Below are 55,194 nucleotides of genomic sequence, written 5' to 3' on the forward strand. Positions count from 1 at the left end.
CCCCCGACCCCTCCCCTCAAGGGGGAGGGGAGGCAGTGCTCAACCCGTTGATCCGGCAGAGAAAGCGGGAACTTATCCCCGCACCCGCGCACCTGCCCCATACTCACTCCCACCTCCCGCACGACGCGGTGTCGACGAAACGCCGGCGGGAGGGTCCGGGTCAGCGGGGGTCGCCCTGCAGGGTCCCGAGCCGGAGCGAGCCGGGCGGCTTACCTCCGCATCTGTTTTGCCGGGAGGCGGCTACGTAGCCATCCGCCCCCGCGCCCGTCACCCCCAGCTACGGGGGGCTGGCTCGTTAGTGGGCCTGGCGGGTCAAGGCAGGTCGGAAAGCCCCTGGCGGTAATCCAACCGGCAAAGACCCACCATCCGGATGCGCGGGGCGGGCGAAAGCCTCCCGTTCTTTTTTATCGATAGGTTCGAGGCCAAGTCCGCCCCGCGCCGTTAGCCCGCAGCAAGGCGGGAGACTTGAGGAGGAACCGTGAGGCCGCAGGGCCGGGCGGGGCGCAGCCATGCCTATTTCTGCCCCACCCCTTGTGAGCAAAGCCCCTTGCGGCTATGGCAGGCTGACGCCCGGCGAGACAGGGAACCAGAGATGTCGCAGCGACCGATCCGTATCGCGCCTTCCATCCTCTCGGCCGATTTCGCGCGCCTTGCCGAGGAAGTGCGCGCCATCGACGCGGCCGGCGCCGACGTCATCCACGTCGACATCATGGACGGGCATTTCGTTCCCAACATCAGCTTCGGTCCGACCGTCATGCAGTCGATCCGCAAGGCGACGGCCAAGCCCTTCGACGTCCACCTGATGATCGCCCCCGTCGATCCCTACATCGCCGCCTTCGCCAGGGCGGGCGCCGACGGCATCACGGTCCATGCCGAGGCCGGCCCGCACCTGCATCGCTCGATCCAGGCGATCAGGGCCGAAGGCAAGCGCGCCGGCGTCGCCGTCAATCCGGCGACCTCGGTCTCCGTCCTCGAGCACGTCATCGGCGACATCGACCTCGTCCTCGTCATGAGCGTCAACCCCGGCTTCGGCGGCCAGAGCTTCATCCCCGCCGCGCTCGAAAAGCTCCGCCAGGCCCGCGCCCTCATCGGCGCCCGGCCGATCGACCTCGAGGTCGATGGCGGCGTCGGTCCCGACAACGCCCGCGAGATCGCGGCCGCCGGCGCCGACCTGCTCGTTGCCGGCTCCTCGATCTTTGCCGGCAACGACCCCGCAACCTACGCCGCCCGCATCAAGGCCCTCCGCGATGCGGCGACGACGATCCGTGCTTAAAGCGGACTCAAACTCTCAACCAGCGAGCCTAACCTGATGATTCCGCGCTACTCCCGCCCCGAAATGGTCGCCGTCTGGTCTGCGGAAACGCGCTTCCGCATCTGGTTCGAGATCGAGGCGCACGCGACCACCGCTCTTGCCGAGCTCGGCGTCGTGCCGAAAGAGGCCGCCGAAGTGATCTGGGAAAAGGGCAGCAAGGCGACCTTCGACGTCGAGCGCATCGACGAGATCGAGCGCACGACCAAGCACGATGTCATCGCCTTCCTGACGCACCTCTCCGAGATCGTCGGACCGGAAGCCCGTTTCGTCCACCAGGGCATGACCTCGTCGGACGTGCTCGATACGACCCTTGCCGTGCAGCTGACCCGCGCCGCCGACATCCTGCTGGCCGATATCGATGCCCTCCTCGCCGCCCTCAAGCGCCGCGCCTTCGAGCACAAGGCGACCATCACCATCGGGCGCAGCCACGGCATCCATGCCGAGCCGACGACCTTCGGCGTCAAGCTCGCCGAGGCCTATGCCGAGTTCTCCCGCAACCGCACTCGCCTCGAAGCCGCCCGCGCCGATATCGCGACCTGCGCCATTTCCGGCGCCATCGGCACCTTCGCCAACATCGACCCTTACGTCGAGGAATACGTCGCCCAAAAGCTCGGCCTTTCGGTCGAGCCGGTCTCGACCCAGGTCATCCCGCGCGACCGCCACGCGATGTTCTTTGCAACGCTCGGCGTCATCGCCTCCTCCATCGAGCGCGTCGCCACCGAAATCCGCCACCTGCAGCGCACCGAGGTGCTGGAGGCCGAGGAATATTTCTCGCCCGGCCAGAAGGGCTCCTCGGCCATGCCCCACAAGCGCAATCCGGTGCTGACCGAGAACCTCACCGGCCTTGCCCGGCTCGTGCGCGGCATGGTCACCCCTGCCCTCGAGAACGTCGCCCTCTGGCACGAGCGCGACATTTCGCACTCCTCGGTCGAGCGCATGATCGGCCCGGATGCCACGGTGACGCTCGACTTCGCCCTCGCCCGCCTCACCGGCGTCATCGACAAGCTCCTCGTCTATCCCGAGAACATGCAGCGCAACCTCGACCTGCTCGGGGGCCTCCACAATTCCCAGCGCGTCCTGCTCGCTCTCACCCAGGCCGGCCTCTCGCGCGAGGCGAGCTATGCCGTCGTCCAGCGCAATGCCATGAAGGTCTGGGAAATGCGCGGCGACCGCACCGGCGTCTTCGCGCGCAACCTCAAGGACGATCCGGAAGTGATTCTGTCCGATGCGGAAATCGACGCCATGTTCGACGATGCCTATCATCTCAAGCACGTCGAGACGATCTTCCGCCGCGTGTTCGGGTCCGCGTCATGAGCGCCATCGTCTACGCGCAGGAGCAGACGCTCGGCGCCGAGGACTATATTGCCGTCGTCGGATCGACCTACATGGCCGAGCGCCGGCCGGTCGGGAACGTCGAACGGGTCCGCCGGATCCTGACCGGCTCAAACATGATCGTGACGGCGCGTCAGGACGGCAAGATCGTGGGCGTGCTCCGCGGCATCTCCGACGGCGAATGGGTCTGCTACGTGGCGGACCTTGCGGTTCATCCCGAGCACCAGGGCAAGGGCATCGGCACCGGGCTCCTCAGGAAGTGCAAAGACCTTCTCGGCCCCGGCATGGGGATCGTGCTGGTCGCCTATCCCGAGGCGGTCGAGTACTACCGAAAGATCGGCATGGGCGAGATGCCGGCCTTCTATTTCGACCGCGAGATACGCACGTGAGAATTTCCGAAGCCGACATCCTCATCCTGCCGGGCCTCGGCAATTCCGGCTATGGCCACTGGCAGCGCCGCTGGGGCGAGCGGCTGCCCAATGCCCGCTTCGTCGATCAGGACGAGTGGGACGAGCCGCAGCTCGAGGATTGGGTCGACGCCATTCATCGCGAGATCCTGATGGCAACGCGTCCGGTCATCGTCATCGCCCATTCGCTCGCCGTGATCGCCCTCGCCCACACCGCGCAGCGCCTGGTCGATACCAAGGTGCGCGGCGCGTTCCTCGTTTCGGCTCCCGACATCGAGATGAACCGCGACGTGCCGCGCGAGACCGCCCCGTTCGCGCCGATCCCCCGCGATCCCTTCCCGTTCCCGTCCATGCTCGTCGCCTCGGCCACCGATCCCTATTGCAGCCTCGAGCGCGCCGCCGAGTTCGCCTCCTGCTGGGGCTCGGACTTCCACGTGGCGGGCGATGCCGGCCACATCAACCTCCAGTCGGGCCACGGCCCGTGGCCGGAGGGCCTCCTCATGTTCACCCGGCTGATGCAGCGGCTATGAGCGAAGCCTATACCCTCGTCCCGGCCACTCCGGGCGTCGACGACTACCGCCGGCTGCGCGTCGAGGCGGGGCTCAGCCCCAAGTCCGAGGACTCGGCGCGCACGGGCCTGCCCAACACCTGGTTCGGCGTGACCGTCCTTTATGAAGGCCGCGCCATCGGCATGGGCCGCGTCATCGGCGATGGCGGCACCGCGTTCCAGATCGTCGACATCGCCGTCGAGCCGGCGCACCAGGGCAAGGGCCTCGGCAAGCGCATCATGGGCGCGCTGATGGACCATCTCCACGCCAATGCCCCGGCCGGCGCCTATGTCAGCCTCATCGCCGACGGCGACGCGCGCCACCTCTATGCCAAATACGGCTTCGAGCCCGTCATGCCCGCTTCGATCGGAATGGCCACCCGCGCCGGGCGCGAATGAAAAGGCCGGCCCCAAGGACCGGCCTTCGAAACGCGATCGCCGAACTGCAGTCAGCCCTCGGCCACCACCTGTTCGCGGGCGACCTCGGCGAGCTGATCCATCTTCGAGCGAATCGCCGCGTCATCGACGGCGACGCCCTTGGCCTTGAGGTCGGACGAGACCTTCTCGAACACGTCGCTGTCGCCCGGCTTGGCGAAATCGGCCGCCACCACTTCGGCGGCATAAGCGCTCGCCTCATCACCGGTCAGCCCCATCAGTTCGGCCGCCCAGATACCGAGCAGCTTGTTGCGCCGCGCTTCCGCCTTGAACAAAAGCTCCGCGTCCAGCGCGAACTTGGCTTCCTGGCCCTTCTTGCGATCTTCGAATCCCGACACTCTGTCTCTCCCGTTAGCCGCTTGCCTGTCGGCTCTGGACATAGAGGGTTCGCCACCCCAAATCAACGCCACGCGAGATATCCACGATGCCGCACCGTGCGGCATAATGGGCCCGATGGCGAGTCGCGCGGGCTCCGCCGGCCTGCGGGCCGCCCAGCGAAAGGACTTGCTTTTCTGTCCCGTTCTGGCGCATGAAGCGGCCCAATTCTCCAACACTCCCTTCATCGGTATCGGCAGAGCACTATGAACCGTCGTCGCAGAATCTATGAAGGCAAGGCCAAGATCCTATTCGAGGGTCCCGAGCCCGGCACCCTGGTTCAGTACTTCAAGGACGACGCCACCGCCGGCAACGGCGCCAAGCACGACGTCATCGACGGCAAGGGCGTGCTCAACAACCGTATTTCCGAGTTCATTTTCAGCAAGCTCAACGGGCTCGGCATCCCGACTCATTTCATCCGCCGCATCAACATGCGCGAGCAGCTGATCAAGGAAGTCGAGATCATCCCGCTCGAGATCATCGTGCGCAACGTCGCCGCCGGTTCGCTGGTCAAACGCCTCGGCCTCGAGCCCGGCACGCAGCTGCCCCGCTCGATCATCGAGTTCTGCTACAAGGACGACGCCCTCAACGATCCGATGGTTTCCGAAGAGCACATCACCGCCTTCGGCTGGGCGACGCCCCAGGAGCTCGACGACATCATGTCGCTCGCCATCCGCGTCAACGATTTCCTCTCCGGCCTGTTCATGGGCGTCGGCATCCAGCTCGTCGACTTCAAGATCGAGGTCGGCCGACTCTATGAGGGCGACATGATGCGCATCGTGCTCGCCGACGAGATCTCGCCGGACAACTGCCGCCTGTGGGACATCAAGACCCGCAACAAGCTCGACAAGGACCGCTTCCGCGAGGACCTCGGCGGCCTCGTCGATGCCTATCGGGAGGTCGCCCAGCGCCTCGGCATCCTGGTGGAGGCCGAAAACGCCCTCACCACCGGTCCCCGTCTCGTCCAGTAGTATTTAAAGGCACCGATGAAAGCGCGCGTCACCGTCACCCTCAAGACCGGCGTCCTCGATCCGCAGGGCCAGGCCATCGAAGGTTCCCTCAAGGGACTCGGCTTTTCCGGAGTGACATCCGTACGTCAGGGCAAGGTCTTCGACCTTGCTTTCGACGGCAGCAACGAAGAGGAGGCCCGCGCCTCGATCAGCGAAATGTGCGAGAAGCTTCTTGCCAACACCGTGATCGAAAACTACGCGATCGAAATCCTCAATTAGTTAACTCCTTCGTGCCACACTGGAAACTCGCGCTGACTACGCGCCGGGACCTACGATGCTGACCAAAATCTCGCTTTCGGTTCTCTTCTTTGCTTCGATGTGCCTGCTCTTTGCAGCCTACGCTTCGGTGCCGACCTGAGAGGCCGGCATTTGACTAAACCTTTATCGGTTAAGTATTTTTCTTAATCCTGCGCAAACTCACTTATCCACGTGCGGGCCAAACTCGGCTATCTAGGGCCGCAGGTTTGCAGGTGGAGTGTGGGGCATGTCGGACAAGAGCCAGCGCCTGGATTGGGTGGATACGGCCAAGGGTCTCTCGATCCTTCTGGTCGTGATGATGCATTCCGCTTATGGCGTGGGTGAAGCCACCGGCGGCACGGGCGTCCTGCATTGGATCATCGCCTGGGCGACACCCTTCCGCATGCCCGAGTTCTTCCTGATCTCCGGCCTCTTCCTCGCCAGCGTCATCGGCCGCGACTGGCCGCGCTTCGCCGACCGTCGCGTCGTGCACTACCTCTATTTCTACGCCCTCTGGGCGGTCATCCACATCGTCTTCAAGGTCGGCCTCGGCGCCGGCGATCCGGCGACCGCCGCGAGCTATCTCGCCTGGGCGGTGATCCAGCCCTATGGCGTGTTGTGGTTCATCTACATGCTCGCCGTGTTCAGCGCCGCCACCAAGCTCGTCCATGACTGGCGCATACCGCACTGGGCCGTGCTCGCCGCCGGCGCCGTACTGCAGATCGCGCCTATCGAAACCGGCCTTTATGCCGTTGACCAGTTCGCCGAGTACTTCGTCTATTTCTATGCCGGCTACGCCCTCGCGCCGCTGATCTTCCGCCTCGCCGGCTGGGCGGCCGAGAATATCGGCCTGGCCTGCATCGGGCTTGCGGCCTGGGCCGCCATCAATACCGGCCTCGTGTTCTCGCCCGGCTTTGCCGTGGAGCCGGCGGGCAGCGTCATGGGGATTGCGGGCCTGCCGGGCGTGCGGCTCGTGCTGGCGCTCGTCGGGTCCGTCGCGCTTTGCGTCATCGCCGTCCTGCTCTCGCGCCTGCCGTTCATGGAATGGCTGCGCTGGCTCGGCGCCAGGTCCATTGTCGTCTATCTGGCCTTCGCCCTGCCCATGGCGGTCACGCGCGAAATACTGGTACGCCTCGGCGTCATCGACGACACGAGCGTCCTCAGCATCCTCGTCATGGCGAGCGCCGTCATTAGCCCGCTGGTGCTCTATTGGCTCATCGAGCGCACCGGCTGGGGCCGCTTCCTCTTCGAGCGGCCGGCTTGGGCGCATATTCCGGGAACGCCGGGTTCCCGCAGCTACCCGGCAAATGCCGTCAAGACTCCGGCCGAATAGAACCGGCAACAATGGGCGAGATATTGCATCTCGCCCCTTGCCTTTTGTGGCGACATCGCCAAGAAGACGGTCCTTGAGCCCTACATTCCAAGGACCAGTGCGATGAAGTCCGCCGTCGTCGTGTTCCCCGGCCTCAATCGCGATTCCGACATGATCGCCGCCCTGACCAAGATCGGCGGCGTGAAGCCCGCCGTCGTCTGGCATCAGGACGAGACGATCCCGGACGTCGACCTCATCGTCATCCCCGGCGGCTTCTCCTATGGCGATTACCTTCGCGCCGGTGCTATCGCCGCCCGCTCGCCAATTATGGATTTGATCCGCGACCGCGCCGCGCAGGGCGTCAAAGTGCTGGGCGTCTGCAACGGCTTCCAAATCCTCACCGAAGCCGGTCTGCTCCCCGGCGTCCTCATGCGCAACGCCTCGCTGCGGTTCGTCTGCCGGCAGGTCAAGCTCGAGGTCGCCAACGCCGACACCGCCTTCACCCGCGGCTACATCTCCGGCCAGGTCATCCGCTGCCCTGTCGCCCACCACGACGGCAACTACTTCGCCGATCCGGAAACCCTCGCGCGCGTCGAGGGCAACGGCCAGGTCGCCTTCCGCTACGCCGACGGCACCAACCCCAACGGTTCGATCAACGACATCGCCGGTGTCTTCAACGAGACCAAGAACGTGCTGGGCCTGATGCCGCATCCGGAGAACCTTATCGAGAGCGCCCATGGCGGCAGCGACGGCCGCGCACTCTTTTCGGGTCTGCTCGAAGCGGCGGCATGACGATAGGCGTGCCGAAGCTCCTGACCTATCTCGGGCTCCTCGTCGGCGCCTTCGGCCTCGTGCTGCAATTCGCCATCAGCATCCCGTCCTATCTCGCCGCCGGCCGTTGGCTGCCGGACGCGCTCATTACCTTTTTCTCGTTCTATACGATCCTCACCAACATCGCCCTGGTGCTGATCTACCTGTCGCAGGTGACGGCGATCGGCTGGCTGCGCCCGTTCCGCAGCCCGGTCGTCCGCGCCATGATGGTCGCGGTGATGGTCCTTGTCTGCGGCTTCTACCATCTGCTGCTCGCCGATCTCTGGGACCCCGAGGGCCTTTTCCGCGTCGCCGACGTCACCCTCCACTATGTGACTCCCATCCTCTATCTCGTCTGGTGGCTTTTCGCGCATCGTCACGGCGAGCTCGGCTACACCGACATCCCGGCGATGCTGCTGCCCACCCTCGTCTACTTCCTGTGGGTGCTGGCGCGCGGCGCGGTCGTTGGCGAATACCCCTACCCGGTCCTGGCGGCAAATGAGCTCGGCTACGGCGCCGTCGTCGTCAACGCTCTCTTCATCGCCGCTTTCCTCGCGGTCGGGTCCATGCTGGTCATCGCCGTTGACCGCCTGCTCGCCGGACGGCAGGCGATAGCCGAATGACCAGCCACCTCCAGTTGAAGTACAATCCGGAACCGCCCCACGGAACCGCCACCCGATGACCATCCCCAACGACATTGCCATCACCCCTCAGCTCGTCGCCGACCATGGCCTCAAGCCCGACGAGTACCAGAAGATTCTCGATCTCATCGGACGCGAGCCGACCTTCACCGAGCTCGGAATCTTCTCGGCGATGTGGAACGAGCATTGCTCGTACAAATCATCGAAGCGCTGGCTGCGCACGCTCCCGACGCAGGGGCCGCGCATCATCCAGGGGCCGGGCGAGAACGCCGGCGTCGTCGACATCGGCGACGGGCAGGCGGTGGTCTTCAAGATGGAGTCCCACAACCACCCCTCCTACATCGAGCCCTACCAAGGCGCGGCGACGGGCGTCGGCGGCATCCTGCGAGACGTCTTCACCATGGGCGCGCGCCCCATCGCCGCCATGAATGCGCTGCGCTTTGGCGCGCCCGAGCATGAAAAGACCCGCCACCTCGTCTCCGGCGTCGTCGCGGGCGTTGGCGGCTACGGCAATTCCTTCGGCGTGCCGACGGTCGGCGGCGAGGTCGAGTTCGACCCGCGCTATAACGGCAACATTCTCGTCAACGCCTTCGCCGCCGGCCTCGCCGACACCGACAAGATCTTCTATTCCAAGGCGGAAGGCGTCGGCCTGCCAGTCGTCTATCTCGGCGCCAAGACCGGCCGAGACGGCGTCGGCGGCGCCACCATGGCCTCGGCCGAGTTCGGCGACGACATCGAGGAGAAGCGCCCGACCGTGCAGGTCGGCGACCCCTTCACCGAAAAGCGCCTGCTCGAGGCCTGCCTCGAGCTGATGGCGACGGGCGCCGTCATCGCCATCCAGGACATGGGCGCTGCGGGCCTCACCTGCTCGGCCGTCGAGATGGGCGCCAAGGGCGACCTCGGCATCGAGCTCGACCTCGACAAGGTGCCCGTGCGCGAAGAGGCGATGACCCCTTACGAGATGATGCTCTCCGAAAGTCAGGAGCGCATGCTGATGGTCCTCTCCCCCGACAAGGAGGACACCGCCCGCGCCATCTTCGAGAAGTGGGAACTCGATTTCGCCACCGTCGGCCGCACCACCGACGACCTGCGCTTCCGCGTGCGCTGGCATGGCGACGAGGTCGCCAACCTGCCGATCAAGGACCTGGGCGACCAGGCCCCCGAATACGACCGCCCCTGGGTCGCTCCGCAGCCGCCGATTCCGCTCGCGGCCGACGACATCCCGCAGATGGACGTGGCCGACGCGCTCCGCCAGCTTCTCGGCAACCATCACCTTTCGTCCCGCCGCTGGGTCTACGAACAGTACGACACGCTCATCCAGGGCAACTCGCTGCAGACGCCGGGCGGCGACGCCGGCGTCGTCCGGGTCGAGGGTCACCCGACCAAGGCCCTGGCCTTCTCCTCGGACGTGACGCCGCGCTATTGCGAAGCCGACCCCTACGAGGGCGGCAAGCAGGCCGTCGCCGAATGCTGGCGCAACCTCACCGCCACCGGCGCCGACCCCCTCGCTGCAACCGATAACCTCAATTTCGGCAATCCTGAGCGTCCCGAGATCATGGGTCAGCTCGTGCGCGCCATCGAGGGCATCGGCGAAGCCTGCCGCGTGCTGGAGTTCCCGATCGTCTCGGGCAACGTCTCGCTCTACAACGAGACCAACGGACGCGGCATCCTGCCGACACCGACCATCGGAGGCGTCGGCCTCATCCCCGATTGGTCGCGCATGGCGCGTACCGGCTTTGCCGCCGAGAACCAGCCGATCCTGCTGGTGGGGGCGCCGCCCGCCTGGGGCACGCATCTCGGCCAGTCGATCTACCTGCGCGATCTCTTCGGTCGCAAGGACGGCCCCGCTCCGCTCGTCGACCTCATCCACGAGAAGAAGGTCGGCGACTTCGTGCGCGGCCTCATCCGCAATGGCGTCGCGACGGCGGTGCATGATCTTTCCGACGGCGGCCTGGCGGTCGGCCTTGCCGAGATGGCCATGGCTTCCGGCATCGGCGCCACCGTCAGTCAACTTGATGGCTACGATCCGATTCCCGTCTTCTTCGGCGAGGACCAGGGCCGCTATCTCGTGACCGTCGCGCTCGATCCGCAGGGCGAGGCCTTCCACGACCTCCTCAACGAAGGCGCCGCTCACGGTATCTTCGTGCCCTGGATCGGCACCACCGGCGGCACGAACCTCGTGCTCGGCAGCGCCCGTCCGGTGCCGGTCACGGAACTGCGGGCTGCACACGAGAGCTGGTTCCCCGCCTACATGGCCGGCACGATAAGCTGAGGACAACCGAGCTCGAAACGAGCGCGGCGGCGAATACTCATATCCTCGTCCCCCGCCAACGCCTTATCATCGCCCGAGTTTGGTGACGAAAAGAAGCGGCGGGGATTATTGTGGAGACGAGAATGAAGTTTCGCCGTCGCATAGGCGGCGTCGTGCTGGCCGCCGCGCTCGCGGTGCCGGCTGCCGCCAATGCCCAGAGCCTCAACATCACCCGCGGCATCTTCGACAACCAGCCCTATACCCTGATCTATCCCGGCGCCATGATCGCCTCCGGCGGCGGACCCGACCCGCTGACGATCAACCACCCGGATGCCCCGCTCCAGTGCGAGCTCAACATCATCGCCATCGAAGCCACCGGCTGGACGCCGCAAGGCGCCCTCGAAAACTTCGATGCCGACTCGGCGGCCGACAAATGGGCGGAAACCTTCCCCGGCTTCGCCATCACCGGAACCACGGTGCGCCCGTACCAGAACGGCGAGGCGCTGATCTATGAGGGCGAGAGCGAGGATTCGCCCATGGACGTTCCCATCACCCTCGTTCACGCCGAGGCGGTGGACGCCAGTCGCGGCTACGCGCTCGACTGCATCTATGCCACCGACGTGGCCGACAACGCCCGACCGATCGTCGATTTCATCATCGCCAACTTCTCCACTCGCTCAGATGCAGAGTGCTGCATAGGCGCAGAGCCAGCCGAGGAGCCGCTCGCGCCTGCCCAATAGCAAGCCTTTGTATTGAAGGTGGCCTGCCCGCATGCCATATCAATCGAGTGAATGCGGTTTGCAGGAGGTGAGCCATGCCGATGGATGCGAGCGAAATCGAACGCCGGATCAAGTCCGCCCTCCCCGACGCCGAGATCGAGATTCGGGATCTCGCCGGTGACGGCGACCACTATGCCGCCTCGGTGAAGTCCGAGCAGTTCCGCGGCAAGTCGCGCGTGCAGCAGCACCAGCTCGTCTATGCGGCCCTCCAGGGCGACATGGGCGGCGCACTCCACGCCCTCGCCCTCCAGACCAGCGCGCCCGATTGATCCGGTGTCTCTCAAGGACTCCCTCGACCTAATAAGGACCGTTCGTCCCGAAGCCGGGACGGCCATGCTCGATCACGAGATCATGGCCGAACGCGCCTCCTCGCTCGGCGAGGCCGAGCGGCAGGTCATCAAGACCATCGCCGCCCTCGCCCCCGCCGCCGGCGATCGCGCAGTCAGGCTCGCCGAGGCACAGAAGGCCGTCTGGCAATACTTCGTCCAGCGCGAACTCTGCGGCTTCAGGCGCCACGCGGAGGTGATTCGGGACTTGAACATTCCGCCCGAAGTCCTGAACGGACTTGGCGCTTCCCACACGATCCGGCAGCGGTAGCTCATGACTCGAGCCATCCTTTTCGACGTCGACGGCGTCCTCGTGCATAGCCGTTTTCACCCGGATGCCAAGCGCCGCCGTCTTTGGGATGAGCACCTTCTCTCGGATCTCGGCGTGGATCCCGCGCGCCTCCAGGCCTTCTTCCGAACCGAATTCATGCCGGTCATCACGGGCCAGCACTCCCTCGTCGACGCACTGGATACGTTCCTGCCGACGGTCGGCTACACCGGCTCGACCCTGCGGTTCATCGAGTACTGGCTCGAGCGCGACACTCACGTGAACTACGCCCTCATAGAGGAGGTCACGCGCCTGCACCGTTCGGCGGACGTGCGCGTGTTCGTTGCGACCAACCAGGAACACCTGCGCGCCGCCTATCTCTGGCGCGAGCTTCGCCTCGGGCATGTCTTCGACGACATGCTCTATGCCGCCCGCCTCGGCGCCGCCAAACCCGACCCGCTGTTCTATGAGCGGGCCGCCCGCCACCTGACGGCATGCGACGGTCCTCCTCTGCTCTTCGATGACTCAAGGGAAGTCGTCGAAGCGGCCCGCGCCTTCGGCTGGGACGCGGCGCTGTTCAACGACCTCGAAGACTTCACCACGCATCCCTGGATCGCCGCGAACCTGAGAGAATCCGGAAGTGCCCGCAATCGCGATACGATCGTTCCGGCTGGCTGACGGCGCGGCGCTCGCCGATCTGCACCGTGCGCGATCCTGGCGATACCGGAGCAATTCTACAGCTCCGCCCAACGGCAAAGTTGGGCGTACGGGCTGACGAACGAAGGCTATGCCAAGGCCGTGGCAGGCGGCGAAATCATCGAGGTTGCGGTGAACGGAAGTGATACCGCCATCGCATTCTGCGGACGAAAGAACGCGGAGGTGTGCGGCCTCTATGTCCACCCAGACCATCAGGGCAACGGCATCGGCCGCACGCTGCTGGAGCGCGCCGAGGCGGCGATCATCGCGGCCGGGCACCGGCGCATCGCGATCCGGGCAAGCCTGTCGGCCGTGCCGTTCTACCGATCTTGCGGTTACGCTGAGATCGGCCGTACCGAGTTCACCAGCCGTGGCGGCCTCGTCATATCGGCCGCCAACCTCGAAAAGATCATCGCCTGATGCCGATGGTACCCTCGACAGGCCGGCATCGCTGCACTATTTAGGACTGAACAGTGTCTGGCCCTTGACCCCGGACAATTGAAAGGCTCTTCCAATGACCGACATCAATGCCTTCATTGACGAGAAGGTGAAGACCAACGACGTGTTCCTCTTCATGAAGGGCACGCCGGATTTCCCGCAGTGCGGCTTCTCCGGCCAGGTCGTGCAGATCCTCAACTATCTCGGCGTCGAGTACGACAGCGCCAACGTTCTGGAGGATCCGGAACTGCGCGAAGGCATCAAGGCCTATTCCAACTGGCCGACCATTCCTCAGCTCTACGTCAAGGGCGAATTCGTCGGCGGGGCCGACATCGCCCGCGAGATGTTCCAGAGCGGCGAGCTGCAGAGCTTCCTCGAAGGCAAGGGCATCGCCGTCCGCCAGACGGCCTGATCCCGGACCGTTCATTCCCACGCCGCGCCTGCCGGGCGCGGCGTTGTCATTTGTGGGCCGGGAAATCCGCTGAAAGCCTCAGCTCGCGCATCGGGCGCACGCGGCGGGTCGTCTCGGCATAAGTCGGATGCGCCTTGTAGGCCTTCAGCGCAGCCTCGTCGGCGAACTCGGCATAGACGACGACGTCGACCTCGTTGGAAATCTGGTCGATCTTGGAATTCCGCGTCGTCTCGAAGCGGGAAACGCCCGGGATCGTACCGAGCGCCTCGAGTTCGCCGATCATGGTGTCGATCGTCGCCGGGTCCTTGGCGGTGAAGAAAACGATATGGCGGATCAAGGGACTTGCCGGAAATCGGTTGCAGTGGCTCCTTCTTGCGCCCCGCTGCGCCCGCGTCAATCGACAGCCACATCGCAGCCGCAATATGCCGCACCCATTCGCGTCCGTGATGGCTTCATCAGATAATTTCACTGTCGCTTATGGACCGCCGGGCGTAGACAGGACGTCCAGCTTCGGACGACGCCCATGACCACGATCACTGCCACCCGCCAGCCGGCTATCCCGCTCGCGCTGATCATCATTGCCGGCTGCATCATCGCGGCCATTGGTTTCGGCACTCGTGGCGCCTTCGGCCTCTTCACCCTGCCCGTTACCGAAGACCTCGGCCTCACCCGCGAGCAGTGGGGCATGGCCATGGCCATCCAGAACCTCGCCTGGGGCATCGCCCAGCCCTTCGCCGGCGGGTTTGCCGATCGCTACGGCACCGGCCGGACCCTCGCGGTCGGCGGGCTCATCTATGCGGCTGGCGTGCTGTGGATGGCCTTTACCCCCAACGCCGAGATCATGTACCTGTCAGCCGGCATCGTTACCGGCGTCGGCATCGCCATCGCCTCCTTCGGCGTCGTCATGGCCGCCTTCGGCCGGGTCGTGCCGCCCGAGAAGCGCAGCTTCGTCTTCGGCATCGCGACCGCCGCCTCTTCGGCCGGCCAGTTCATATTCGCCCCCGTCGGCCAGGGCTTCATCTCCGCCTTCGGCTGGCAGATGGCCCTCGTCTACATCGCCTGCCTGCTGCTGCTCATCGTGCCGCTCTCGGCAGCCCTGCGCGGCCGCGCAGAGAGCGTTGCCGGCGAGGCGGACCTGCCGTTCATGGAAGCCCTGTCGAAGGCATGGGGCTATCGGTCCTACCGACTTCTCGTCATCGGCTTCTTCGTCTGCGGCTTCCACCTGGCGTTCATCAACGTCCACATGCCCGCCTATCTCGTCCAGTGCGGCCTGACGCCGGAGGTCGGCAGCTGGACCATCGCGGTCATCGGCCTCTTCAACATCGCCGGCTCACTGCTCTCCGGTTACCTGGGCGGACGCTTCCCCAAGCAGATCCTGCTCTCGGCCATCTATTTCTCCCGCGCCGTCGCCATCGGGCTCTTCCTGCTGGTCCCCGTCAGCGAGTTCACCGCCTACGCCTTCGCCGCCGCCATGGGCCTCCTCTGGCTCTCGACGGTGCCGCTCACGGCCGGCCTCGTCGGCCTCTTCTTCGGAGCGCGCTATCTCGGCATGCTCTATGGCATCGCGTTCCTGTCGCATCAGGTGGGTTCGTTCGTCGGTGTCTGGCTCGGCGGCGTCGTCTACGACCAGACCGGCTCCTACAGCCTCGTCTGGTATCTCGGCATTCTGCTCGGCCTGGCTTCAGCGGCCGTGCACCTGCCGATCAACGAGCGCAGCGCGCCCAACTTCACGCTTAAAACCGCCTGAGTTCTCAAGGCGATGCGAGCAGAACCCGAATCGACCCGGCAAGATCGGGCCGATCCAAGACTTGCCAAATTCGGCTCACGGGTTCATGGTCGCGGCGCTTGATATTGCCGCACCTCCCGCCGGCCTTTCACCTTCGAGATAATAATGTTCGATATGACCAAGCGGGCAATTTCCCGCCCGGAATTCATTGCTCTCATGGCAGCGCTGATGGCGCTGAATGCCCTTGCCATCGACGTCATGCTGCCGGCCCTCCCCTATATGGGCGAAGCGCTCGGCATCTCGTCCGAGAACGAGCGCCAGTTCGTCATTTCCGCCTACATGTTCGGCTTCGGCATCGCCCAGCTTGCGTTCGGCCCACTCTCCGACAGGTTCGGGCGGCGCGCGCCCCTGCTCGTCGGCATGGCCATCTATATCGCTGCGGCGGTGGCGGCCGTCTTCGCGCCCGACTTCGGCGTGCTCCTCGCCTTCCGCTTCATTCAGGGACTGGGAGCGGCCTCGACCCGCGTCATCGCCACCTCGATCGTGCGCGACCGCTATTCCGGCCGCGCCATGGCCGAGGTCATGTCGCTCACCTTCATGGTGTTCATGGCCATTCCCGTCATCGCCCCCGGCATCGGGCAGATCCTGCTGCTGACGGGCCCCTGGCAGACGATCTTCCTGTTCATGGGACTGCTCGCCATCGTGTTCGGCATCTGGGCGTTTTTCCGCCTGCCCGAGACGCTCGCGCCCGAGAACCGCCGCGCCCTGCGGCTCAGCGTCATCGCCGAGGGTTTCCGGCTGGTCTTCACCAATCGCGTGGCCTTCTCCTATGGCCTCGCGGGCATGTTCCTCTTTGCCGCCCTTTTCGGCTTCATCAGCACCAGCCAGCAGATCTATGTCGACATCTACGGGCTCGGCGTCTATTTCCCCGTTGCCTTCGCCGCCGTTGCGGTGCTGATGGCGATCTCCTCGTTCCTCAACTCGCGCATCGTCGCGCGCTTCGGCATGCGACGCCTCTCCCACTTCGCCGTGCTCGTCTACACCGGCGTCAGCATCGTCTGGGTGGTGCTGGCATTGGCCGGGTTCATGCCGCTCTGGCTGTTCCTGCTGCTCCTTGCAACCGCGATGTTCATGTTCGGCTGGGCCGCCTCCAACATGAATTCGCTCTCCATGGAACCGCTGGGCGCCGTGGCGGGCACCGCCTCTTCGGTCTTCGGCTTCGTCCAGACCGTCGGCGGCGCCCTCATCGGCAGCTATATCGGCCAGCACTTCGACGGCACGGTGGTGCCGACGGCCATGGGCTATGCCTCGATGGGCGTGCTGGCGATCATCTGCATTCTCATCGCCGAGAAGGGCAAGCTCTTCGGCGTCGCGCCGCAATATGCCCACCCCGGCGATGTGGTCGCCGAAACGAAGTAATTCCTACTCGCTCTCGGGGGCGTCCGCGCCCCCGACCTGCGAGCGGTCGCTGAAGACCTGGTCGATCAATCCCCAGGTCTTCGCCTGTTCCGGCGTCATATAGTGGTCGCGCTCGAGCGTGCGCTCCACCTCTTCATACGTGCGCCCGCAATGCTTCACATAAGCCTCGATCACCCGATGCTTGAGCTGGCGCGAGTTCTCGGCATGGATGAGGATGTCCGTCACCTGCCCCTGATAGCCGCCCGAGGGCTGATGGACGAGGATCGTGGTGTTGGGCAGCGAGGCCCGCCGTCCGGGCGCACCGGCCATCAGCAGGAACGAGCCCATCGAGGCCGCCACGCCCATGCAGAGCGTCGCCACCGGCGCCTTGATGAACTGCATGGTGTCGTAGATCGCGAGGCCTGCCGTCACCACGCCTCCCGGCGAGTTGATATAGAGGGAGATCTCCTTCTTCGGATTCTCCGCCTCGAGAAACAGGAGCTGCGCGCAGATGAGCGCGGCCATGTTGTCCTCCACCTGCCCGTTGAGGAAGATGATCCGCTCCCGCAGCAGCCGCGAATAGATGTCGAACGAGCGCTCTCCGCGCGTCGATTGTTCGATGACGATAGGGACGAGTTGCATCGCGTCGCGCATAGGCGAACCTCCGATCGGGTCTGTTGGCGAAATAGCCCGCTCGCTGCGGCAGGCCGGAAAGACTTAAGCGGCCATCATCATGGGCACCTGCCCATTGTCATTGGCTGCACTCACCGGCACGCTATGCGTGAGGCGAAAGAGCGTCTGCTCGTCCGCGAGCGGATCGAGTTCGAAGGTGACGAGGCTGTCGCCCTCTGCCGCGCCCTTGCCGGACTCGCGCCAGCGATAGGTCAGCCGCCGGTTGGGTTCCTCGGCGACCAATGTCCAATCGATGCGCTCGGCGAGCCCTTCTTCCGCGCCGGAAAAGCTCATCGCCTCGCCCTCGATCGGCAGCAGCCACCGTTCCAGATATTCGGGGATGGTCAGCGCCCGCCACACCTTCTCGGGTGGCGCGTCGAGCACCGTTTCGAACACCATGGGTTCCTCGGTGACGTCGGTCATTGATCCATCTCCTTGATGAGGTTCCGCAGCCGCTCGATACGAGAAGGCCAGAAGGCGCGGTGGCGCGCCAGCCACTCGTGCAGCGGCGCGAGCCCTTCCGGATCGACGCTGTAGTTGACGTTGCGCCCCTCCCGCCGCTCGCGGATAAGCCCCGCTCCGCGCAGCGCCGCGATGTGCTGGGAAAGGGCCGGCTGCGAGATGACAAACCCCTCGCGCAGCGCCGTACCCGTCATCTCCCCCTGCGCCAGCCGCTCGAAGACGGCGCGGCGCGTGGGATCAGCCAGGACCTTGAAGATATCCGCTTCGTTCATGCACACACATAAGCACACGCTTATGAGTCATGCAAGCGGAGATCGGAATGGATCAGAAGGTGAAAACCTCGCGCCGCAACGCTTGCCAGCTGGCTTCGTCCGGCGCGACGAGGAGGCCGCCGTCGCGATGCTGCGGCCCGTAAGGCGAACCATCGAACCGAGCGACATAAGCCCCGGCCTCGGCCACGATCAAGCAGCCGGCGAGATGATCCCAGGGCATCAGCTTGTTGTACATCAGGAAATGGAGGTGCCCGCCTGCCGCAAGGCGATACTCATGGCCCGCGCAGCGATAGTTCGCCGAGATGGCGACCTGGGCGAGATTGGCCATGATCCTGCGGCGCTGATCGACCGGCAGGAAGCTGGTCGAGGCGGCGCCGGTCATTTCTGCGATCGGCAAAGGCGCTGCGAAACGCAGCCGATTCATGCGCCCGTCCGGAAATTTCTGCCAGGCCCCGGCGCCCTTCTCGGCCAGGATCCAGTCGTCGCCGAGCGGGTCGTAGATCACCCCGGCAACCGTCCGCCCGTTCTGCACCACCCCCGCCATCACCGCGAAAAGCGGCAGGCCCGAGGCGAAGTTGTAGGTGCCATCGACAGGATCGATGAAGATCGTGATGCCCTCTTCCACGGAGCTGTCGAGCAGCGCGGGATTGGCCGCCACCGCTTCCTCGCCGATCACCAGATGATCGGGATTGTGAGCCTGGATCGCCGCGGTGATGGCGCGCTCGGCCGCCTCGTCGGCTTCCGTGACGAGGTCGGTAGCGCTCGACTTGGTGCGGATCGCGCCCTCGTCGAGCCGGCGGAAGCGCGGCATGATCTCGTCCTGCGCGGCCTGGCGCAGCACCTCGGCGAGCCGTTCGATGTTCATCGGGGAGTATCCTTTCAGTCGCCCGTGTTCCGCAGCCCCGCTAGGCCGGCGAAATCGAAGAGGCGGGGGTCCAGCATGTGGCTCGGATTGATGTTGCCGAGCGCGCGGATCATCACGTCCTTGCGGCCCGGCATCCGCTTCTCGATATCATTGAGCATCGCCTTCATCGCATTGCGCTCGAGACCCTCCTGCGAGCCGCAGAGGTCGCAAGGGATGATCGGGAACGCCATCGCCTCGGCAAAGCGCGCCAGATCCTCCTCGGCGCAGTAGATGAGCGGCCGCAGTACCTCGACATCGCCCTCGTCATTGAGCAGGCGCGGCGGCATCGCCGCGAGCTTGCCGCCGTGGAAAAGGTTCATGAAGAACGTCTCGAGGCTGTCGTCGCGGTGGTGCCCCAGCACCAGCGCCGAGCAACCCTCCTCGCGCGCGATGCGATAGAGGTGCCCGCGCCGCAAGCGCGAGCAGAGCGAACAATAGGTCGCCCCCTCAGGCAGCTTGTCGGTGACGATGGAATAGGTGTCGCGGTATTCGATGCGATGCGGCACGCCGAGGCCGGTCAGGAACTCCGGCAGGATGTGCTTGGGAAAGTTCGGCTGTCCCTGGTCGAGGTTGCAGGCGAGCAATTCGACCGGCAGCAATCCGCGCCACTTGAGGTCGAGCAGCAGCGCCAGCAGCCCATAGCTGTCCTTGCCGCCCGAAAGCGCCACCAGCCAGCGCTCGCCGGGCTTGACCATGCCGAACTTGTCGATCGCCTCGCGCGTCAGGCGAATAAGACGCTTACGGAGTTTGTTGAACTCGACGCTGCGCGGTGCATCTGCGAAGATCGGGTGTGCGCCGGTCTCATGGTCTTCGTCCGGCCGAATATCGAGCGCGATCTCGTTCATTGGGCTACTCCGCTTCCGCGACGCTGCTCATAGCCTCTTGCGGCGCCGAGGGGAAGCGCGGTTCCGTCCGGCAAACCTTACCAAGCTTTAACTTACCTTTCTTGCTTTGGCCGATTTGCGTCAGTTAGATGACGCATTCCTGCGCACCCTGGAGTCTCGCGGTGTTTCGATCCTTCTTCCCCGTCCCCAAGCTCTTCTTCTCCTCGGCTGCGCTCTGGCTGCTTGCCTCGGTCCTGCTATGGTTCGCCATTGGCGAGCCGGTGCGATCGGTCATCAGCATAGACCGTTTCACCCATCCGGCCGTCGAAGCGCCGGTATCCGACCAGCCGACGACAGCCGATCAGCCGGGGACGGACCCGGCGACCGGAGCCCAGCAGTCCAACCCCAACGCGCCGGCCACGACAGAGAGCGATGCCCCGGCCGCACCGGACCCGACGGCCGCTGCCGCCGAGGGAACGAGCCTCAACTTCCTGACGGCGGAACGTGTATGGCTGTATCAGTACGTGCTGATGACTGCCCTGATCTTCTGCGTGTTCTGGTACTTCTACAAACGCAACGAGTGGTATTGGTGGTCGGTGGTGGCCTCGACCCTCATCCTGCTGGTCATCTATTTCCAGGTGCAGGTGCAGGCTTTCGTCAACGAATGGTCGGGCTCGTTCTTCAACACCATCCAACTGGCGCTGACGCAACCCGGATCGGTGACGCCGGACCAGCTCTACGGTCTCACATGGACCATCGTGCTCGTGACCATTCCCAACGTGCTGGTGGCGGTCGCACTCGCCTTCTTTACGTCGCACTACGTGTTCCGCTGGCGCAAGGCGATGAACTTCTACTACATGGCCTACTGGCCCCAAATTCGCGGGACGGAAGGCGCGGCGCAACGTGTTCAGGAAGATACCATGCGGTTTGCCTCAATCATGGAGGACTTGGGCACCGCATTCTTCGATTCACTGATCACCCTGGTCGTGTTCCTACCTCTGCTCTGGCAGCTCTCGTCCCATATCAGCGAACTACCGATCTTCGGGGCGACGCCCGGCGGACTGGTCTGGGTGGCACTTGTCGGTGCCGCCGCCGGGACGGCCCTGCTGGCGGTGGTGGGCATCAAGCTGCCTGGCTTGAACTTCGCCAACCAGCGCGTGGAGGCGGCCTACCGCAAGGAATTGGTCTTCGGTGAGGACCATGCCGACCGGGCCGCTCCGCCGACGATCCGCGAGCTCTTCGCGGGCGTGCAGCAGAACTATTTCCGCCTCTATTTCCACTACACCTATTTCAATCTCGCGCGTTACGGTTACACCAACATGGTTGGCTACGTACCGCTGCTGGTGATGGCGCCCTCCATTCTTGCCGGCACGCTGACCATGGGCCTCTACCAGCAAATCCAGATCGCCTTCGGACAGGTGTTCGGCTCGTTCCAGTTCTTCGCGCGCGCCTGGACCGTGATCGTCGAACTGCAGTCGGTGGTCATGCGCCTGCGCAAGTTCGAGAGCTACATTCCGCGCGATCAGGAACCGATCAAGGAGAGCGTCAGCCACGCAACGCCGGCGCAGTAGCGCCGGCTGCGAGGCCAACCGCTACGCCATATCCCCCGCTTCGCAAAGTGGGGTGATGCCGCGATGAGATACCTCCCAAAGCAAAAGGGCCGCTCCGAGGAGCGGCCCTTTCTAATTCCGTAGAACCGTTTCGCCTAGCGCGAGTAGAACTCGACGACGAGGTTCGGTTCCATCTGGACCGGGTATGGCACATCCGACAGAGCCGGAATGCGTGCGTAGGTCGCGGTCATCTTGTTGTGGTCGACCTCGATGTAGTCCGGCACGTCACGCTCGGCGAGCTGGGTCGCCTCGAGAACGATGGCCAGCTGCTTGGACTTCTCGCGAAGCTCGATCTTGTCGCCGACCTTGACCTGGTAGGACGGGATGTTGACCCGCTTGCCGTTGACCAGGATATGGCCGTGGCTGACGAACTGGCGCGCGGCGAACACGGTCGGCACGAACTTGGCGCGGTAGATCACCGCGTCGAGACGGCGCTCGAGCAGGCCGATCAGATTCTCGCCGGTGTCACCCTTGACGCGGGCGGCTTCCGTATAGAGGCGCTTGAACGCCTTCTCGGTGACCGAGCCGTAGTAGCCCTTGAGCTTCTGCTTGGCGCGCAGCTGCAGGCCGTAGTCGGAGAGCTTGCCCTTGCGGCGCTGGCCGTGCTGGCCGGGGCCATAGGCACGGTCGTTGAGCGGGCTCTTGGGGCGGCCCCAGATGTTTTCGCCCAAACGGCGGTCGATCTTGTGCTTGACTGAATGACGCTTCGACATCGCGTATCCTTCTTCAAAGTTGAATGGATCGCGCCCTCCTCTGCCGCCTTGCGGACGGCCGACAGATCCCAATACTCAGGAGATCCCGGGTGCGCCTATGGGCCAAAGGCCCGGATAGGTGGCGGCGTGATACGCACGGTCTGTCACAAAGTCAAGCGAAACCGGCCTCAGGCCATGCGCTTGTCGAGCGCCCGCTGTTCGCGCAGGCCCGGGAATATCCGGCTCCAGATCACCGCCACCGCAATCGCGCCGAACCCGCCGATGACGACGGCGGGCACCGGCCCGATGAAATGTGCGACGGTGCCGGCGCGGAACTCGCCGAGCTCGTTGGAGGCGCCGATGAAGACGCTGTTGACCGCGTTCACCCGCCCTCTCACTTCCTCTGGAGTCCAGAGTTGCATGATCGTCTCGCGGATGGTGACGCTCACCATATCGGAGGCGCCCACCAGCGCCAGCGCCGGCACGGAGATCCACATGGTCGTTGAGAACCCGAAGATCACCGTGAACGCACCAAAGAGCCCGACGAAGAGGAAGAGGAGCTTGCCTGCATGGTCGCGCACCGGATAGCGCGTCAGGAACAGCGCCATGAGGATTGCGCCGATCCCCGGCGCGGCGCGCAGCAGACCCAGTTCCTCCGGCCCCGCATGCAGGATGTCCTTGGCATAGATCGGCAACAGAGCCACCGCCCCGCCCATCAGCACGGCGAACATGTCGAGCGAGATGGCGCCCAGCACCACCTTGTTGGCGAAGATGTAGCGGAAGCCCGCCAGCATCGTCTCGAGGCTGGTAGCCTGGCGCGACTCGCGCTGGGCCGGCTTCGGGATCAGGGAAACGCAGATGACCCCGGCAACGAGCAGCGCCGCCGCCGTGCCGAAGGCGATGGTCGGCGAAAGCCCATAGAGCAGTCCGCCGGCCGCCGGTCCGGTGATCGAGGCGAACTGCCATGCCGACGCGTTGACCGTGATGGCGTTGGCCAGCGCCTCCGGCGGCACGAGGTTCGGCGCCAGCGACTGCGCCGCCGGCCCCCAGAATGCACGTGCGACACCGAGGGCTATGAGGATGCCGAAGATCGGCCAGACTTCATGCTCCTGCGCGTTGACGGTGAGCAGAAATCCGATGGCGCAGGCGAATTCCACGACCAGGCAGATGCGCATGATCATGCGGCGGTTGAAGCGGTCGGCGGTCAATCCCGTCAACAGGATGAGGAGGAGCGCGGGCAGGAAGAGGCACAGCCCCACCAGCCCCAGCAGGAACGCGTTGCCCGTGACGTCGTAGATCTGCCAGGCAATGGACACGGACATGATCTGCACCGCGAAACTCACGGTGAGGGTCGTCAGCCAGAAGAAGCGAAAACCGACATAGCTGAACGCCTGGCGGCGCGAGTCGGCGGGGGTGTGACCGAGCATGATGCGTCAATCGATGCCACGGCGCCGGTGCGGCGTCAAAGGCGATTTATGGCCAGATTGTCGGATTGCAGCGCAAAATGCGCTCGAACCTTTCGCTTTATTCCTCGCCCTTGTCGCGTTTGTTCCGATGCCGCTCGTGAGCACGATCGATCGAGGAGATGATGCCGCGGAACGTGCGCACCTCCTGACTGGTGAACTGCCCGCGCGACAGCATCGTCCTGAGGTTGTTGACCATGGCCGGACGCTTGTCCGGCGTGGTGAAGAACCCGGTCCTGTCGAGCGTCGATTCCAGGTGCTCGAACATGCCGACGACTTCCTCCTTGGGAGCCGGCTCGCCGATGTTCTCGCCGAACGGCAGCGTATCGGCGAGGCCGTTCTGGCGCCGCCATTCATAGGCGAGGATCAGCACGGCCTGGGCGATGTTGAGGGAAGCGAAAGCGGGTTCGACCGGCAAGGTGACGATGGCGTCCGAGAGCGCGACTTCCGGATTGAGCAATCCCCACTTCTCCCGCCCGAAGAGGATGCCGGCCTTCTGCCCGGACGCGATGTGGACCGAGAGATCGCGGCACGCCTCCTCCGGCCCGAGCACGGGCTTGCGCATGTCGCGGGAGCGGGCGGTGGTTGCGTGAACGAGCGAAAGGTCGGCGATGGCCTCTTCGACCGTCGCAAAGACCCGCACCCGCTCGATCACATGGTCGGCCTTGGAGGCGCTGGCGACCGCCTTCTCGTTGGGCCAGCCATCGCGCGGATTGACGAGCCGCAGGTCCCACAGCCCGAAATTGGCCATGGCGCGCGCGGCCGCGCCGATGTTCTCGCCCAGTTGCGGCTCGCATAGGATGATCGCCGGTGTGGGCCGGAATGTGAGTTGCCGTGAAGAGTCGGTGCCTGCCATCCCGCGCTCTTACTTCAAGTCGCGCGGCAATTGAAGCAGGCAACCCGTTCAAGCGACTCGCGGCCTTGCGTGCATCTCGCGAATCTTGCTCGAACGCCGCCATTCCCGATCGAGGATGGCGAAGTGCAATTCCTCGTCCCACTCGCCCTGGAAGAGCGCGTGCTCGCGGTAGTGCGCCTCGAGCCGCATGCCGAGCTTCTGCAGGAGCTTCGAGGCGCGATGATTGTGCCCGTCGCACCGCGCGAAGACCCGGTGGATCTTGAAGTGATCGAAGGCGAGATCGAGGATCGCCGTCGCCGCCTCCGCCGCGTAGCCGTTGCCGGCGTAGCGGGGGTTGATGGCGAAGCGCACCTCGCCCTGCCCGGCCGTCGCATCCGACCAGCGCAGGGAAATCTGGCCGAGCAGCTGCCCGTCCCCCCTGCGCACCATGGCAAGGCTCAGCGTATCGCCGGGCCGGTGCAGGCAGACCTGCGTGCGCATGAGATTGAGGCCCGTGGCCACGTCCGCCTTGTTCCAGACCGGCCACTCCAGGTAACGCTGCATTTCGGGAAGAAGCTGATAAGTACAGAGCGCGTCGTAGTCGCCACGCTCGAAGCTGCGAAGTAGCAGCCGGCTGGTTTCAATGGGTAAAGTAAGAGAGGACATGGTCGCCGCGATCCCTCCGCTGCTCGCTGCAAACACTTAAGGAAAGGTAAAGCCCGAAACGTGACGCAAGTCCGGCAGGTTCCGCCGCGGTTGGTGGAATACTTTGCTCTTTTGAAGGCCTGTTTCAGCCGTTGCTGGCGATGCTGCCGACAAGCCCTTGCCGCGCCGCCCATTCCCTCTTGAGGATGGCGTAGATGAACTCCTCGTCCCATTCGCCCTTGAACAGGGCGTGCTCGCGGAAATGCGCCTCGCGCCGCATGCCGAGCCGCTCCATCAGCCGCGAGGAGGCGTCATTGCGCGCATCGCACCGGGCCATCACCCGGTGCATGTCGCCCGAGCAAAAGGCAAGATCGAGCAGGGCATGCGCGGCCTCGGTGGCGTAACCGAAACCGTGCTGGTCCGGATGGAATATCCAGCCGATCTCCGCCTGACGCGCCTCGACGCTCCGCCAGATCAGCGACACTTCCCCGATAAGCAAGCCGCTCTCCCGCAGCGTCACCGCCAGCACGATCTTGTCGCCTTCGAGCTCGAAGGCGATCTGCCCGATGCGCTGCTGCACGGCCTCGGCGCACTCCTCACGGCTCAATGGCGGGTCGAAGAGGAACCGCGCCACGTCCTCGCGCCGCCGGTAATCGTGGACCGCGTCCACATCCCCCCGCGTGAAAGGCCGCAGCACGAGCCTTTCCGTCTCGAGTGGATAGTCCGGATGTAACGTCATTGGCCGCCCCGCCGGTTTGCGAAGCGCACTGTCGTCATCGCGACGGGCAAAATCAAGGCTCTTGGGTCTCGTGCTTGCCAGCCGCCACAGGCCCATGGCAGCTTCCCCCGCATGGCCAGTGCCGCACACCCCGATATCGACCTGACGACGCAGTGCGATTGCGGCGCCATCAAGCTCGCCGCTAAAGGCCAGGTCGTTTCCATGTTCCTCTGTGCCTGCAGGAACTGCCAGAAAGCGACGGGCACCGGCCATTCGACGGTAGTGCTGATGCCAGCCACGGCGATCAGCCTGACGGGCGCAACCAAACCCTATTCGCGGCCAGCCGATTCCGGAGCGACCTTCACGCGTCACTTCTGCCCCGGATGCGGCACGACGCTCTATGCCCAGTCTTCGCGGGCACCGGCCCTGCGCATGCTGACGGCGGGCCTCTTCGCGGGACAGAATGATTGGTTCGTTCCCAACCAGCTGATATTCTCGCGCAGCCATCAGGCATGGGATCTCGTCGCCGATCACCTGCCCCGGCACACGACCTATCGACCCGAGCCGCAGCAATGAGCCAAGCCGCCGAACACCTCGCCGACCGCATCCGCCTGCTGCTCGGCGACCGCCCCGGCATTCGCGAGCAGAAGATGTTCGGCGGCGTCGCCTTCATGCTCAACGGCAACATGATGGTCGGTCCGCTCAAGGACGGCGGACTTCTCGTGCGGGTGAGCAAGGAGAGCTATGAGCGCGTTCTTGCCCGTCCCGGAGCGAGCCCCATGACCATGACCGGCCGCACCATGTCGGGCTTCATTCAGGTCGAGGGCGATGCCGTCGAGGACGACGAGGACCTCTCCGAGTGGATCGCCATTGCCGAATCCTACGTGAAGACGCTGCCGGCGAAATAGATCTCAAGCCCTGCCGAACACGAGCGTTGCGTTGACCCCACCGAAGCCGAACGCGTTCGAGAGGACATAGTCGAGCGCCTTGGTCTTCGGCGTCTTCGGCACCAGGTCGAAGGCCGCGGCCACGGGGTCGGGCTCGTCCAGGTTGAGCGTTGCCGGCAGAGTATCGTTGATGAGTGCGAGGACCGAGAAGATCGCCTCGATTCCTCCCGCTGCGCCCAGCATATGGCCGGTAGAGGACTTGGTGGAGGATATCGCGAGCGTTTTGCCCCGCTCGCCGAACACCGCCGAAATTCCGGCGATCTCCGCCGCATCGCCGACTTCGGTGGACGTCGCATGCGCGTTCACATAGCCGATGTCGTCGGGCGTGACCCCGGCCATGGCGATCGCCTTGCGCATGGCCGATTGGGCGCCGGCGCCCGTCGGCTCGCCCGCCGTCAGGTGATACGCATCGGCGGATGTACCGTAGCCGGCCAGCACCGCCAGCGGCGTTGCGCCACGCGCCCGGGCATGGCTCAGCTTCTCGATGACGAGAACCGCCGCGCCCTCGGCAAGTACGAAGCCGGCGCGCTGCATATCGAACGGCCGCGAGGCACGCTCGGGCTCGTCGTTGAAGCTGGTGTTGAGTGCACGCGCCGCCGAGAACCCGGCGATCGAGACCGGATCGACCGAGCCTTCCGCCCCACCCACCACGGCCACCTCGGCTTCTCCGGTGAGGATCATCCGCATGCCATCGCCGATCGCCTGTGCCGAGGCCGCGCAGGCCGTGACCGGCGTGCCTATCGGCCCCCTGAAGCCGTAGCGGATCGAGATCCAGCCGGCCGCGAGATTGGCGAGGAAAGCCGGCACGGTGAATGGCGAGAGCCGGCGTGGCCCTTTGTGCTCGACCGTATAGGCCGCCTCGACCAGCAGGGGCTCTCCGCCGACGCCGGAGGCGATGATCGTCGCCGTCGCCTGCTGCTCCTCTTCCGTCTTCGGTTCCCAGCCGGACTGCGCGATCGCTTCCTGTGCGGCGATGAGCCCATATTGGATGAAGCGGTCCATCTTCTTGATGTCCTTGGGATCGATCGCGGCGAGCGGATCGAACCCTTCTGGATCATCGGATTTTTCGGGGACCAGTCCCGCAATCTTGCAGGCAAAGTCGGTCACGTCGAAGCGGGTGTTGGGCCGCACGCCGCTCTCGCCCGCCAGAAGCCGGCGCCAGTTGGTCGCGACACCGACACCCAGAGGGGTGACGGCGCCCATGCCGGTCACGACGATGGGGTCGGCAGGATCGGGCTTCAACATGATCGGGTCTCCTTGGTGTATATGCACGTATGTCGCAACGATTGCCCGGCGGTCGGGCAGGCTCACGTCAGCTTGGCCATCTGGCGCAGGGCGGCAAGCACGTCCGCGAAATCGGGATCGCGCAGGGTCGCGCGCAACTCGGCCTGCCCCTTGCGCCATTCGGGTAGGATATCGTCCACGAGCTTTCGCCCTTCGTCGCTGAGCATCGACAATCGGGTGTTGGCGTGGAGGCCCTCGCCCGGGGCGAGGGCCTTCACGAGCCCCTTGCGTTCGAGAACGTCGAGATTGCGGGAAAGCGTCGTTCGATCCATGGCAAGGCTGTTCGCCATCTCGGTGACCGATCTGCCCGATTGCAGCAGCAATGCACCCAGAATGTTGAACTGCGCGGCCGTCACGCCGAACGGGCGCAGCTTGCGGTCTGCCCGGCGGGTCACGGCCCGCGCCGCCATCCGCGTGTTGAGCACCAGACACTGCATGAAATCATCCTGCATGGGGCGCGAATAGACCGTGCATATGCACGCATGTCAATCACCACGCGAGAGGGCAAGCCCCCTTGCCGAGTCCGGCTTTGCGCTTTCCGGTGCCAATGCTATAGGGGCGCGAACCGGCCGCTTGGCCGCCAGATGTCCTTCGAGGGAGTTTTTCTATGAGCAAGATCAAAGTCGCCAACCCCGTCGTCGACCTCGACGGCGACGAGATGACCAGGATCATCTGGCAGGCGATCAAGGACAAGCTCATCACCCCCTATCTCGACCTGCCGATCGAGTACTACGACCTCTCTGTGGAGAACCGCGACGCCACCGACGACCAGGTGACGGTCGATGCGGCCAACGCCATCAAGAAGCACGGCGTCGGCATCAAGTGCGCGACGATCACTCCCGACGAGGCGCGTGTCGAGGAATTCGGCCTCAAGAAGATGTGGAAGTCGCCCAACGGCACCATCCGCAACATCCTCGGCGGCGTGATCTTCCGCGAGCCCATCATTTGCAAGAACGTGCCGCGCCTCGTGCCCGGCTGGACACAGCCGATCATCGTCGGTCGCCACGCCTTCGGCGACCAGTACCGCGCCACCGACTTCCGCTTCCCCGGCAAGGGGACACTCACCATCAAGTTCACCGGCGAAGACGGCACCGTCATCGAGCACGAGGTGTTCCAGTCGCCGGGCTCGGGCGTCGCCATGGGAATGTACAACCTCGACGACTCCATCCGCGAGTTCGCCCAGGCCTCGATGAACTACGCCCTCAACCGCGGCGTGCCCTGCTACCTCTCGACCAAGAACACCATCCTCAAGGCCTATGACGGCCGCTTCAAGGACATCTTCCAGGAGGTCTACGAAGCCGAGTTCAAGCAGAAGTTCGAAGAAAAGAAGATCTGGTACGAGCACCGCCTGATCGACGATATGGTGGCATCGGCCCTCAAGTGGTCCGGCGGCTATGTTTGGGCGTGCAAGAACTACGACGGCGACGTGCAGTCCGACACCGTGGCGCAAGGCTTCGGTTCGCTCGGTCTCATGACCTCCGTGCTGATGACGCCCGACGGCAAGATCGTCGAGGCCGAGGCCGCCCACGGCACCGTCACCCGCCACTACCGCCAGCACCAGCAGGGCAAGGAGACCTCGACCAACTCCACCGCCTCGATCTTCGCCTGGACCCGCGGCCTCGCCCACCGCGCCAAGCTGGACAACAATGCCGAACTGGCCAAGTTCGCCGCCACCCTCGAGAAGGTCACCGTCGACACCATCGAGGAAGGCAAGATGACCAAGGACCTCTCGCTCCTCGTCGGGCCCGACCAGCCATGGCTGTCGACCCTCGGCTTCCTCGACGCGATCGACGCCAATCTGCAGAAGGCGATGGCCTGATTGGTCCCCGGATCGCACGCTTCAACGGCGCCCTAGTGGGCGCCGTTTCGTTTTGGCCGTCCCGCGACCGGTCGGCGAATTCGGGAGTTTCGTCGGCGCTGTAGGCCGCTCGTCGCATAAGTCACGCCATGGCCTTGCCAACGCCGCTCTGAGCTTACAACTTTGGCGGGTCCCCCTCGGGAGGAGAACTGCACCATGCGCCTCGCTACCACGCTCGCTCTTGCTGCCCTGTCCTTCGCGACGACAATTGGCGCAGCCGCGGCCGAGACCCGGAACTACGATCTCGAGCCCTTTCAGGCCATCGACATCTCCACGGGCATCGATGCCCGCGTCACCATCGGCGAGCCGCAGGAAGTGCGCGTCGAAACGGGCAACGTCGAGGTGTTCGGCAAGCTCTCAGTCGAGGTGAATGGCGGCAAGCTTTCCGCCCGCATGGACTCGGACTTCTTCGATTTCATCATGAGCGGCGGCCTGCTCGGCATGCTAGTCAATGGCCGGCCGAACGTGACCATCCACATTACCGTGCCGACGCTCGAGGATATCCAGGCCAGCTCCGGCGCCGACATCACCGCCAACAGCATCTCCGGCGACCGACTGAAGCTCGGAGCCTCGAGTGGCTCGGACATCTCGGCGACCAACCTTGCCGCCGGCCACATTTCGGCTAATGCCTCGAGCGGCGCGTCGCTCGTCCTCACCGGCGCCTGCGAAAACCTGGAGGTTGATGCGTCCTCGGGCAGTTCCCTGGAAGCTGAGGAACTCGTTTGCAAAAGCATCGAAGCCAACGCTTCCTCCGGCGCATCCATCGAAGTGCATGCGACCGAACGTGCGCGGGCCGAAGCCTCGAGCGGCGGCAATATCCGCATTCACGGCAATCCGCCCGACACGGATTTCGGCAACTCGAGCGGTGGAGACGTCGAACTCGAAGACTGAAGGCTCGATTCCGTGAACCCCTGACGGTCGGCTTTATGCCAGAATCGTTGTCGAATCTGCCGTCGATTCTGGTTTGGGGAGCCTTATGAAGAAATTGGCGTTGCGCGCCCTTCTCGCGCTGATCGTTTTCGTTGCCGCCGTCTATGTGTTCAACGCCTCCTGGCGTGTCGCTCCGCCCGCCGATCCGCAGATCACCCTCATCTCCCATCGCGGCGTGCATCAGACCTTCCATCGCGAGAACATCGCCAGCGACACCTGCACGGCCGAACGCATCTATCCGCCGACCCACGACTATATCGAGAACACCGTCACCTCCATGCAGGCCGCCTTCGCCGCCGGCGCCGACATCGTCGAGCTCGACGTCCATCCGACCACCGATGGGCACTTCGCGGTTATGCACGACTGGACGGTGGATTGCCGAACCGAAGGCACGGGCGAAACCCGCAGCCACGACATGGCCTACCTCAAGACCCTCGATATCGGTTACGGCTACACCGCCGACGACGGCGCGACCTACCCGCTTCGCGGCAAGGGGGTCGGCCAGATGCCCGAGCTGACCGAAGTGTTCGAGGCGTTGCCGCAAGGCCGCTTCCTCGTCAACTTCAAGAGCCGCGAGGCGCGCGAGGGCGACATGCTGGCCGAAATGCTGGCCACCCACCCGCAATGGCGCGCCAATGTCTGGGGCGCCTATGGCGGCGATGAACCGACCTTCCGCGCCGCCGGGCTGATCGACGGCCTCGCCGTCTGGTCGCGCCGGGGCCTCGTCGACTGCCTGCTGCAATATGAGGGCCTGGGCTGGACCGGCTACATGCCGGATGCCTGCCGCAACACCAAGGTGATGGTGCCGCTGAACGTCGCACCGTTCCTCTGGGGCTGGCCGAACCTCTTCCTCGAGCGGCTGCGCGATGCCGGCAGCGAGGTCATCCTCCTCGGCCCGTACGATGCCGGCGACCCCGGCACGGCGGGCATCGATACGCTTGAGCAGCTCGCCGAAGTACCCGAGAGCTTTTCCGGCTACGTCTGGACCAACAGGATCGAGATCATAGGTCCGGCACTGGCCGCCAGATAGCCGGCTGGACGGGAAATTCCCGTCGACGGTCTGCGCGGTTACCCATATTGTCGACCGGACCGAGGCCGGCGCCCGCCACGCCTCCCACATCCTGGATGCAACATGCCGGTCGGCGTTTTCTTCGCGCTCGTCGCCTATTCGATCTATTCGTGCGGAGACGCCATCGTCAAAAGCTTCGGCCCGTCGCTGAGCGTCTTCGAGATCGGCTTCTTCATCGCCGCCTTCTCGCTGCTGCCGGCGCTTTTCGCCAAGCCGAAGGGCGAGCGCTGGCGCGACGCCTTCAAGCTTCGCCATCCGCTCCTCGTGCACCTGCGCTCCTTCAGCGGCGTCGCCTCCTCAGTGCTGGTGACCTACGCCTTCGTCACCATTCCCTTCGCCGAGACCTATTCCCTGGTTTTCCTGATGCCGGTGTTCATCACCATCTTCTCGGTGATCCTCTTGAAGGAGCACGTCGGCGCAATGCGCTGGCTGCTGCTGTTCATCGGGTTTGCCGGCGTGCTGCTCGTCGTGCGGCCGGGCTTTCGCGAGCTGGAGCTCGGGCACCTGGCGGCCGTCCTTTGCCCGTTCTTCGGCGCCATCACCACCACGGTGCTGCGCGTCATCGCGGGCGACGAGAAGCGCGTGACGCTGATCGCCCTGCCCGCCCTCTACGTCCTCGTCGTGAACGCGGTGCTGATGATCCCTGAATTCGTCGTACCGACGCCCCAGCAGTTCGCCTTGCTCGCCGTCGGCGGCAGCTTCATCGGCATCGGACATATCCTTCTCATCGCCGCCACCCGCAATGCCCCTGCAAGCCAGGTCGCGCCCGTACAATACGTGCAGATCGTCTGGGCCATCGGGCTCGGCGCCCTGTTCTTCTCCGAGGTTCCGGACTTCGTCGCCCTCATCGGCCTGGCTCTCGTGGTCGCGTCCGGCCTCGTCAACATCGTTCTCGACGGCGCCCGTGCGCGCATCGCCAGCCGCTTTGCCGAATATCGCGCCCGCAAGGACAGCGCCAACCCGCCAGTCTCGGAAGTACGCGGCCCTCAGGTATAGATCGCCGCGGCTTCGGCATTTGCCGCATGACGGCCGGGGGGCGGACTTGTATGGTAACCGGGTTGCCCACCGAGTCTTTTCAGACCTTCTCATTTTCGGATACCGCCAGATGCCGCTCGGCGTCGTTCTTGCCTTCCTGGCCTACGCCAGCTTTTCCATGGGCGATGCCCTGATCAAGGGCCTGGGGCCTCACCTCTCCGTCTTCGAGATCGCGTTCTTCACCACCGGGTTCTCGATCATCCCCGCCATCATCGCCAATCGCGGCGAGCGTTGGCGCGAGATGTTCAAGATGAAGCACCCCTACCTGCTGCAGCTGCGGTGCGTCACCGCCATTCTCGGCAGCGCCTGCGTCATCTACGCCTTCACCCACATCGCCTTCGCTGAAGTCTATGCCATCACCTTCACCACGCCCGTCTTCGTGACGCTGCTTTCCGTATTTCTTCTCAAGGAAAGCGTCTCGCGGCTGCGTTGGATCCTGTTGCTCATCGGGTTTATCGGCGTGTTGCTCGTGGTCCGTCCCGGTTTTCGCGCCCTCGAGCTCGGACACCTCGCGGCCCTTGCTTGCGCGTGCCTGGGCTCGGTCACGACGACCATCCTGCGCCACATCGCGCCGCACGAGAAACGTGTCAGCCTCGTCGGCGTGGTTGTGCTCTATTCGGTGGTCTTCAACGGCATACTGATGCTGCCGACCTTTGTGGTGCCGACCCTCGAACAGATGGGCATGTTCATGCTCGTCGGCGGCGTGGGTGGCGTCGGCGGCCTCCTGCTCATCGCCGCCGCCCGCCGGGTGCCGGCCAATCTCGTCGCGCCGGTGCAATACAGCCAGTTGATCTGGGCCATCATCTTCGGCGCGCTCTTCTATTCGGAGTTCCCCGACGGGCTGGCGATCGTCGGCCTCCTGATCGTGGTTGGCGCGGGCCTGCTCAACGTCCTCGTCGAGAAGCGGCCGATCCGCTGGAAACCGCGCGTCTTCTTCTATCGCAGCGGGCTTTAGCGCCGGCTCGGTGTGTCCAAATCGCATCGGCGGAGGCCGACATGCTCCCGCTGTCCGATGCGGTATTGACCGGCTCGCGAAAACACGCCTTATTGACGCATACGTCAATCGTGGAACCTATCGAGGAATGGTTTCGCGATTCACGCCTCGGGCCGCGTTGGAGGTATGCTGCTCGTGGGTCGATTCTGGGGAGGCTTTTCAGATGACGATACGTAGGCGCCTTGGTGGTGCGGCAGGGGCAATGGTGCTGGGTATTTTCCTGGTCGGCGGGGCGCATGCCGCCGGGCTCGAGGCCAACGGTTACGACTGGGAGCTGCTCTTCGATCCGGCGACCTATACCGCCCGCGGCACGGTCGCCTATGTCAACATCGAACACGATCACTCCAATCCCGTCGTCTTTCCGGACGGCCGGACCGTGGTCGAGACCAAGGACCAGATCTACTACAACTTCGGCATCAAGGGTGATCTCGGGCCGAACGCGAGCTGCCTGGTGTCCGCGCAGAATCCGTGGGGCACCGAGGTCGAGCGCGATCTGATCTATGCAGCTCTTACCAGCAGGGCCGTCACCGAGAAGCTGACCTCCACCGATCTGGGCCTCACCTGCGCCTACGGCATCGAGATGGGCCCGGGCGTCATCAGCCTGATCGGCGGTGTCTCGGCCCAGTACATCAAGTATGAAGCCGACCTGCCGACGCCCATGCTGACCACCGCGCCGCTCGAGATCGACGGGTGGGGTCTCGGCTGGCGCGCGGGCCTCGCTTACGAAATCCCCGAATACGCGCTGCGCGTCAGCGCCATCTACAACGCGGCGATCGACTATGAATTCGAAGGCACCGCCTTCGGCTTCCCGGCGACTGCCGAGGAGACGACGCCGCAATCGGTCGAGATCAACGCGCAGACCGGCATCGCGCCCGGCTGGCTCGCCCTCGCCAATGTCAAGTGGACCGACTGGTCGGTGCTGCAGGCGCTCGACGTCGATACCGTCCTTGGCCCGATCAGCTCCGAGCTCGCCTATCGCGACTCGTGGATGCTGAGCGCCGGCGTCGGTCACCAGATCAACGAACAGATCAGCCTCGTCGGCATGCTGACCTGGGACCAGGGCGCCTCCAAGCCGGTTTCCGGCGACCTCTACGAGGCCAGCGCGTCGATGGACCGCTGGGGCCTCTCGCTCGGGGGTCTCTTCAACGTCAACGAGGCGGTGCAGTTTTCGGGCGGCGTCTCCGTCAGCACGCTCGCCGATGGCTCGAACCTCGGCGGCGAAAGCTGGGACGACAGCTACATCTTCGCCCTCAGCGGAGGCCTCAAGGGCTCGTTCTAGGGCCGTTCACCGTTTCTTTGAAACGCTGAACGATCTCCAACTCTCTGTTTTGTCACGTTTCCGAACCGGAAAAGTGGTGTCCACTTTTCCTGGAAACGCTCTAGGGCCTTCACTGAAGCGGTAGGCGGCTACGGCCTGAACGCGACGTACATGGACCGGAAGGCTGACCTTGGCCTTCCGGTGTTGCTATCGGCGACACTGCGGTCTTCGCACAAAAAAGGCGCCGGTCACCCGGCGCCTCGCAAAAATCCCTGCATGGGACAGGATCAGTCCTCCTCGGCGTCCTCAGGCCCCTCGACGGCAAGCAGCGCGTCGCTGAGAAGGCCGGCGCTCTCGCGGATGCCCTGCTCGATGACGTTGGCGATCTCCGGATTGTCCCTGAGGAACTGCTTGGAGTTGTCGCGGCCCTGCCCCAGGCGCTGACTGTCATAGGAGAACCATGCGCCGGATTTCTCGACGATCCCGCTCTTGACGCCGAGGTCGATGAGCTCGCCGGACTTTGAGATGCCCTCGCCGTACATGATATCGAACTCGACCTGGCGGAACGGGGGAGCGAGCTTGTTCTTGACCACCTTGACGCGCGTCTGGTTGCCGACGATCTCCTCGCGGTCCTTGATCGACCCGATGCGACGGATGTCGAGGCGCACCGAAGCGTAGAACTTGAGGGCATTGCCGCCCGTGGTCGTCTCGGGCGAACCGAACATCACCCCGATCTTCATGCGGATCTGGTTGATGAAAATGACCATGCACTTCGACTTGGAAATCGAGGCGGTGAGCTTGCGCATCGCCTGGCTCATCAGGCGCGCCTGGAGCCCGGGCAAGGCATCGCCCATTTCGCCCTCGAGCTCGGCGCGCGGGGTGAGCGCGGCGACCGAATCGACCACCAGGACGTCGATGGCGCCGGAGCGCACCAGAGTGTCGGTGATCTCGAGCGCCTGCTCGCCGGCATCCGGCTGCGAGATCAGCAGGTCATCGATGTTGACGCCGAGCTTGCGGGCGTAGACCGGGTCCAGCGCATGCTCGGCATCGACGAACGCGCAGATGCCGCCGCTTTTCTGCGCCTCGGCGATGACGTGCAGCGCCAGCGTTGTCTTGCCCGAGCTTTCCGGCCCGAAGATCTCGACGATACGGCCCTTGGGGAGGCCCCCGATGCCGAGCGCGATGTCGAGGCCGAGCGAGCCCGTCGAGATCGATTCGACCTCGATGGCGGTGTTCTCGCCCAGGCGCATGATCGAGCCTTTGCCGAAATTGCGCTCAATCTGGCTCAGCGCTGCCGCCAGAGCCTTATCCTTATCCATGGAACCCCCTTCGATAACGCGAAGCGGTGAATTGCTCATCGTTCATCTCCTTATTTCACGCTCGAAGGGCCCACGCAACGCGCGAAGCAGATCCTCTTCGTGCCCCCAATGTGCTTAGTTTGTTCTCATTTTGTTTCGAATCTGTCAATGGGGAAAGTGAATTCGCAGCGAAAGTTCAACCACGTGCGGCAAGCGCCGCGAGGAACGATTCGAGCTGCCGGGGCGATTCGAACCGAAGAAGGTTTCCGGCAAATCCGGACATCGCCTCGAGGTCGCGGTTTCGATGTGTGCGCCGATAGTCGAGGACAAACCGGAAGAAGGGCCAATCCAGTCGTTCCAGGCAGCCGTCGCCGAGCTCGCCGCCCCGTCGGCCACCCAGACCGCCGAGCGTTCTGCGCAGGACCCGCGAGGCGCAGACGAACGTCGAAAAATCGAGATGGAGCAATGTGTCGGCGGCGGAGAGGCGCGGCGCGAATGTGCTGCCGTAGTTGCCGTCCATGATCCAGCGCGGCTGGCTGGCAAGCTCCTCGACCCTGGCGCGCCACGCCTGCGGATCGGGCCGCACCCAGCCGGGAAGCCAGTAGTGCCGGTCGAGATGGATGACAGGCAGGCCGGTGATCTCGGCGAGCCGCCGCGCCGCCATGGACTTGCCGGCCCCCGGACACCCCACGATCATGACCCGCCGCATTGGCCTCAGCCCAGCCGGATCGTCTCGGCGATCTCGATGCCGAAGCCGCCGAGGCCGACATACTGCCGCCCGGACGAGGTCATGACGGCGATGGAGGTGACGCCGAGATCGCGCAGGATCTGCGCGCCGAGCCCGACCTCGCGCCAGCCGGCCATGCGCTTCAAGGCGCTCTCGTGCCGCTCCTCTCCCTCCGCCGTCAGCGGCTGCGGCGGGCGGCGCCCGTCCGGCTCGGCGACCAGCGCCTCAGCGCCGCGCAGCAGGAGGATCACGCCGGAACGGCCGCGCGCGCGGATTTCGGCGACGGCGCGGGCGACAGGGTCCGGTTCGCCGCTGCTGCGTCCGAGAAGATCGCGCAGCGGCTGCTCGCGGATGATGCGGCAGGGCACGGCCGATTGGCCGGCGACTTCGCCGATGACGAGAGCCACCTGCTGCACGGCGTCGAACGCGGTCTCGTAGGCATAGGCCTCAGCCTGCATGCCGGCGACCGTCGCCGGCACCACCGCCACGCGCTTGAGGAACGTCTCATGGTGCAGCCGGTAGGCGATGAGGTCTTCGATCGAGACGATCCTGAGGCGATGCTCGCGCGCGAAGGCGACGAGCTCGGGCAGGCGCTTGACCGTGCCGTCGTCGTTGACCACCTCGGCGAGGACGCCGGCGGGCTCGAGGCCGGCGAGGCGGGCAAGGTCGACCGCCGCTTCGGTGTGGCCGGATCGGGCCAGCACCCCGCCCTCGCGCGCGATCAGCGGGAAGATGTGGCCTGGGCGCAGGAAATCGGACGCTGCCGCGTTGCCGCCGGCGAGCGCGCGGATGGTGGCGGCCCGTTCGCTGGCGGCGATACCCGTCGTCATGCCGACCTTGTAGTCGACGGTGACGGTGAAGGCGGTGCGGAAAGGATCGAGATTGTTGGCGACCATCGGCGCAAGGTCGAGCGCTTGCGCCCGCTCTCCCGGCATCGGCACGCAGATGATGCCGCTGGTGTGACGGATCATGAAGGCGATCTGTTCGGGCGTCGCCTTGCCCGCCGCCATGATGAGATCGCCCTCGTTCTCGCGGTCGGTATCGTCGACGACCACCACCAGCTCGCCCGCCGCGATGGCGGTGATGGCCGATTCGATGCTGTCCAGTTCCATGGTCCTGCCTGTCTCGGGCGGCTGCTTCCGCTCGGCCAGCGGTATAGGCCGGCGGCCGAGTCGGAACAATCGTATCGGCAAAACTGATAAAGACCAAAATTTGCGTAGAAGTCGCCCGGAGGGGCTGGACGAGCGGACTGTCCTCGCGTTCTATGCGCCGCGAAACTTCAAGCTCCGCATGAATGAAAGGGAGGCGCGGCGGTGAACATCTTCCAGTTTCGCGATGTGGGCGGCGCACGGGCCGTGGGCGTTGTCGAGGACGGCACGGCACGGCGTGTAAACGGGGCCGAAAGCGTCTATCACCTCGCCATGGCCGCCATCGCGGAAGGTGAAACGCTGACGGCGATCGTCGCCGATCACGGGCTCGGCGAAAGCCTCGATCACGCGGCGATCCTGGCCGAAGGGCGCATGCTCGCACCCATCGATCATCCCGATCCCGCCCATCTCTATGTGACCGGCACCGGCCTGACCCACCTGGGCTCCGCCGCCACGCGCGACGCCATGCACAAGGAAGCCGCGAGCGGCGCCGGCGAGACGCTGACCGATTCCATGAAGATGTTCCGCATGGGCCTCGAGGGCGGCAAGCCGAAGCCCGGCGAGACCGGCGTGCAGCCGGAGTGGTTCTACAAGGGCAACGGCTATACCGTCGTCGCGCCTGGCCAGCCGATCCCCTCCCCCGCCTTCGCCAGGGACGCGGGCGAGGAGCCCGAGATCGCCGGCATCTACGTCATCGACGCGGACGGGCAGCCGCGGCGGCTGGGGTTCGCCATCGCCAACGAGTTCTCCGACCACGTGACGGAGCGGGTCAACTATCTCTATCTCGCCCACTCCAAGCTGCGCGCCTGCTCCTTCGGGCCGGAACTGCGCATTGGCGACCTGCCGGCGCACATCGAGGGCACCTCGCGCATCCTGCGCGGCGGCAAGGCGATCTGGGAGAAGCCATTCCTCTCGGGTGAGGACAACATGAGCCACACCATCGCCAACCTCGAGTACCACCACTTCAAGTACGATCTCTTCCGCACCCCCGGGGACGTGCATGTCCATATGTTCGGCACCGCGACGCTGAGCTTCGCCGACGGGGTGAAGACCCTGGAAGGCGACGTCTTCGAGATCAGCGAAGACCAGTTCGGGCTGCCCCTGCGCAACCCGGTGCATATCGAGGCCGACCGGCCGCCGAAGCTGACGGCGCTCTACTAGCTTAGAACCAGCGGCGGTCGCGCTCGTGGATGGCGTTGACCGCCACTAGGAAGCCGAGCGCAAAGCCGGCCGCCGCGATGCCGGCAAAAAGGGTGGCGGCCGTCACCGGGTGTTCCTGCGCGGCCTTGGCCACGTCCGTCGCCTCACGCCGCACGCGGGTCGCCGCGCCTTGCGCCGAATGGACGATTCCGCTGGCCGCGCCGGCGGCTCCTGAGCGGATATCATCGAAATCGGCTCCATGGCTGGCGGCGAAGCGGGCGACACGCGCGACCTGCTCGCGCAGCTCGTCGATCTGATGCTCAAGGGAGGGGTGAGGTTCCATCGCCATTTCGACCTCCATGGGCTGGGGAATGGGAAGAAACCCCCGCGGCGCGGATTTCGTTCCGCCCGCACCGCGACCCACTGTCAAAATCGCGACAGAACCGCGCGATAGGCTATCCGGACCGGCCGGCAGAGCGCGAAATGCTTGATTCTTAAGCCTCGAAGCTCCAACCTGCCGCCGCCGGAGCGTTCTGGCGATCCGGGCGCCGCGCGCCCGCAACTGAAGGCAGCCCGCCCCTTGCACGACGATCATTCCCACAGCCGCCAGCGCGAACCCCGGCTCCTTGGCGTGTCGACCCCCGCCCGAGCCGCGATCATTCCGCCGCTGTCGGCTGCGCGCTGGCTGATCCTGCTGATCCTTGCCGCCTGTGTCTACTTCTTCCACGGCTTCCTCGTGCCGGTGCTCGCCGCCCTCATCATAGGCTTTGCCAGCTGGCCGGCCTACCGGCACGTGCTCGCCTGGTTCAACGGCAACAGGACGCTCGCCGCCTCGTTCATGATCGCCATCATCGTCGCCTTCCTCGTGCTGCCGATGCTGTTTGCCATCTCCTTTGCCGTGCGCGAGGTGCAAGCCATCCTGCACTGGGCGGTCGAAGCCAACGAAACCGGCGCGCCCGCACCGGAGTGGTTCATCACCATGCCGCTTGCCGGTGAATGGATGGTCGAGCAGTGGAACCGCTATGTCGGCGAGCCCGGCGCGCTCGGCGCCATGGCGCAGGCGGTGGGCGGGGCCAACATCGCCAACATCTACCGCTCCGTCCTCGCCTTCGGCACCGGCACGCTCGGGTTCCTGCTGAACCTGCTCTTCATGATCATCGCCCTGCTTTTCGTCTACCGCGACGGAGCGGGGTTCGCCGCGCAGCTCGACCGGTTCGGCGAACGGATATTCCCCATGCGCTGGAACCGCATCTCGCGGGTGGTGCCCGCCACCATCGCCTCGACGGTCACGGGCATGTCCATCATCGCTATCGGCGAGGGTATCGTGCTCGGCATCGCTTACTGGCTGGCCGGCGCACCCTCCCCTGTCACGCTCGGCATCATCACCGCGGTTGCCGCCATGATCCCCGGCGGCGCGCCGCTGTCCTTCACGCTGGTCTCGGCTTATCTCGTCGCCAGCGGCTCCGTCTTCCAGGGTCTGGCCTTGCTGACCTGGGGTTCGGTCGAGCTCTTCATCGTCGACAAGACGCTGCGCCCCAAGCTCGTCGGCGGGCCCATCAAGCTGCCTTTCCTGCCGACGTTCTTCGGCCTCATCGGCGGGGTCAAGACCATGGGCTTCGTGGGCCTCTTCCTTGGGCCCGTGCTGATGGCGCTTCTCGTATCCATCTGGCGCGAATGGGTGCGCGACCTCGATGCGAGCGAGGTGGAAGCGCGCGAGGCCGAGATCGCGGGCACCGCGGCGCCCGCCGAGATCGCCCCGCCTGCCCCGCGCCCGAAAACGGAGGACGAGGCTGGCATCCCGGCATCGGCCAAGCCCGCCGAGTGATAACGGCACGCCGCCCCTTTACCCCGCGCAACTAACATGTCAGTTATCCCCGGCAATCCGGAGGAGTGACATGAGCAGCGTCATCACATTCGAGAAACGCGGGGTCGGACAGACGGGCCTCGAGGTAACGACGCTCGGCCTCGGTGGCGCGAGCCTTGCCGGCATCTTCACCGGCGTTGCCGAGGAGGTGGCGCGCGCCACCATCAACCACGCTCATGAGGTCGGCATCACCTATTTCGACACCGCCCCGCAATATGGCTACGGCCGCTCCGAGCACCTGATGGGCAATGCGCTACGCGGCAAGCGCGAGGGCACGGTGCTCTCCACCAAGGTCGGGCGGCTGTTGAAGCCGATCAAGGACGGCTGGACAAGCCCGCACAACTGGGTCGATCCCCTGCCCTTCGACCAGGTCTACGACTACACCTATGACGGCATCATGCGCTCGTTCGAGGACAGCCTGCAACGGCTCGGCCTCAATGCCGTCGACATCCTCTATGTCCACGATATCGGCGTTGCGACGCATGGCGAGGAGGAAAACAAGCGGCTCTGGGCCCAGCTCGCCGGCGGCGGCTACAAGGCGCTGCGGGAGCTGCGCGACGGCGGCACGGTCAGGGCTATCGGCCTCGGCGTCAACGAGTGGGAAGTGCTGATGGACGCCTTCGCCCTCGGCGACTGGGACGTGTTCCTGCTCGCCGGCCGCTACACGCTTCTCGAGCAGACCTCGCTCGACCCGTTCATGACGACCTGCCTGAAGCGCGGCGCCTCGGTGGTCGTCGGCGGTCCGTTCAACTCGGGCATCCTCGTCGGCGGCTCCACCTGGAACTACGCCAAGGCGCCGGAAGACGTGGTCAAGCGGGTCAACGCGATCGAGGCGGTGTGCAAGGAGTTCAACGTCCCCCTGCCCGCCGCCGCCCTGCAGTTCCCGCTGACCCATCCCGCGGTGTGCAACGTGCTGCCCGGCCCGCGCACTCCCGAGGAACTCGACGGCATCCTCGCCTGGTGGAGAACGCCCATTCCCGATGCGCTGTGGACAATGCTTGCGGAGAAGGGCCTGCTGGCGAAGGGGACGCCGGTGCCCGGTGGGGTGGCGGGGTAAGAAGAGCCCGCCCTAGGTTGTGTGGACAGTTAGGTGATGGCGGCCTGCAAAGGGCGGTTTTCTGCGCTTCCAGTGCTCACGTACCCCAACGTACGCTGCGCGCCGGTTCTCAAAACCACCCTTTTCGGCTCACCCTGACCTAACTGTCCACACAACCTAACCCTCGCCATCCCCTCGGCCCAATACGTCCTTCACCTTGGTGTTGATCTGGTCGAGCGTATAGGGCTTGGGCAGGAAATCGACGCTGCGGTCGTCCTCGATGTCGCGGCGCACGCTGTCCTCGGCATAGCCGGAAACGAAGATCATCTTGAATTCGCCCATGCGCTCGCGCAGGTGCTTCAGGAGCGTCGGCCCGTCCATCTCGGGCATCACGACGTCCGAGATGATGAGGTCGACATTGAAGTCGATGTCCTCGAGCACCTCCAGCGCCTCTTCGCCGCTGCTGGCTTCGAATACCTCGTAACCCGTGACCCGGAGCGCGCGGGCCGAGAAGGAGCGCACGCTCTCCTCGTCCTCGACCAATAGGATGCGCTCGTGGCCCGTCAGGTCCTTGACCGGGGCAGCCGCCTTGCCTGCGGCTTCCGTTGTCACCTCGCCATGACGCGGCAGGAAGATCTTGAAGGTCGTTCCGACGCCGACGGTCGAGACCGGATAGATGAACCCCTCGGTCTGCTTGACGATGCCGTAGACGGTGGAAAGCCCCAGGCCCGTGCCCTTGCCCAGTTCCTTGGTGGTGAAGAACGGCTCGAAAATCTTCTCGAGCACTTCCTGCGGCATGCCGGTGCCGGTGTCCTGCACTTCGATTAGCACGTAGTCGGCCGGCACGAACCCCTCGAAGTTGAGGCTCGATGCCTCGCCCTCGGTTATGTTGCTGGTGCGGATGGTGATCGTGCCGCCATTGGGCATGGCGTCGCGCGCGTTGACCACGAGGTTGACCATCACCTGCTCGAGCTGCACCAGGTCCGCGCGCACCGTCCAGATGTCGCGGCCGTGCTCGACCTTGAGCGAGATGTGGTCGCCGATCATGCGCTTGAGGAGCACCGCCAGATCGTCGACGATGAGGGGCAGCTCGAGGACCTGCGGGCGCATGGTCTGCTGGCGCGAGAACGCGAGGAGCTGGCGGGTGAGCCCCGCGGCGCGGTTGGCGTTCTGCTTGATCTGCATCAGTTCGCCGAAGGACGGGTCCCCCGGCTTGTGCTTGAGCAGCAGCAGGTCCGAAAAGCCGATGATGGCCGTGAGCAGGTTGTTGAAATCGTGCGCCACACCGCCGGCGAGCTGGCCGATCGCCTGCATCTTCTGGCTTTGGGCGAACTGCGCCTCGAGCTTCCTCTGCTCGGTCATGTCGAGGGCGTAGACGTTGACGTTCTCGGGCGAGTTGGCGCCGGTTTCCGAACCCGACACATAGAGGCGCACGGCGTGCTCGCCCTCGGCGTTGAGGAAGGCGTCGACCGGTTCGATCTCCGACTTGTGCGCGCTGGCATCCGCAATGGCGCGGGCGAATTTCTCCCGCGCGGATTCGGCGATGAGCTCGGCCATGGGATGGAGCTCGAGGCTCTTTTCCTCCCCCGACCAGCGGAAGATGCGCCCGAACGGCGCGTTGGTGCGCACGATCCGACCCGTGTCGTCGAGGGTCGCGATGGCGAAGGGCGTGTCGTTGAAGAAGCGCGAGAAGCGCACTTCGGCAACCCGCAATTCCTCCTCGCTGTCGGGAGCATTGGTCTGGTCGAGGACCAGCGTGCGCGTTTCGCCGAGCTCTCCGTCCGCCAGCCGCGCCGCGCGATGCAGCAGGCGCACCGGAAAGGTCGTGCCGTTGCGGCGCACGAAGTCGATGTCGATGATCTCGGTGCGGATCTCCCCGTCGCCGCGCCCGCGCATGAGCAGCGTCGCGCCGTCGCCGCGCACGATGTCGGTGAGACCGAGATGCCCCGAATTGAACTCGGCAAGGTCGTAGCCGAGCCAATCCGCGAGCGTCGAGTTGAGATATTGGATGCGCCCTTCCGCATCGGCCGAGAAGAACCCGGCAGGCGCATGGTCGAGATAGTCGATGGCGCGCTGCAAATCGCGGAAGGCGACCTCGATGTTCTCCTTGTCGCGGGTGATGTCCTCGACCGACCAGGCGACCGTCGCCCGCTTGAACTCGTCGCTCTCAGGAAGCGGCCGCACCGAGACGCGGTACCAGTAGGCGCGCATCGGGTCGGTCTGCGCGCCGCCCAGTCCGCCCACGATACGGATGTCCTCGACGGCGCTGCGCCCGTCCTTGGCGGCGCGCGAGAGCCGATAGATGGCCTCGCCCGCCTCCGCTTGGCCCGCAAAGAGTCGCGGCACGCCGACCGGCACGCCGTTGGCGAACCCTCCGGCAAACGCGCCGTACTGCGCGTTGACATAGACAATCCGCCCGTCCCGGTCCGTCACCAGCGCTCCGTAAGGCAGGCTGTCGACCATGGCGCGCGCGAGCGTGCGCCCCTCCTCACCATTGCCGAAGCGGAAAAGGCCGGAGGCGAGCGCGAAGAGGCAGAAGACCCCGACGACGGCGAAGAGCCCGACCAGGGTCATCACCACATCGACCGGAATGCTCTCGCCGAATATGGCGAAGGCAACCGCTCCGGCGATCAGCACGGCGGCAAGTGCCGCTACCCGCCACAGCCCGCTGCCCCGCCCCCGCGACACCAGCGGATCGGGGTAGTTATCCTCGTCGAGCGTCGATGCCATGGGTTCCTTGTCGCTCCAGTGGCCGTTAGGCGGGTCGAATCGGGCGCCCCAACGTTCCCTAGCAAATGGGCTGCGGGCTTGGGAGAGTTTACCCTTTCTTTACCCCGCGCGCCGACCGCTTTTCCACCCCATGGAGCGGTTTTCGCCCTCAAGCCGGGCCCGGCCCGCGAGCCTTCCAGCCCGCGCCCTGCTTCAGGCGCATCACGAAGCCGATGATCTCGGCCACCGCCTTGAAATGCTCGGCGGGGATGGTGTCGTCGACCTCGACGCTCTTGAAGAGCGCCCGGGCGAGCGGCGGGTTCTCGATTATGGGCACATCGTGCTCTTCCGCCTTGGCGCGAATGCGCAACGCAACCGCGTCGGCACCCTTGGCGACGCATGTGGGCGCGCGCATCGAAGTGTCGTATTTGAGCGCCACGGCGAAGTGCGTCGGGTTGGTGATGACGACCATCGCGTTGGGCACCGCAGCCATCATGCGCTGGCGCGCCCGCTCCTGCCGCAGCTGGCGGATGCGGCCCTTGACCTTGGGGTCGCCCTCCATCTGCTTGTACTCGTCGCGGGTCTCCTGCAGCGTCATCATCTGCTTCTTCCACCACTTGTTGCGCTGGTAGAGGAAGTCGGCGCCCGCAACCACCGTGACGATCAAAAGCGCCGCAATGAAGATCCTGATGCCGAGCGCCTGGAAGTCGGCCAGGATCAGCATCGGATCGGCCGTTATCATGGTGTCGAGCCGGTCGCGCTCCGGCCAGACGGCGAGGAACACCGCCACGCCGACCACGAGGATCTTGATCAGCCCCTTGAGGAAGTTGACCAGCGCCTCGCCCGAGAACAGGCGCTTCGCTCCCTGCAGCGGCGAGATCTTGGAGAGCTTGGGCATGATCGGCTCATGCGAGAGGAGCGGCCGATGCTGCACGAGGTTGGCCACCACCGCGCACGCCGAAAGCACCGCCAGCGGCACCAGGGCGATGGAAAGGATGGAAAAGGCGAGATCGTTGAAGAACGCGCCGAGCGCCGGCCCGCCGATCTCGAACCTGTCGGCATTGGCTATCAGGTCGCGCATTTCGAGCATCAGCGCGGCGCTGGTGCCGGGCGCCATCATGGCAAAGATTGCCGCCGACCCCAGAAGCATGAACCAGGTGACGACCTCCTGGCTCTTGGCGACGTCACCCTTCTTGTGCGCGTCGTCGAGCTTCTTCTGGGAAGGATCTTCGGTCTTGCTGGATTGTTCCGGGGCTTCGTCCGACATGCTCTAGCCCCGCAGCATCGCGAAATGGTTCTCGAAGGCGGTGAGATACCAGCCCATCATCATGACGAGCAGCAGCGCCAGCAGGATGAGTCCGGCCAGGATATTGGCAGGCATAAGGATGAAGAACACCTGCAGCTGCGGCATCAGCCGCGCGAGGATCCCCGCGCCGAGATTGAAGACGAGGCCGTAGACGATGAATGGCGCCGACATCTGCACGCCGATGGTGAAGGCTGAGGCGACCGTGCGCAATGCCAGCTCTGAAGCGTCGGTCAGCATCAGGTCGCCGGTCGGGTCGAACGTCACGTAGCTGTCGTAGAGGGCGGCCAGCGCCATGTGGTGCAGGTCCGTCGCGAAGATGAGGGCGATGCCGAGGAAAGAGAGGAAGCTGCCGAACACGGCACCCTGCGCTCCCCCCTGGGTCGGATCGGCCGCCTGCGCCACGCTGAGGCCGGACTGGAAGGCGACAATGGCGCCGGCGACCTGCGTGGCGGCCACCAGCAACCGGCTGATCGCCCCCAGCACCAGGCCTACCGCCAGCTCGCGCACCAGCAGGATCAGCATGCCCTCGATGCCCGCCGGAAGCGTCGGCAGATGATCGAACAGCAGCGGATAGAGCACGACCGTCAACGTCAGCGCGAAGGTGAGCCGAAGGCGCGCCGGAATGGCGTTCTCGCCAAGTGCGGGCACCAGCATCAGGAAAGCCCCGATGCGGGCGAAGAGCAGAAGATAGAGGTAGGCCGCCTGCGGCAGCCAATCGAGCGCGATGGTCATCGTCGCCCGGCCATCGCTAGCCGCCGACGATGATCATGTCGATGATGCGGTTCATGTACCCGGACATGGTGGCCCCGAGGAACGGCAACGCGATGAGCATGGTCACGAAGATGGCGATGATCTTGGGAACGAACACCAGCGTCATTTCCTGAATCTGCGTCAGCGCCTGGAACAGCGCGATGACGACGCCGACGACAAGCCCCACCAGCATCATCGGTAGCGACGCGATGATCAGCACCCAGACGCCCTCGCGGGCGATATCGAGGACTTCGGCGCCGGTCATGTCGAATGTCGCGGGATCATGGCAGGGAAACTAGCTGAGTCTCGGCAAACCAGGGAGAAAGATTACAACCCCCTTCCGGCTGGAAGGAGGCTGCAGGAAGGCGCGGCTCTGCGGAGGCCTCAAATCGGCATCTGCATGATCTGCTCGTAGGCGGAGATCACCCGGTCACGCACCGTGACCATCGTCTCGATGGCGACCTCGGTCTGCGAGATGGCGGTCACCATGTCGATGGTGCTGGCCTTGCCGCTCACGGTGTCGAGCGCCACCTGCTCGGACGCGTTGCCCTGGCCGATAACGCCACGCACGCTCTCGGCGAGCATCGAGGCGAAGTCCGTCCCCGGGGCCGATGGCGACGTGACATCGAACGGCATGGCCGCGGCGGTGAGATCGGTCTGCGGCTTGACGGCCTTGGCCAGGAGGTTGGCGACGTTGCCGTAGGCATTCGTCGCATTGAGAGCGGTAGTGGTCATTGCCTGAACTTCCTAATGAAAATCTGGTTAGCGGCGCAGGATATCGAGCGTCTGGCCCAGCATCTGCCGGGTGACGGAAACGACGTTGAGGTTGGCTTCGTAGGTGCGCTGGGCTTCGCGCATGTCCATGGCTTCGATCAGCGTGTCGACATTGGGGTACCGTACGTACCCGGTTTCGTCGGCGGCCGGATGCCCGGGTTCGTAGCGCGTGGTGAAGGCGCTCATGTCGTAGGCGAGCCGGCCGACGGAAACCTTGGTCGCTTCGAGTTGCCGGTCATATTCGGCCCGGAACGTCGGCACCCGGCGGCGGTACGGATCTTCTTCCGGCGTCTTGCCGACCGAATCGGCGTTGGCAATGTTCTCGGCGATCACACGCATGCGCGCCGATTGCGCATGCAGCCCCGTGGCCGCGATCTTCAATGAAGTGGAAAAATCGGTCATGGCTCGAAAGTGTCCTATGCCTGCCGCCCGAGCGCGGTGCGCAGGATGCGGACGGATTTCTGGTAGAGCGTGGTCGCCGCCTGGTAGTCCATCATGTTGGTGGTCATCTTCATCATCTCGTCCTCGAGGGTGACGCCGTTGCCCGAGGGCGTGATCTCGAAGCTGGCCATGCGCTGCGCGCCATGGGCGCCCGGGCTCGCGGAATTCGCCGCGATGTGACGGGGCTGGGTGGTGGCGGTGGAAATTCCGGCCCGCGAGCTGGCGCGCGGGTCATCGAGATCGAACGCCTTGAGGTCGCGCCCGCGATAACCGGGCGTCTCCGCATTGGCGACATTTTCGGCCAATAGGCTCTGACGAGCCTGATGCCAGCGCATCTTCTCGCCAAGCGTCGTGAATATGGAAAGCTTCATTAAATCCACAGCCGCACCCCTGCTGTTTCTATCCGAGCAACTAGGAAAAATCTGCCGTGCGGGTGGTTAATGGAGTGTTAACAACACTGCTTTACGGTGGCAGAAGTCTCGCAATTTGCATTTCGCGGCGCTTAAGATAGGCAATATATGCCCACGACCGAGGCCAAAGGGGCGTGCATGACCAGAATTTCCGGCGATTCCGGTAGGTCCGGGAAGCTGCAGATGGCGTGCGGCGGGCCAAGCGATTCTATGAGGTGCGACTCGTGCAGTTCCTGACCAGCCTGTTCGGCGGTTCCGGCAATATGTGGCTGACGGCGTTGTTTGCGCTCGGCGTCGTCATCATTCTCATCTTCATCGTCATGTGGATCCTGCGGATCATCGCCGGCGGCAATGGCTCGGCCACCCGCGGACGCAACCGGCGCCTGTCGGTGGTCGATTCGCTCGCCCTCGACCAGAAGCGACAGTTGCTGGTCGTGCGCCGCGACAATGTCGAGCACCTGATCCTCACTGGCGGCCCGACCGACATCGTCGTCGAGACCGGCATTCCGGTCCCCGAGCAGCCCGCTCGTCCCGTGCCGCAGCGCCGCAACATGTTCGGCAAGCCCGCCGAGCCGCAGGCGCCGACTATCGCCCCCGCCGCGCCGGTGGCTCCGGCGGTCGCGGTCGAGCCTGTTGCGACGGTTGCCGCTCCCGCGCCGGTCGAGCCGCCCTCCTCCAATGTCTCCCCGCTCGACAAGATGCGCTCCGCCGCCGGCGGCCGCCGCAACGGCAAGCTGCGGCATCCGGGCCTTAGGGAAGACGCCCCCCGTCCACAGGAAGAGACGGTGGATGGGGCGCTCCCCGCCCGCGACTCAGCTAAGGAGTCGGATGGCGACAACGGGGGCGGACGGACCGGCAGTGACGACGAGGCTCAGGCAAAGGCCGAAGGGCGCGCCGGCGACGGCAACTGACGCGGGCGCCCGCCGCAGGCGGGTCATCGCCTTTTGCGCGTTGGTCGCCGCCCTCGTCATTCCATCCGTCGCCTTCGGACAGAACCTCTCCATCGACTTCGGCGACGACGCGACGCTGACCGAGCGCGCCGTCCAGCTCATCGGCCTCATCACCGTTCTCTCGCTGGCCCCGTCGCTGCTGGTGATGGTCACGAGCTTCACGCGTATCGTGGTGGTGCTCTCGCTGCTGCGTACCGCCATCGGCCTGCAGACGGCGCCGCCCAACTCGGTGATGGTCTCGCTTGCGCTCTTTCTCACCTTCTTCGTGATGGCGCCGACCTTCCAGCAATCCTACGACCAGGGCATCGCCCCGCTGATGGCCGGCCAGATCGAGACGACGGAAGCCTTCGGGCGCGCCGCGGCGCCCATACATGAGTTCATGCGCGCCAATGTGCGCGAGCAGGATCTCACCCTCTTCTACGACCTGACGGAAGCGACGCCCCCCGATGATCCCGAGGCGATCCCGCTGCAGCTCCTGATCCCCGCCTTCATGATCTCGGAGCTGCGCCGGGCCTTCGAAATCGGATTCCTGCTGTTCCTGCCCTTCGTCATCATCGACATGGTCGTTGCCTCCGTGCTGATGTCGATGGGCATGATGATGCTGCCGCCGGTGGTGATCTCGCTGCCGTTCAAGCTGATCTTCTTCGTACTCGTCGACGGCTGGTACCTGGTCGCCGGCTCGCTGGTGAGAAGCTTCACCTCGGGATAGGCCTATCGGCTCGCCACCGTCGCCTGCGTCTGGCTGGCTTCCAGCGGCGTCAGGGCTCCATCGGCGCCATAGGCGTCGCGATAGGAGGCGAGAAAGGCATTGAGGCTGTCGATGGCGGCGATTTCGCGCGCAACCTGACGGAACTCGTTGCTCGATGGCTCAAGCGTGGCGGTCACGTAGTCGAACATCGCCCATTCCGGCGAGACCGACATGCGTTCGACGAACTTGTCACGCAGCCGCGACACGCCGAAGCGGTCGCCCGCCAGCACGAAGCCGACCGCCGCCTTGACGACGTTCATGCGCGCCGCCTGGTTGAAGGCCGCCAGCTCCATACCCGAATACATCGCCTCCAGCATTTCGGCCGCCATGGCGTAACGCCCCGCTTTCCAGTGCGCATCGATCCGCATGAGCGAGACATCCCTGCCGCTCATGTCGCTGAGCATGTCGAGCGCGAGTTCCTGCCGGCCCACTTCGATCAGCGCCCGCGCCTCCAGCACCCGCCGCTGGCGGGCGAGCGTCGTGCCGATCTCGGGCAGGCGCGTATCGGCCAACACCCGCAGAGCCTGTTGCGGCTTGCGATCGGCGAGATGGATGACGGCAAGGTCTGCCGCAAGTTGACTGCGCGCCACGCCCTTGAGGCGGTTCTCGAGCTGGTAATCCAGCAACTCTGCCGCCTGCGCGAGCAGGTCGACCTGCACGAGTCGGCGGGCAAGATTGCGGATCATCTCGTCGCCGCGCGCGCCGGGCGGGGTCAGTTGCCGGAAATCATAATAGAGACCGAGCGCATCGACAGGCTCGAGAGTGTCCGCTCGTCCGTTGAGGAAGAGGTCGGCAAAAACCTTCTGTGCATCCGCGTGCATGGCATTGATCGCGGCGTTGTCGGCAAAGCTCGCCGAGGCCTGCCGCACCGTTTCGAAGCCCAGGCGATAGGCGCCATCGCGGAAGTAAAGCTCGGCCAGCATCTTCTGCATGTCGGCCTCGAGCGCATCGCCGCGCCAGAGCATCGCCTCGGCGGCCAGCGTCTCGGTGGCCTTGTTCATGTCGAGATTGCCGGCCGCATCGAGCAGGCGCAGCGTGCGGTAGACCGCTTCCGCCCGCGTCGGCCTGATGTCTGCGGCGATCACCTGCCCGTAGATGTCGATGGCCTCTTCCGGGCGCCCTTCGAGCTCGGCGAGCCGCCCCTGAAGGAGGTGATAGAGGCTCACCTGCCCAAGATCGAGCGCGGCGAAGTCGATCCCGGTAAAGAGGCGCTTGGCCATCTCGGCATCGCCGGTCTCGATCGCGGCGCGCAGGGCAGAGAGCTTGAAACGCAGTTGCACCCACACCGGATAGCTGTCGAGCACCGGCTCGGCGGCCCTAGCGTCCTCGCGCGCGCCGCGGAAATCGGAGGTTTCGGCACGGGCGATGGCGCGCCAGAGCATGGAATCGACATCGGCCGAAAGCAGCGGCGATTGCAGGATGGCGATGGCCTCGCGCGGACGTCCGGCAAGCGTATTGCCGATCGCCTGCGCCATGCGGATCTTGCGCAATTCCTCGTCGTTCGACGGATCCGCCCCGAGCACCCGCAGCACACCCAGCGCTTCGTGGGCGAAGCGGTTGGCGAGGTAGAACTGCGCGAGATTGAACCGCGCCGTCTCGCGCGCCTCGCCCTCGCTCTGGGCCGCCTGCCGCATCAGGTCCTCGCGGGTCTGCGACAGCACGCCCGCATCCGGCTGAGCCGGCCGGCGCAGGTCGATGAAGGCTGCCCGTGTCTCGCCGCGCCCGAAGAACGTCTCGCGGCGCACCTGGTCGAGCGAGGAAACGGTGAGTCCACCTTCGGCGCTGATGACCGCGAGCCGATCCTCCAGGCGCACCTCGACGCCCGGATGTTCCGGGCGGACGACGAGCCCGTGGACGCTGCGCAGCGCATCGAAATCGACATAGTCGAACGTGCGGGTGATCCCGCGCGCCGGCGGATAGGCGGTGACGACGCGCAGCGTGTCGCCCACCTGCGGATCGCGGAACTCGTGCACGCGCACCGGGCGCGCCATGTCCGCGGTCATCTCGTAGAGATCGGACGCCCCGAGTCGCCGCTCAAAGGTCACCGGCTCGGTCGGCGCCAACACCATATCCCCGAGCGAGAGCACCCATGCCCTACCCTCGGACCCGAGCGTCGCCAACCTGTCCCGCGCGAGCGCAATGCGCACGACCTGTGTGTCGCCGGCTGGCGTCACCTCGAAGGTGCTGGCGACATCGTCGAGCCTGGCGGCATCTTGCGGAGCCGCGATGGCGGCCCCGGTGTCGAACAGCATCCACAGCGAGTCACCGCGCCGGAACACGGCCGCCGGCACCTCTTCCTCGAAGGGAAAGACGACCCGGACCGTATTGCCCTGGGTGGTGACGAACGGGGTCACCGGCGCCAGGGGCTCGGCGCGCAACATCGCGGTCGCCGGCTCCGCAGAAGTTTCGGCCGCCGCCTGCTCGACGGAGTCGGTCTCGGCCTCCGCCGCCAGCTCTTCGACGGCGATCTGCGGCAGCGCCGTGCCGGCAAGGTCGATGTCGAGCAGAAACTCGCGCGGGGAATTCTCGAAGAAACGCGGCGTGACGCCCTCGGCCAGCTTGAGACTCACGACCGCCCCGTCTGGCGTCTTTTCGGATGCAAGCGAAGCGAGTTCGGGTGGCAGGTCCACCGCAAGATCACGCAGATCCACGTCCACCGGCCACTCGAAGGCGATGCTGGCCTGGTCTTCCACCTGCTCGTAGCTGGCGGTCGTGTCGACGCTCCAGTTGAAGTGCAGGCGCAGGAACGTCGGGTTGCGCCCGATGCGCACCTCGGCCTGCGGATCGAGCTCGGCGACGTCGCGCTGTTTCCTCCGCCGCTCGGCCTCGATGGCGGCAAGCCGGGCGCGCTCGGCGAGTTCGTCGATCACCTCCTGCGGCAGACCCGGCGGCAGGCCCTGCCAGGAGAGAGGCAGGAGGTCGATGAACAGCCTCTCGCCCGCCTCGATGCTGTTGAAATTGAGATTGCGCCGCAGCGCGAACCGCACGCCCCCAAGATCGGGATCGACCCGGGCTATGGAGACGTATTCGGGCAGCGCCAGATCGACGGCCGGCATCTGGACGCTGACCTCGTCGTTCTCGAATTCGATCGAGAGGACGCCGTTGTCCATCCACACTTTGTGAGCAGGCAGCGTATCGCGTTCCGGGAAGCTGAGGACGAGGCGCCCGAAGCCCTCTTCCTGCGTGACGAAGAGCTGCGCGCGCTCCAGCGCGAGCGCCGAAGCCGGCAAGGCCACGAGCACCACGGCCGCACCAGCCGCGACCTTTCTCAAAGCAGACTTGAACACAGCCCCCACGGCCCGCCCGCCTAACGCTACTCAGGGCGTTCTTTCGCAACGGTCGAGCCGTCGCCGATCGAAAACGCGTGTTACACCAAACGGGTGGAACCTAGCCGAGGCGCCTTAACGCGCGATTACTCGTAGTGCTCAAGCCGGCTCGCTCGCCTTCTCGCGCGTTCGCCATTGCCCCTCCAGCCAGTCGCGCACGACAATGGTGATCTCGTCCGGCGAGATATCGACGATGTTGTAGGAATTCGGCTCGCCGCGCAGACGCGTGGAAATGGCCGAGGAGGCCTGCGCCACGAGAATCGGCGCCCGTGCCGCCTGGCGCAGGCCTGTTGGCGCGCCGACCGTCACCGGGTGCGTCGGTTCGTGGAGCCGCACATAGGATAGGTGAAAGTGCCCCGAAAGGACGAGCCGCACGCCGAGATCGGCAAAGCACCGCAGCGCCTCGTCGGCGCGTTTGACCAGCTTGGTGCGCTGCACCATCGGCTCGGTGGGAAAGAGCAGCGGATGGTGGGCGACGACCACGCGGATCGAGTCCGGCGCGGCGCGCGAGAACCGCTGTTCCAGATGCTCCAGCTGGTCGCGCGAGATCGAGCCGTGTCCCCAGTTCCAGTCGAGCCGCATCCGGCGCGACGTCTTCATACCGGCTAGAGCCACTCCCTGCATCTCGAGGAACGGCTCGACGTCCTGCGCGATATATTTGCGATAGAGCCCATAAGGGTCGAGGAAGCGCCTGAAGATGTTGACCGCCGGCACGTCATGGTTGCCGGGCACGGCAAAGACCGGCGCATGGAGCGTATCGAGGAACGCGCGGGCCTGAGCGAACTCGGCGCTGCTGCCGACCTGGGTGAAATCGCCGGAAACGGCGATGAGGTCGGCGTTCTGTCCGGCGATGTCCGTGGCGAGGCTGCCCGAGGCGCCGGCGTCGTGGCGACCGAAGTGGAGATCGGAGAGATGAACGATCCTCATGCCGCCGAAGTCCCTTCCATGGGGGTCTGGGATGACGTCTGTGCCGGCATGACCATGGTCAACGCCAGGGGGCGCACTTTGAAAACGAGCGGTGTCTCGATATTGGCGAGCTCGCCATCGAGCATCACCTTCACCGTCGGCTTCCTGGTGTCGACGGTGACCTCGCGCACATGCTCGATCCGCAGCGCATCGTCCTGCCGCCACCGCCCGAGGAACATGCCGAGCGTCAGGCGAATGAGGTCCGCGCCGGAGAGGTGCCGGACGACGTAGAGCGTCAGCGTGCCGCTGTCGAGCCGATCGCGCGAGAACATGCGGCCGAACCCTTCGCTGAACTCGCTGCATACCACCGCGAAGGCCTGCGCCCGCTCGACGCGCGCCTCCCCCTCATCCGGGTTGATGGCGAGCGCCATGCGCCGGCTGCGCGCCAGCCGCCGCGCGAAGAACCGCGAGAAGCCG

Annotated in this window: 61 protein-coding genes (1 of these 61 only partly in view); 33 read left to right on the forward strand and 28 right to left on the reverse strand. The window is 65.2% G+C overall.

All coding sequences use genetic code 11. The features are described from left to right. Window positions 1-592: 592 nt before the first annotated feature. The 5 genes from rpe to VE25_RS17255 are packed head-to-tail and all read left to right on the forward strand — an operon-like array spanning window position 593 to window position 3,997. The gene (rpe, locus tag VE25_RS17235; protein WP_046109898.1) at window positions 593-1,273 is read left to right on the forward strand and encodes a ribulose-phosphate 3-epimerase; all 681 of its coding nucleotides are present in this window, start codon (window positions 593-595) and stop codon (window positions 1,271-1,273) included. Window positions 1,274-1,309: 36 nt separating this feature from the next. After that, a complete protein-coding gene (gene purB, locus VE25_RS17240) occupies window positions 1,310-2,626 on the forward strand; it encodes an adenylosuccinate lyase (protein WP_046109899.1) in 1,317 nt (438 codons plus the stop codon). Further along, window positions 2,623-3,033, forward strand: coding sequence for a GNAT family N-acetyltransferase (locus tag VE25_RS17245; RefSeq protein ID WP_046109900.1), 411 nt, complete (start codon window positions 2,623-2,625; stop codon window positions 3,031-3,033). The genes purB and VE25_RS17245 overlap by 4 nt, the downstream gene beginning before the upstream one ends. Next, the gene (locus VE25_RS17250; protein WP_046109901.1) at window positions 3,030-3,581 is read left to right on the forward strand and encodes an RBBP9/YdeN family alpha/beta hydrolase; all 552 of its coding nucleotides are present in this window, start codon (window positions 3,030-3,032) and stop codon (window positions 3,579-3,581) included. Before VE25_RS17245 ends, VE25_RS17250 begins: the two co-directional genes overlap by 4 nt. Beyond that, the gene (locus VE25_RS17255; protein ID WP_046109902.1) at window positions 3,578-3,997 is read left to right on the forward strand and encodes a GNAT family N-acetyltransferase; all 420 of its coding nucleotides are present in this window, start codon (window positions 3,578-3,580) and stop codon (window positions 3,995-3,997) included. The genes VE25_RS17250 and VE25_RS17255 overlap by 4 nt, the downstream gene beginning before the upstream one ends. Window positions 3,998-4,047: 50 nt before the next feature. Here VE25_RS17255 and VE25_RS17260 read toward each other — a convergent pair whose 3' ends face one another. Continuing rightward, entirely contained in the window at window positions 4,048-4,371 is a 324-nt protein-coding gene (locus VE25_RS17260; RefSeq protein ID WP_046109903.1) for a DUF1476 domain-containing protein, read from the reverse strand. Between the two features lie 243 nt (window positions 4,372-4,614). On the opposite strand from VE25_RS17260, the gene purC reads away from it, so the two are divergent. The 12 genes from purC (at window position 4,615) to grxD (ending at window position 13,588) form a co-directional block, all read left to right on the forward strand. Beyond that, the gene (purC, locus tag VE25_RS17265) at window positions 4,615-5,379 is read left to right on the forward strand and encodes a phosphoribosylaminoimidazolesuccinocarboxamide synthase (protein ID WP_046109904.1); all 765 of its coding nucleotides are present in this window, start codon (window positions 4,615-4,617) and stop codon (window positions 5,377-5,379) included. 15 nt (window positions 5,380-5,394) lie between these two features. Continuing rightward, complete coding sequence (purS, locus tag VE25_RS17270) at window positions 5,395-5,637, forward strand: phosphoribosylformylglycinamidine synthase subunit PurS (protein WP_046109905.1); 243 nt, start codon at window positions 5,395-5,397, stop codon at window positions 5,635-5,637. Window positions 5,638-5,902: 265 nt separating this feature from the next. Further along, on the forward strand, window positions 5,903-6,988 hold the full coding sequence (locus VE25_RS17275) for an acyltransferase family protein (protein WP_046109906.1): 1,086 nt from the start codon (window positions 5,903-5,905) through the stop codon (window positions 6,986-6,988). A gap of 102 nt (window positions 6,989-7,090) precedes the next feature. Further along, window positions 7,091-7,759 carry a phosphoribosylformylglycinamidine synthase subunit PurQ gene (gene purQ, locus VE25_RS17280; RefSeq protein ID WP_046109907.1) on the forward strand — a complete coding sequence of 223 codons (669 nt, stop codon included), beginning with the start codon at window positions 7,091-7,093 and terminating at the stop codon, window positions 7,757-7,759. Further along, a complete protein-coding gene (locus VE25_RS17285; RefSeq protein ID WP_046109908.1) occupies window positions 7,756-8,400 on the forward strand; it encodes a Pr6Pr family membrane protein in 645 nt (214 codons plus the stop codon). Before purQ ends, VE25_RS17285 begins: the two co-directional genes overlap by 4 nt. A gap of 55 nt (window positions 8,401-8,455) precedes the next feature. Next, window positions 8,456-10,690 carry a phosphoribosylformylglycinamidine synthase subunit PurL gene (purL, locus tag VE25_RS17290; RefSeq protein WP_046109909.1) on the forward strand — a complete coding sequence of 745 codons (2,235 nt, stop codon included), beginning with the start codon at window positions 8,456-8,458 and terminating at the stop codon, window positions 10,688-10,690. Window positions 10,691-10,812: 122 nt separating this feature from the next. Then, window positions 10,813-11,409 (forward strand): hypothetical protein, encoded by a 597-nt coding sequence (locus VE25_RS17295; protein ID WP_046109910.1) that lies wholly within the window; start codon window positions 10,813-10,815, stop codon window positions 11,407-11,409. A gap of 74 nt (window positions 11,410-11,483) precedes the next feature. Further along, on the forward strand, window positions 11,484-11,717 hold the full coding sequence (locus tag VE25_RS17300; RefSeq protein WP_046109911.1) for a BolA family protein: 234 nt from the start codon (window positions 11,484-11,486) through the stop codon (window positions 11,715-11,717). Further along, window positions 11,647-12,045 (forward strand): DUF6665 family protein, encoded by a 399-nt coding sequence (locus VE25_RS17305; protein WP_342019259.1) that lies wholly within the window; start codon window positions 11,647-11,649, stop codon window positions 12,043-12,045. The genes VE25_RS17300 and VE25_RS17305 overlap by 71 nt, the downstream gene beginning before the upstream one ends. A gap of 3 nt (window positions 12,046-12,048) precedes the next feature. Beyond that, window positions 12,049-12,720 (forward strand): HAD family hydrolase, encoded by a 672-nt coding sequence (locus VE25_RS17310; RefSeq protein WP_052732060.1) that lies wholly within the window; start codon window positions 12,049-12,051, stop codon window positions 12,718-12,720. Between the two features lie 42 nt (window positions 12,721-12,762). Further along, the gene (locus tag VE25_RS22025; protein ID WP_280136845.1) at window positions 12,763-13,158 is read left to right on the forward strand and encodes a GNAT family N-acetyltransferase; all 396 of its coding nucleotides are present in this window, start codon (window positions 12,763-12,765) and stop codon (window positions 13,156-13,158) included. Window positions 13,159-13,252: 94 nt separating this feature from the next. Then, complete coding sequence (grxD, locus tag VE25_RS17320) at window positions 13,253-13,588, forward strand: Grx4 family monothiol glutaredoxin (RefSeq protein ID WP_046109913.1); 336 nt, start codon at window positions 13,253-13,255, stop codon at window positions 13,586-13,588. 46 nt (window positions 13,589-13,634) lie between these two features. Here the strand turns inward: grxD and VE25_RS17325 are convergent, their stop codons facing one another. Next, window positions 13,635-13,925, reverse strand: a complete 291-nt coding sequence (locus VE25_RS17325; RefSeq protein ID WP_046109914.1) for a Dabb family protein — start codon at window positions 13,923-13,925, stop codon at window positions 13,635-13,637. A 186-nt stretch (window positions 13,926-14,111) separates the two neighbouring features. Between VE25_RS17325 and VE25_RS17330 the strand changes: the two genes are divergently transcribed. Next, window positions 14,112-15,335 carry an MFS transporter gene (locus tag VE25_RS17330; protein ID WP_046109915.1) on the forward strand — a complete coding sequence of 408 codons (1,224 nt, stop codon included), beginning with the start codon at window positions 14,112-14,114 and terminating at the stop codon, window positions 15,333-15,335. A 144-nt stretch (window positions 15,336-15,479) separates the two neighbouring features. After that, entirely contained in the window at window positions 15,480-16,733 is a 1,254-nt protein-coding gene (locus VE25_RS17335) for a multidrug effflux MFS transporter (RefSeq protein ID WP_201776111.1), read from the forward strand. Window positions 16,734-16,736: 3 nt separating this feature from the next. On the opposite strand, the gene VE25_RS17340 is transcribed toward VE25_RS17335, so the two are convergent. The 5 genes from VE25_RS17340 to ttcA all read right to left on the reverse strand — a co-directional run bounded on the left by VE25_RS17340 (window position 16,737) and on the right by ttcA (window position 19,867). Beyond that, on the reverse strand, window positions 16,737-17,366 hold the full coding sequence (locus VE25_RS17340) for an ATP-dependent Clp protease proteolytic subunit (protein WP_046109916.1): 630 nt from the start codon (window positions 17,364-17,366) through the stop codon (window positions 16,737-16,739). Window positions 17,367-17,429: 63 nt separating this feature from the next. Continuing rightward, the gene (locus tag VE25_RS17345; protein WP_046109917.1) at window positions 17,430-17,807 is read right to left on the reverse strand and encodes an SRPBCC family protein; all 378 of its coding nucleotides are present in this window, start codon (window positions 17,805-17,807) and stop codon (window positions 17,430-17,432) included. Beyond that, window positions 17,804-18,136, reverse strand: coding sequence for an ArsR/SmtB family transcription factor (locus VE25_RS17350; protein ID WP_083989025.1), 333 nt, complete (start codon window positions 18,134-18,136; stop codon window positions 17,804-17,806). Before VE25_RS17350 ends, VE25_RS17345 begins: the two co-directional genes overlap by 4 nt. 34 nt (window positions 18,137-18,170) lie before the next feature. Next, window positions 18,171-18,983: an inositol monophosphatase family protein gene (locus VE25_RS17355; RefSeq protein ID WP_046109919.1), complete on the reverse strand. Its 813-nt coding sequence runs from the start codon at window positions 18,981-18,983 to the stop codon at window positions 18,171-18,173. A 14-nt stretch (window positions 18,984-18,997) separates the two neighbouring features. Beyond that, complete coding sequence (gene ttcA, locus VE25_RS17360; RefSeq protein ID WP_046109920.1) at window positions 18,998-19,867, reverse strand: tRNA 2-thiocytidine(32) synthetase TtcA; 870 nt, start codon at window positions 19,865-19,867, stop codon at window positions 18,998-19,000. Window positions 19,868-20,028: 161 nt separating this feature from the next. Between ttcA and VE25_RS17365 the strand changes: the two genes are divergently transcribed. Beyond that, window positions 20,029-21,417, forward strand: coding sequence for a peptide transporter (locus VE25_RS17365; protein WP_046109921.1), 1,389 nt, complete (start codon window positions 20,029-20,031; stop codon window positions 21,415-21,417). 134 nt (window positions 21,418-21,551) lie between these two features. Here VE25_RS17365 and rpsD read toward each other — a convergent pair whose 3' ends face one another. From rpsD to VE25_RS17390, 5 genes are all read right to left on the reverse strand, one after another. After that, window positions 21,552-22,169: a 30S ribosomal protein S4 gene (gene rpsD, locus VE25_RS17370; protein ID WP_046109922.1), complete on the reverse strand. Its 618-nt coding sequence runs from the start codon at window positions 22,167-22,169 to the stop codon at window positions 21,552-21,554. A 167-nt stretch (window positions 22,170-22,336) separates the two neighbouring features. Beyond that, window positions 22,337-23,575 carry an MFS transporter gene (locus VE25_RS17375; protein WP_046109923.1) on the reverse strand — a complete coding sequence of 413 codons (1,239 nt, stop codon included), beginning with the start codon at window positions 23,573-23,575 and terminating at the stop codon, window positions 22,337-22,339. Window positions 23,576-23,672: 97 nt separating this feature from the next. Continuing rightward, a complete protein-coding gene (locus VE25_RS17380; RefSeq protein WP_046109924.1) occupies window positions 23,673-24,467 on the reverse strand; it encodes an RNA methyltransferase in 795 nt (264 codons plus the stop codon). 48 nt (window positions 24,468-24,515) lie between these two features. Continuing rightward, window positions 24,516-25,112, reverse strand: coding sequence for a GNAT family N-acetyltransferase (locus VE25_RS17385; RefSeq protein WP_046109925.1), 597 nt, complete (start codon window positions 25,110-25,112; stop codon window positions 24,516-24,518). Between the two features lie 124 nt (window positions 25,113-25,236). Next, window positions 25,237-25,830 carry a GNAT family N-acetyltransferase gene (locus tag VE25_RS17390; protein ID WP_046109926.1) on the reverse strand — a complete coding sequence of 198 codons (594 nt, stop codon included), beginning with the start codon at window positions 25,828-25,830 and terminating at the stop codon, window positions 25,237-25,239. A 111-nt stretch (window positions 25,831-25,941) separates the two neighbouring features. Here VE25_RS17390 and VE25_RS22030 point away from each other — a divergent pair, with 111 nt between their 5' ends. Beyond that, the gene (locus VE25_RS22030; RefSeq protein WP_052732063.1) at window positions 25,942-26,385 is read left to right on the forward strand and encodes a GFA family protein; all 444 of its coding nucleotides are present in this window, start codon (window positions 25,942-25,944) and stop codon (window positions 26,383-26,385) included. Further along, window positions 26,382-26,717 (forward strand): TfoX/Sxy family protein, encoded by a 336-nt coding sequence (locus tag VE25_RS17400; RefSeq protein ID WP_046109927.1) that lies wholly within the window; start codon window positions 26,382-26,384, stop codon window positions 26,715-26,717. The genes VE25_RS22030 and VE25_RS17400 overlap by 4 nt, the downstream gene beginning before the upstream one ends. 3 nt (window positions 26,718-26,720) lie before the next feature. Here the strand turns inward: VE25_RS17400 and fabF are convergent, their stop codons facing one another. Continuing rightward, window positions 26,721-28,001, reverse strand: coding sequence for a beta-ketoacyl-ACP synthase II (gene fabF / locus VE25_RS17405; RefSeq protein WP_046109928.1), 1,281 nt, complete (start codon window positions 27,999-28,001; stop codon window positions 26,721-26,723). A gap of 62 nt (window positions 28,002-28,063) precedes the next feature. Beyond that, window positions 28,064-28,477, reverse strand: a complete 414-nt coding sequence (locus VE25_RS17410; RefSeq protein WP_052732064.1) for a MarR family winged helix-turn-helix transcriptional regulator — start codon at window positions 28,475-28,477, stop codon at window positions 28,064-28,066. Between the two features lie 170 nt (window positions 28,478-28,647). On the opposite strand from VE25_RS17410, the gene VE25_RS17415 reads away from it, so the two are divergent. From VE25_RS17415 to VE25_RS17440, 6 genes are all read left to right on the forward strand, one after another. Continuing rightward, entirely contained in the window at window positions 28,648-29,859 is a 1,212-nt protein-coding gene (locus VE25_RS17415) for an NADP-dependent isocitrate dehydrogenase (protein WP_046109930.1), read from the forward strand. 195 nt (window positions 29,860-30,054) lie between these two features. Further along, a complete protein-coding gene (locus tag VE25_RS22035; RefSeq protein WP_052732065.1) occupies window positions 30,055-30,789 on the forward strand; it encodes a head GIN domain-containing protein in 735 nt (244 codons plus the stop codon). 85 nt (window positions 30,790-30,874) lie between these two features. Beyond that, window positions 30,875-31,858: a glycerophosphodiester phosphodiesterase family protein gene (locus VE25_RS17425; protein WP_046109931.1), complete on the forward strand. Its 984-nt coding sequence runs from the start codon at window positions 30,875-30,877 to the stop codon at window positions 31,856-31,858. Between the two features lie 102 nt (window positions 31,859-31,960). Then, complete coding sequence (locus VE25_RS17430; RefSeq protein ID WP_046109932.1) at window positions 31,961-32,893, forward strand: DMT family transporter; 933 nt, start codon at window positions 31,961-31,963, stop codon at window positions 32,891-32,893. Window positions 32,894-33,002: 109 nt separating this feature from the next. Continuing rightward, on the forward strand, window positions 33,003-33,887 hold the full coding sequence (locus tag VE25_RS17435) for a DMT family transporter (protein ID WP_046109933.1): 885 nt from the start codon (window positions 33,003-33,005) through the stop codon (window positions 33,885-33,887). Window positions 33,888-34,089: 202 nt separating this feature from the next. Continuing rightward, window positions 34,090-35,205 carry an OmpP1/FadL family transporter gene (locus tag VE25_RS17440; RefSeq protein WP_160300000.1) on the forward strand — a complete coding sequence of 372 codons (1,116 nt, stop codon included), beginning with the start codon at window positions 34,090-34,092 and terminating at the stop codon, window positions 35,203-35,205. Window positions 35,206-35,471: 266 nt separating this feature from the next. Here VE25_RS17440 and recA read toward each other — a convergent pair whose 3' ends face one another. The 3 genes from recA to ribB all read right to left on the reverse strand — a co-directional run bounded on the left by recA (window position 35,472) and on the right by ribB (window position 38,321). After that, a complete protein-coding gene (gene recA / locus VE25_RS17445) occupies window positions 35,472-36,542 on the reverse strand; it encodes a recombinase RecA (protein ID WP_046109935.1) in 1,071 nt (356 codons plus the stop codon). Window positions 36,543-36,678: 136 nt separating this feature from the next. After that, on the reverse strand, window positions 36,679-37,191 hold the full coding sequence (locus VE25_RS17450) for a P-loop NTPase family protein (RefSeq protein ID WP_046109936.1): 513 nt from the start codon (window positions 37,189-37,191) through the stop codon (window positions 36,679-36,681). 5 nt (window positions 37,192-37,196) lie between these two features. Then, a complete protein-coding gene (gene ribB, locus VE25_RS17455; protein WP_046109937.1) occupies window positions 37,197-38,321 on the reverse strand; it encodes a 3,4-dihydroxy-2-butanone-4-phosphate synthase in 1,125 nt (374 codons plus the stop codon). Window positions 38,322-38,522: 201 nt separating this feature from the next. Here ribB and araD1 point away from each other — a divergent pair, with 201 nt between their 5' ends. After that, window positions 38,523-39,518: an AraD1 family protein gene (araD1, locus tag VE25_RS17460; protein WP_152664662.1), complete on the forward strand. Its 996-nt coding sequence runs from the start codon at window positions 38,523-38,525 to the stop codon at window positions 39,516-39,518. 1 nt (window position 39,519) lies between these two features. Here the strand turns inward: araD1 and VE25_RS17465 are convergent, their stop codons facing one another. Continuing rightward, a complete protein-coding gene (locus tag VE25_RS17465; RefSeq protein WP_046109938.1) occupies window positions 39,520-39,846 on the reverse strand; it encodes a hypothetical protein in 327 nt (108 codons plus the stop codon). Window positions 39,847-40,077: 231 nt separating this feature from the next. Here VE25_RS17465 and VE25_RS17470 point away from each other — a divergent pair, with 231 nt between their 5' ends. Together VE25_RS17470 and VE25_RS17475 are read left to right on the forward strand one after the other, a co-directional pair. Further along, window positions 40,078-41,322, forward strand: a complete 1,245-nt coding sequence (locus VE25_RS17470) for an AI-2E family transporter (RefSeq protein ID WP_046109939.1) — start codon at window positions 40,078-40,080, stop codon at window positions 41,320-41,322. A 70-nt stretch (window positions 41,323-41,392) separates the two neighbouring features. After that, entirely contained in the window at window positions 41,393-42,418 is a 1,026-nt protein-coding gene (locus VE25_RS17475) for an aldo/keto reductase (protein ID WP_046109940.1), read from the forward strand. Between the two features lie 156 nt (window positions 42,419-42,574). Here the strand turns inward: VE25_RS17475 and cckA are convergent, their stop codons facing one another. From cckA to flgB, 7 genes are all read right to left on the reverse strand, one after another. Then, the gene (gene cckA, locus VE25_RS17480; protein WP_046109941.1) at window positions 42,575-45,127 is read right to left on the reverse strand and encodes a cell cycle histidine kinase CckA; all 2,553 of its coding nucleotides are present in this window, start codon (window positions 45,125-45,127) and stop codon (window positions 42,575-42,577) included. A 148-nt stretch (window positions 45,128-45,275) separates the two neighbouring features. Beyond that, window positions 45,276-46,373 (reverse strand): flagellar biosynthesis protein FlhB, encoded by a 1,098-nt coding sequence (gene flhB, locus VE25_RS17485; RefSeq protein ID WP_046109942.1) that lies wholly within the window; start codon window positions 46,371-46,373, stop codon window positions 45,276-45,278. 3 nt (window positions 46,374-46,376) lie between these two features. Then, entirely contained in the window at window positions 46,377-47,144 is a 768-nt protein-coding gene (gene fliR / locus VE25_RS17490; RefSeq protein ID WP_046109943.1) for a flagellar biosynthetic protein FliR, read from the reverse strand. 16 nt (window positions 47,145-47,160) lie between these two features. Then, the gene (gene fliQ, locus VE25_RS17495; protein WP_046109944.1) at window positions 47,161-47,427 is read right to left on the reverse strand and encodes a flagellar biosynthesis protein FliQ; all 267 of its coding nucleotides are present in this window, start codon (window positions 47,425-47,427) and stop codon (window positions 47,161-47,163) included. A gap of 119 nt (window positions 47,428-47,546) precedes the next feature. Then, a complete protein-coding gene (gene fliE, locus VE25_RS17500) occupies window positions 47,547-47,897 on the reverse strand; it encodes a flagellar hook-basal body complex protein FliE (RefSeq protein WP_046109945.1) in 351 nt (116 codons plus the stop codon). 27 nt (window positions 47,898-47,924) lie between these two features. Beyond that, on the reverse strand, window positions 47,925-48,338 hold the full coding sequence (gene flgC, locus VE25_RS17505; protein WP_046109946.1) for a flagellar basal body rod protein FlgC: 414 nt from the start codon (window positions 48,336-48,338) through the stop codon (window positions 47,925-47,927). Window positions 48,339-48,352: 14 nt separating this feature from the next. Then, window positions 48,353-48,748, reverse strand: a complete 396-nt coding sequence (gene flgB, locus VE25_RS17510; RefSeq protein ID WP_152664663.1) for a flagellar basal body rod protein FlgB — start codon at window positions 48,746-48,748, stop codon at window positions 48,353-48,355. Between the two features lie 263 nt (window positions 48,749-49,011). Here flgB and VE25_RS22040 point away from each other — a divergent pair, with 263 nt between their 5' ends. Next, a complete protein-coding gene (locus VE25_RS22040) occupies window positions 49,012-49,698 on the forward strand; it encodes a FliO/MopB family protein (RefSeq protein WP_152664664.1) in 687 nt (228 codons plus the stop codon). A gap of 25 nt (window positions 49,699-49,723) precedes the next feature. Then, window positions 49,724-50,446, forward strand: coding sequence for a flagellar type III secretion system pore protein FliP (fliP, locus tag VE25_RS17520; protein ID WP_046109998.1), 723 nt, complete (start codon window positions 49,724-49,726; stop codon window positions 50,444-50,446). 2 nt (window positions 50,447-50,448) lie between these two features. Here the strand turns inward: fliP and VE25_RS17525 are convergent, their stop codons facing one another. From VE25_RS17525 to VE25_RS17535, 3 genes are all read right to left on the reverse strand, one after another. Further along, window positions 50,449-53,730 carry a tetratricopeptide repeat protein gene (locus tag VE25_RS17525; RefSeq protein WP_046109948.1) on the reverse strand — a complete coding sequence of 1,094 codons (3,282 nt, stop codon included), beginning with the start codon at window positions 53,728-53,730 and terminating at the stop codon, window positions 50,449-50,451. 180 nt (window positions 53,731-53,910) lie between these two features. Continuing rightward, window positions 53,911-54,738: a metallophosphoesterase family protein gene (locus tag VE25_RS17530; protein WP_046109949.1), complete on the reverse strand. Its 828-nt coding sequence runs from the start codon at window positions 54,736-54,738 to the stop codon at window positions 53,911-53,913. Then, on the reverse strand, window positions 54,735-55,194 hold the 3' end of the coding sequence (locus tag VE25_RS17535) for a diacylglycerol/lipid kinase family protein (RefSeq protein WP_052732067.1). It continues 482 nt past the right edge of the window; 460 of the gene's 942 nt are visible here — the last part of the coding sequence; its start codon lies off the right edge, out of view — the gene reads right to left on this strand; it ends in the stop codon at window positions 54,735-54,737. The genes VE25_RS17530 and VE25_RS17535 overlap by 4 nt, the downstream gene beginning before the upstream one ends.

It is taken from the genome of Devosia geojensis (genome assembly GCF_000969415.1).
Taxonomy (GTDB): domain Bacteria; phylum Pseudomonadota; class Alphaproteobacteria; order Rhizobiales; family Devosiaceae; genus Devosia; species Devosia geojensis.

Coding starts and splice junctions, on each gene's coding strand:
- VE25_RS17295 (WP_046109910.1), top strand. CDS start 10,813: ATGAAGTTTCGCCGTCGCATAGGCGGCGTCGTGCTGGCCGCCGCGCTC.
- VE25_RS17475 (WP_046109940.1), top strand. CDS start 41,393: ATGAGCAGCGTCATCACATTCGAGAAACGCGGGGTCGGACAGACGGGC.
- VE25_RS17435 (WP_046109933.1), top strand. CDS start 33,003: ATGCCGCTCGGCGTCGTTCTTGCCTTCCTGGCCTACGCCAGCTTTTCC.
- rpe (WP_046109898.1), top strand. CDS start 593: ATGTCGCAGCGACCGATCCGTATCGCGCCTTCCATCCTCTCGGCCGAT.
- fabF (WP_046109928.1), bottom strand. CDS start 28,001: ATGTTGAAGCCCGATCCTGCCGACCCCATCGTCGTGACCGGCATGGGC.
- purS (WP_046109905.1), top strand. CDS start 5,395: ATGAAAGCGCGCGTCACCGTCACCCTCAAGACCGGCGTCCTCGATCCG.
- VE25_RS17355 (WP_046109919.1), bottom strand. CDS start 18,983: ATGAACATCGAACGGCTCGCCGAGGTGCTGCGCCAGGCCGCGCAGGAC.
- ttcA (WP_046109920.1), bottom strand. CDS start 19,867: ATGAACGAGATCGCGCTCGATATTCGGCCGGACGAAGACCATGAGACC.
- purB (WP_046109899.1), top strand. CDS start 1,310: ATGATTCCGCGCTACTCCCGCCCCGAAATGGTCGCCGTCTGGTCTGCG.
- VE25_RS17330 (WP_046109915.1), top strand. CDS start 14,112: ATGACCACGATCACTGCCACCCGCCAGCCGGCTATCCCGCTCGCGCTG.
- fliR (WP_046109943.1), bottom strand. CDS start 47,144: ATGACCATCGCGCTCGATTGGCTGCCGCAGGCGGCCTACCTCTATCTT.
- VE25_RS17430 (WP_046109932.1), top strand. CDS start 31,961: ATGCCGGTCGGCGTTTTCTTCGCGCTCGTCGCCTATTCGATCTATTCG.
- VE25_RS17275 (WP_046109906.1), top strand. CDS start 5,903: ATGTCGGACAAGAGCCAGCGCCTGGATTGGGTGGATACGGCCAAGGGT.
- VE25_RS17245 (WP_046109900.1), top strand. CDS start 2,623: ATGAGCGCCATCGTCTACGCGCAGGAGCAGACGCTCGGCGCCGAGGAC.
- purQ (WP_046109907.1), top strand. CDS start 7,091: ATGAAGTCCGCCGTCGTCGTGTTCCCCGGCCTCAATCGCGATTCCGAC.
- VE25_RS17410 (WP_052732064.1), bottom strand. CDS start 28,477: ATGCAGTGTCTGGTGCTCAACACGCGGATGGCGGCGCGGGCCGTGACC.
- VE25_RS17305 (WP_342019259.1), top strand. CDS start 11,647: ATGCGGCCCTCCAGGGCGACATGGGCGGCGCACTCCACGCCCTCGCCC.
- VE25_RS17380 (WP_046109924.1), bottom strand. CDS start 24,467: ATGGCAGGCACCGACTCTTCACGGCAACTCACATTCCGGCCCACACCG.
- rpsD (WP_046109922.1), bottom strand. CDS start 22,169: ATGTCGAAGCGTCATTCAGTCAAGCACAAGATCGACCGCCGTTTGGGC.
- purL (WP_046109909.1), top strand. CDS start 8,456: ATGACCATCCCCAACGACATTGCCATCACCCCTCAGCTCGTCGCCGAC.
- grxD (WP_046109913.1), top strand. CDS start 13,253: ATGACCGACATCAATGCCTTCATTGACGAGAAGGTGAAGACCAACGAC.
- ribB (WP_046109937.1), bottom strand. CDS start 38,321: ATGGAACTGGACAGCATCGAATCGGCCATCACCGCCATCGCGGCGGGC.
- VE25_RS17335 (WP_201776111.1), top strand. CDS start 15,480: ATGTTCGATATGACCAAGCGGGCAATTTCCCGCCCGGAATTCATTGCT.
- purC (WP_046109904.1), top strand. CDS start 4,615: ATGAACCGTCGTCGCAGAATCTATGAAGGCAAGGCCAAGATCCTATTC.
- flhB (WP_046109942.1), bottom strand. CDS start 46,373: ATGTCGGACGAAGCCCCGGAACAATCCAGCAAGACCGAAGATCCTTCC.
- VE25_RS22030 (WP_052732063.1), top strand. CDS start 25,942: ATGGCCAGTGCCGCACACCCCGATATCGACCTGACGACGCAGTGCGAT.
- cckA (WP_046109941.1), bottom strand. CDS start 45,127: ATGGCATCGACGCTCGACGAGGATAACTACCCCGATCCGCTGGTGTCG.
- recA (WP_046109935.1), bottom strand. CDS start 36,542: ATGAGCAATTCACCGCTTCGCGTTATCGAAGGGGGTTCCATGGATAAG.
- VE25_RS17390 (WP_046109926.1), bottom strand. CDS start 25,830: ATGACGTTACATCCGGACTATCCACTCGAGACGGAAAGGCTCGTGCTG.
- VE25_RS17375 (WP_046109923.1), bottom strand. CDS start 23,575: ATGCTCGGTCACACCCCCGCCGACTCGCGCCGCCAGGCGTTCAGCTAT.
- VE25_RS17310 (WP_052732060.1), top strand. CDS start 12,049: ATGACTCGAGCCATCCTTTTCGACGTCGACGGCGTCCTCGTGCATAGC.
- VE25_RS17285 (WP_046109908.1), top strand. CDS start 7,756: ATGACGATAGGCGTGCCGAAGCTCCTGACCTATCTCGGGCTCCTCGTC.
- VE25_RS17345 (WP_046109917.1), bottom strand. CDS start 17,807: ATGACCGACGTCACCGAGGAACCCATGGTGTTCGAAACGGTGCTCGAC.
- VE25_RS17440 (WP_160300000.1), top strand. CDS start 34,090: ATGACGATACGTAGGCGCCTTGGTGGTGCGGCAGGGGCAATGGTGCTG.
- VE25_RS22035 (WP_052732065.1), top strand. CDS start 30,055: ATGCGCCTCGCTACCACGCTCGCTCTTGCTGCCCTGTCCTTCGCGACG.
- VE25_RS17340 (WP_046109916.1), bottom strand. CDS start 17,366: ATGCGCGACGCGATGCAACTCGTCCCTATCGTCATCGAACAATCGACG.
- flgC (WP_046109946.1), bottom strand. CDS start 48,338: ATGACCGATTTTTCCACTTCATTGAAGATCGCGGCCACGGGGCTGCAT.
- VE25_RS17450 (WP_046109936.1), bottom strand. CDS start 37,191: ATGCGGCGGGTCATGATCGTGGGGTGTCCGGGGGCCGGCAAGTCCATG.
- VE25_RS17425 (WP_046109931.1), top strand. CDS start 30,875: ATGAAGAAATTGGCGTTGCGCGCCCTTCTCGCGCTGATCGTTTTCGTT.
- VE25_RS17300 (WP_046109911.1), top strand. CDS start 11,484: ATGCCGATGGATGCGAGCGAAATCGAACGCCGGATCAAGTCCGCCCTC.
- fliE (WP_046109945.1), bottom strand. CDS start 47,897: ATGACCACTACCGCTCTCAATGCGACGAATGCCTACGGCAACGTCGCC.
- VE25_RS17530 (WP_046109949.1), bottom strand. CDS start 54,738: ATGAGGATCGTTCATCTCTCCGATCTCCACTTCGGTCGCCACGACGCC.
- VE25_RS17465 (WP_046109938.1), bottom strand. CDS start 39,846: ATGGCGATGGAACCTCACCCCTCCCTTGAGCATCAGATCGACGAGCTG.
- VE25_RS17255 (WP_046109902.1), top strand. CDS start 3,578: ATGAGCGAAGCCTATACCCTCGTCCCGGCCACTCCGGGCGTCGACGAC.
- VE25_RS17400 (WP_046109927.1), top strand. CDS start 26,382: ATGAGCCAAGCCGCCGAACACCTCGCCGACCGCATCCGCCTGCTGCTC.
- VE25_RS17415 (WP_046109930.1), top strand. CDS start 28,648: ATGAGCAAGATCAAAGTCGCCAACCCCGTCGTCGACCTCGACGGCGAC.
- flgB (WP_152664663.1), bottom strand. CDS start 48,748: ATGAAGCTTTCCATATTCACGACGCTTGGCGAGAAGATGCGCTGGCAT.
- VE25_RS17385 (WP_046109925.1), bottom strand. CDS start 25,112: ATGTCCTCTCTTACTTTACCCATTGAAACCAGCCGGCTGCTACTTCGC.
- fliQ (WP_046109944.1), bottom strand. CDS start 47,427: ATGACCGGCGCCGAAGTCCTCGATATCGCCCGCGAGGGCGTCTGGGTG.